Here is a 57,671-nt window from a genome sequence, read left to right on the forward strand (position 1 = left end):
CGGCCACGCTGACGCGCGGCCAGATGTTTGACGCGGCCTCCACCGTGCTGGCCCAACGCCTGGCCCAGGTGGAGGGCATAGGCCAGGTGGACGTGGGCGGCGGCGCCCTGCCGGCCGTGCGCATCCGGCTGGACCCGAACCGCCTGTCGGCCAATGGCATTGCGCTGGACGACATCCGCGTGGCAGTGAGCGCCACCAACGCCAACCGCCCCAAGGGTCTGCTGGACGATGGCCAGCGCAGCTGGCAGATCACCGCCAACGACCAAGCGCGCACCGCTGCAGACTACGCGCCGCTCATCGTCAGCTACAAAAACGGTAGCGCCGTGCACTTGTCGGATGTGGCGGAGGTGACAGATTCAGTGCAAGACGTGCGCAACTACGGCGTGGCCAACGGCAAGCCCGCCATCCTGCTGCTGCTGTACAAGCAGCCCGGCGCCAACATCATCGATGCGGTGGACAAGGTGCGAGCCCTGCTGCCGCATCTGCAAAGCACCATCCCCGCCGCCATCGACCTGGATGTGGTGTCCGACCGCACGCCCACCATCCGTGCATCCCTGCGCGAGGTAGAGCATGCGCTGGTGATCTCTGTGGCGCTGGTGGTGATGGTGGTGTTTCTGTTCCTGCGCAATGCGCGTGCGGCCCTGGTGCCCAGCGTGGCGGTGCCGGTGTCCCTGGCAGGTACGTTCGCGGTGATGTACTTGTGCGGCTACACGCTGGACAACCTGTCGCTGATGGCGCTGACCGTAGCCACCGGCTTTGTGGTGGACGACGCCATCGTGGTGCTGGAGAACATCACCCGCCACATGGAGCATGGCAAGACGCCGCGCCAGGCGGCGCTGGAGGGTGCGCGCGAGATCGGCTTTACCGTGGTGTCCATCAGCCTGTCGTTGATTGCGGTGTTCATCCCCATCTTGCTGATGGGCGGCGTGGTGGGGCGGCTGTTCCGCGAATTTGCCGTGGTCTTGTCGGCGTCCATCCTCGTGTCCATGGTGGTGTCGCTGACCACCACGCCCATGATGTGCGCGGCGCTGCTGCGACCGCAGGTGAAGAATGCCAACCCTTCCCGACTCACGCGGTGGCTGGGCGCGGCCCAGGCTCGGCTGCTGCGCGGCTACCGCCACTCTCTGGCCTGGGCGCTGCGCCACCAGCCGCTGACCCTACTGGCCCTGGTAGCGGTGGTGGCACTGAATGTGCACCTGTACGGCAGCATTGAAAAAGGCTTCTTCCCCACCCAGGACACGGGCCGCGTGAACGGCTTCATCCGCGCCGACCAGTCCACCTCGTTCCAGGCCATGCGCCAACGGCTGGAGCGCTTTCTGGCCATCGTGCAAGCCGATCCGGCAGTGCAGAACGTGACCGGCTTCACCGGGGGCAGCCAGCGCAATACGGCGCAGATGTTCATGGCACTGAAGCCACGTTCGGAGCGCAAGGAGTCGGCCGACGAAGTCATAGACCGACTGCGTAACAAGCTGGCCAAGGAGCCCGGCGCGCGCCTGTTCATGTCGCAGCAGCAGGACATCCGCGTGGGCGGGCGCCAGTCCAACTCCAGCTACCAGTACACCCTGCAGTCCGACGACCTGGAAGACCTGCGCGCCTGGGAGCCACGCATACGCGGTGCGCTGACACGCCTGCCCGAACTGGAGGACGTGAACTCCGACCAGCAGGACAGCGGCATACAAACCTCGGTGGTCTACGACCGAGATGCCATCGCCCGCCTGGGCCTGACCGTGCGCGGCATAGACACCACGCTGAACGATGCCTTTGGCCAACGCCAGGTGGGCGTAATCTACAACCCGCTGAACCAGTACCGGGTGGTGATGGAGCTGCAGGACAAATACCTGCAAGGGCCAGAGTCGCTGGCCAATGTGAATCTGATCTCCGCCACGGGCCAGGCGGTGCCGCTGCCCAGCGTGTCGCGCACCCAGCTAGGCTTAGCGCCGCTGTCCATCAACCACCAAAGCGGCACACCGGCCACTACCATAAGCTTTGACCTGCCGCTGGGCGGCAGCCTGTCCAGCGCCACGGACGCCATCACCAATGCGATTGCCGAGCTGGGCGTGCCGGTGTCCATACGCGGCTCTTTCGAGGGCACGGCCAAGAGCTTCAAGGACGGGCTGAGCACCCAGCCCATGCTGATACTGGCGGCCCTGGTCACCATCTACCTGGTGCTGGGCATTCTGTACGAGAGCCTGGTGCATCCCATCACCATCCTGTCCACCCTGCCCTCGGCCGGTGTGGGCGCGCTGATCGCGCTGCAGCTGTTCAACACCGAGTTCTCGCTGATCGCCATGATCGGCGTCATCCTGCTGATCGGCATCGTGAAGAAGAACGCCATCATGATGATCGACTTTGCGATTGCGGCGCAGCGCCGCTCCAACATCAGCGCCGCCCAGGCCATCTATCAGGCGGCCCAGCTGCGTCTGCGCCCCATCCTGATGACCAGTGCCGCCGCCCTGCTGGGCGCGGTGCCGCTGGCGCTGGGCCGGGGTGATGGTGCTGAGCTGCGCCAGCCCCTGGGCATTGCCGTGGTGGGCGGGCTGATACTGAGCCAGCTGCTGACGCTGTACACCACACCCGTGGTGTACGTGGCCATAGACCGGCTGCGCACCCGCTTCCAAGGCCGGCGCAAGCCCTCTTTTGTTTCTGTTCGGAGTGCCAGCGATGCTGCCTAGAGTTCTTTACCCGCTGACGACCCTGGCCGTAGCCCTGCTGGCCGCCTGCAGCAGCACACCGCCCTACCGGACCCCTGCCACCGCCGTACCCGCGGCATTCAAGGAAAACAGCAACTGGCAAAGCGCCAACCCGCAGGCGGCAGCGGTGCCCGACGCCTGGTGGCAGCTGTACAACGACCCCGTACTCAACGACCTGCAAACCCGGGTAGAAGCAAACCAGAACATTCTGGCCAGCGCCGCCCAGGTGCGGGTGGCCTTGGCCGCCGTGGGCAGCAGCCGCGCGGCGCTAAGTCCCACGCTGGGCGCCGGTCTGACGGCCAGCCGCAGCGCCAGCCCAGGTACATCCGCGAACAACAGCATCACCTTGTCAGGCAGCGCCAGCTGGGAGCTGGACCTGTGGGGGCGCCTGTCGGGTGCGGTCAGCGCCGACCAGGCCCGGCTGCAGGCCAGCCAGGACGACCTCGCGGCAGCACGCCTGTCACTGCACGCCACCGTAACCCAAACCTACTTTTCGCTGCGCGCAGCGGAAACCCAATCGGCCTTGCTGGGTAGCACGCTGCAGGCCTACCAGCGCTCACTGGACCTGACGCGCAACCGCTACCGCAGCGGCGTTGCTGCGGCATCCGATGTGGCGCAGGCCGAAAACCAGCTCAAGACCACGGCCGCCCAGCTGGTGGAGTCCGACAGCAACCGCTCCCAGCTGGAGCACGCGCTGGCGGTGGCGCTGGGCCAGGCGCCCGCCGACTTCCAGCTGGCGCGCACCGCCACCCTGCCGCAGACCCCGGCCGTGCCCACGCTGCTGCCATCCAAGTTGCTGGAGCGCCGGCCGGACATTGCCGCAGCTGAACGCCGAGTGGCCGCCGCCTACGCGCAAATTGGCGTGGAGCAGGCCGCCTTCTTCCCGGCACTGACCCTGTCGGCCAGCGCGGGCTACCGCGGCAGCAGCCTGGCGAACTTGATCAGTGCGCCGAACCTGCTGTGGTCGCTCGGGCCTTCGCTGGCCCTGGCGGCGTTCGATGGCGGCTTGCGGCAGTCGAATGTGGATTCGGCCCGCGCCAGCACCGATGCGGCCACGGCCAACTACCGCCAGACGGTGCTGACGGCTTTGCAAGAGGTGGAAGACAACCTGGTCATCGCCGCCAGCCTGCAACAAGAGGCCGCACTCCAGACCGAGGCCGTGGCTGCTGCGCAGCGTGCGCTGGACATCGTGAACAACCAGTACCAGAGCGGTACGGTGAGCTATCTTGAAGTGGTGACGGCCCAGGCCAGTGTGCTGTCGGGCCAACGCAGCCTGCAGGATGTGCAAAACCGCGTGTTGGCGGCCAGCAATCAGCTGTTCAAGAACATCGCCGGGCGCTGGTAGCCCGGCGTCGGGTTAGTGCAGGTGGCGCGGACGGCGACCGCCGCCGCCGTGGCCACCGGTGCCGCCAGAGCCACCGGGGCCGCGTGGCGGTTTGCCCAGCTCCAGCGAATTCACCAGGGCATCAAAGCGCCGGGTGAAGAGCTGGTCGATCTCGTTCACCACGCCGTTGAGTTCGGATGCGTCAAAGTGGCGCTCCATCATGTTGACCACGTCCTGCACCAGCAGGTCACGCTGCACCTGCATGATGGCGGCCGGCGTGGGGCCAACAAACAGCATCATGAAGTCGTCGCGGGAATCGTCGGTGGCTTCCTGGTCGTCCTCATCGAAATCGGTGTCATAAAACGTGACTTCGATGGAGGCGCCGCCATCGGCCAGCTCGTTCAGGCTCATGCACATTTCGTCCAAAGCCTGCTTGAAATCTTCGTCGCCCGGCACGGTCCAGCACATTTGCAGCATGTGTTCCACAGCGTCGAACTGGATGCCGGGCTCTTCCTCGTAAGCGCTGCCCGCCGCATCGGCCAGGGACTTGGCGCCAGCGTATTTCCACAGCGGCTTGAGCGCATCCTGAACTTGTTGGAACGTCACGTCAGTACGCAAAGGCACCTGGCCATGCACGTGGATTTCGAAGGGGGCGTTGTAACGAGGCATAAGGAGATATTAGGCGCTTTTCAGATGGTTGGGAACCAGCGCGCTTTTTTAGAGAGGGTGGTCGGACCGTAATCAAAAAAGCTTTTGAAAACCGCATGGATGCTGGTTTTCGGAAAAGACTTTCGAGAAACTGCCGTCAAAATGAAAGACGTTCCGATTTGTTGTGGATTTAATACAGTCCAAGATTTTACTTGCCGCCGCATATGCATATGCACCAACCGCGCTGGAAAGCAGAACAAGCACGCCCAAGTTCCAACGCACGTTACGATGAACGGATGGAAAGTCTCGATCTACGCGTATTGGCCGATGCCCTGGCCTGGTTGCAAGCCGGCCACAGCGCCACCCTGTTCACCGTGGTGGAAACCTGGGGCAGCGCCCCACGCCCGCCTGGCGCACTGCTGGCGCTACGCGGCGACGGTCTGGTCAGTGGTTCGGTGTCTGGCGGCTGCATAGAGGACGATCTACACACCCGCGCCCGCCCCACACAAGGCCGCCCCACCCTGTTGAGCTACGGCGTGACGCAAGACGAAGCCGCCCGCTTCGGCCTGCCCTGCGGCGGCAGCCTGCGCCTGGTGCAGGAGCCACTACATGACACAGACTGGATCGCCGAGCTGCTGCAGCGCACCGCCGACCACCAACTGGTGGCCCGCAGCCTGGACCTGGCCAGCGGCGCGGTACAGCTGCACGGCGCCCGCCGCGACCAGGCCATGGCCTTCGACGGCCAGACGCTGACCACCTTGTTCGGCCCGCGCTGGCGCCTGCTGCTGATAGGCGCCGGCCAGTTGTCGCAAGCCGTGGCCAGCATGGCCACCGCACTGGACTTCGAGGTGCTGGTGTGCGACCCACGCGAGGAATATGCCCAGGCCCTGCCGACCAATGTTCGGCGCCTGGACGGCATGCCCGACGATGTGGTGCGCGCGCTGCAGCCCGATGCCCACACGGCCATCGTTGCCCTGACGCACGACCCCAAGCTCGACGACATGGCGCTGATGGAGGCGCTGACCTCCGATGCGTTTTACGTGGGCGCCCTGGGCTCGCAACGCAACCAGACCAAGCGCAAACAGCGCCTGGCCGAACACTTCGACCTGAACGATGCCCAGTTGGAGCGACTGCACGGCCCGGTAGGCCTGCGCATAGGTGCGCGCACGCCGGCGGAAATTGCGGTATCCATCCTGGCCGAGATCATCCAGGTCAAGAACACTGCCGCCCACCCCGCCGACGCCCTCAAGGCAAGCGCCTGCAGCGTCCATGCCTGAAACCCTGCCCGTCGTGCTGGTGCTGGCCTCCGGCCGCGGCGAGCGCTTTCTGGCGTCCGGCGGCACGGTGCACAAACTGCAGGCCGATCTGCATGGCTTGACGGTGCTGCAGCGCACCCTGGCCGCCGTGCGCGCCAGCGGCCTACGCTGGCACCTGGAGGATGCCGGCCACCCTGGCATGGGTGACAGCATCGCCGCCGCCGTGCGCGCCACGCGCGATGCCCCAGGCTGGCTGATCCTGCCAGGTGACCTGCCGCTGGTGCAAGCGGCGACGCTGCGACAGATCGCCACCGCTGCCATGCCGACCGACATGCTGGTGCCGGTATTCGAAGACCAGCGCGGGCACCCGGTGCGCTTCTCGGCCGCCTGTGGCGAGGCGCTGGAAAACCTCAAAGGAAATCGCGGTGCAGCGCAGATACTACCTGCGCAAGCAGCTACAAAATTAATAGTATTTGATGCCGGCTGCGTGCTGGATGTAGATACCGTGCAGGACCTGGATCGGGCACGGGCGCATTGGCAAAACCGTTAGAACCTGCCCTTAAGACGCGAACGGATCGCCCTCAAAATACAGCGATGGCCGGAACAAGGCCTCGGCCTTGTCATGCTCCCGGGCCGCCCACACGCCCAGTTCCTTGGCACGCATGGGCTTGGCGAACAGATAGCCCTGTAGCTCGTCGCAGCCCATCTGCACCAGCAGATCACGCTGGGTCCGGGTCTCAACACCCTCGGCCACGACCCGCATGTCCAGTGCGTGCGCCATGCGCACCACCGAGTTGGCAATGAACTGGGCGTGTTCACTGGTTTCCAGGTCGATGACGAAGGCGCGGTCGATCTTCAATTCGGCCGCCGGCAGTTTGCGCAGTGTGGCCAGGCTGGAATGGCCGGTGCCGAAGTCGTCAATCGACACGTGCACGCCCATCGCCCGCAGCTTCTCGAAAGTCTGCATGGTGGCGGCGGTGTTTTCCAGCGCCACGGACTCGGTGATCTCGCAGGTAAAACGGGCTGCCGGCGTACCGGTCTGCACCAGGACACTGTGCAGATGCTCGGCGAAATCATCACGGCGCAGCTGCTGGCCCGAGATATTGACGGCGATGCGCATGCTCAGGCCCTGCTCGCGCCAGGTTTGCGCCTGCTGGCAGGCCTGCTCTATGACCCAGCGGCCGATGGACTGCATCATGCCGTAGCGCTCGGCCAGGGGAATGAATTTGTCCGGCCCGACCAGGCCGCGCTTGGGGTGGCGCCAGCGTATCAAGGCCTCGGCTGAAGTGACCTGCAGGCTGCGGGCGTCAATCTTCGGCTGGTAGTACAGCTGAAATTCCTGCCGCTCCAGCGCACCACGCAGGTCATGCATCAGCGAAGCGCTGTCCCGCCGTGCCTGGGCCAGCAGCGGGTCGTATTCGGCAAAGCCATCGCCGCCGGCCAGCTTGACCGACCGCATCGCCATCGCAGCCCGCTCCACCAGGTTGCGCCGCTCGGCGTGCTCTGGGTAAACCGCCAGGCCGATGGAGCAGGTCAATGTCAAAGACTGGGACTTGGCCTTGGACTGCACCACAATCGGCGCCGCGCAGGCCGCGGACACCAGCGCAGCCGCGTGCCGCCCGGCCTCCAACCCACCACGGACGATGACTGCAAACTCATTGCCCACCATGCGCGCCGCAATGGTCCCACTGCCCAGGCGCGTCTGGATACGCTTGGCCAGTTCCTGCAGCACCTGGTCGCCAGCCTGCTTGCCAAAGGCCTCGTTGGCCGAACGGAAATGGTCCACATCGACGTACAGCACGCACACCGCGTGGCCCTCAAAATCGCCATGCAGCACAGCATGGTCCAGCTCGCGTTCGAACTGCCGTGGTGTCAGCAAGCCGGTCAGGCCGTCGCGGGCGTAAGCCTGGGCCAGCTCGCGCGATACCTCGGCCAGCCGGGCCGCCGTGCGCTGCCAGCGCCATAGCAAATACACCGCAAGGACCGCCAGCCCCGCTGCCAGAAACAGCAACAACCAGGGCGCAAGCGGGCTGGAGCGAATGAATTCCATGGAATGTGTGGAAGTGGCAGGTAGGTGTTATGGAGGAAAAAAACGGATTGCCATGCACGCATGCAGCAGTCCAGCGCGAAGTATGCCTGCGCCGATGCTTTTGAAGTTGGCAATTTGCGCGGTAAAGACTTGGCTTTATGTAGCGCACAACACCACACTAGGGCTGCAGTCCCCGTACCCGCGCCACCGCCGCCGGCAAATCCCCCCACGCCGGCTTGCCTGGCGCAAAGCGCTGCCGCATATAGCCGGCCAGCTCTGCCACCTGGGCGTCCGACAGGCTGTGGCGAAAGGCGGGCATGAAGCCTACTTCGCGGCCCGCGGGCTCTTGCACGCCGTTCAGTATGGTCTGCAGCAGGTTGTCGGGCCGGTCGCTGTGCAGATTGCTGTTCAGCGCCAGCGGCACGTTGACGCCCAGCAGGCGCGGGCCGTCGCCATCGTGGTGGCAGGCAGCACAGGCGCCGTTGAACAGGCGCTGGGCCGCACCAGGCAGCGGGGCTGCCAGGGCGGCTTGCTGGACGACGGCCTGGGAGTTGGTTTGGGGCGCGGTGTCGGTCTGGAGGCTGACCAGGTAGCGGGCCATGGCGCGGATGTCGGCGTCGGGCAGGGCCGCCAGCTCGCGCACCACCGGGGCCATGGGGCCGGTGGCGGCGCCGTGCTCAGGGGCGTGGCCGTGGCGCAGGTACTTGTAGAGCGCGTCGGCGTTCCAAGGCACAGGGGCTTTGGACAAGGCGGTCAGCGCCGGGGCTTCCCAGCCGTCGACCAGGGCGCCGGCCAGGAAGCTGCTGCCGCCCCGCTCGGCACCCAGCGCGTTGCGCGGTGTGTGGCAGGCACCGCAGTGGCCCAGGCCGTTGACCAGGTAAGCGCCGCGATTCCACTCAGCCGACTGCTGGGCTTGCGGCTGGTAAGGCGTGGCGTCGTGGAACAGCGCATTCCAGCCGGCCATCAGCGGGCGGATATTGAACGGGAAGCGCATCTGCGCGGGCGGCGTGGCGGCCTGGACCGCCGGCTGGGCCATCAGGTAGGCGTAGAGCGCAGTCAGGTCGGCGTCGCTGGTCTTGGCGAAGGCGGTGAACGGGAAGGCCGGGTACAGCAGGCGACCGTCGCGGCTGATGCCCTCGCGCATCGCGCGCTGGAAGGCGCTGAACGACCACTGGCCGATGCCGGTCTCCTGATCGGGCGTGAGGTTGGTGCTGTAGACCGTGCCAAACGGCGTGTGCATGGCCAGGCCGCCGGCGTTGGGCTGGCCGCCAGGCGCGGTGTGGCAGCCCACACAATTGCCCACGGCGGCCAGTTGGCGGCCGCGCTCTATGGTAGCTGCGGTGTAGGCAGATGGACCAGCCTGTACGCTGGGCGCGATGGCGGCGCGGCCGCCGAACAGTGCCGCGCCCAGGCCGACCACGCCAGCCAGCAGCGCGCCGGCGCTGGCCCACAGCGTGCGGCGGGCCGGCCAGGGCAGGCGCGCCAGCTGCGCCGGGGTTACTCCTGAATTGATAGCTACTTGCGCAGGTGCTTCCTGCGGCAGAGGCATATTCAATGCCGAACGCACGACTTCGGGCGTGAACGGCGGCTCGCGGAAGCGCACGCCGGTGGCGTCGAAGATGGCGTTCGCAATCGCCGCCGTGCCGGGCACCGACGAGGATTCGCCCGCGCCCAGCGCCGGTTCACCGGGGCGCGGCATGTGCATGACCTCGATGACAGGCACTTCGCGGAAGTTCAGGATCGGGTAGCTGCCCCATTCCTGGCTGGCCACGGTGTTGGTGCCGGGGGTGAACTGCACTTTTTCCTTCAGCGCGCGGCTGGTGGTTTGCAGCACATTGCCGTGGATTTGCTGCTCGACGCCGGCGGGATTCACCAGCAGGCCGGCGTCGTGCCCGACCACCACGCGGCGCACATGCACCTCGCCGGTGGCGCGGTTCACATCCACATCGGCCACCCAGGCGGCCCAAGCCGAGCCGTAGCCCGGCCATTTGCTGTGGTTGTAGCGGGCATAGGCAAAGCCCTGGCCGGTGACCCAATCGCCTGCGGCTGCTTGCTGCTGCGGCTGGGTGTGCGGCTTCCAGCCGGCCTTGTCGGCGGTGGCGCGCACCAGCTCGGCGGCGCGCGGGTCGTGCAGATAGCGCAGCCGGTAGTCCACAGGGTCCACGCCGGCGGTCGTGGCCAGCTCATCGATGTAGGACTCGTGGGCAAAGGAGTTCGGCAGCGCAGACACGCCACGCAGCCAGGAGGCGCGCACGATGGGCGGCATGTCGTGCACGCTGACCCGCAGGTTGTCGTAGCTGTAGGGCGGGCGCGCCGTGCGGTCGCCCATCTCGAAAGCCTGGGCCACCGGTTCGATGCTGCGCGTCAGCAGCAGGGCCAGGGTCGGTGCGCCGTTCGACGGATAGGAGGTCTGGAAGTCATACGCGGCTGGCGAGCCGTCGGCGTTCAGGCCGCCCTGCACTTCCATCAGCTGGGCCGCGCCCTTGGGCTCCCACAGATGTTCTTGCTCGCGCGTCAGCTGCACCCGCACCGGGGCGCCCACCGCGCGCGATAGCAGGGCCGCGTCGGCCGCTACATCGTCGGCGCCGTTGCGGCCGTAGCAACCGGCGGCCTCCATGCGGATGACGTTGATGGCCACGTCGGGCAGACCCACCAGGCGCGACAGATCGAAGCGCAGCACGTGCGGGTTCTGCGTACCAGCCCAGACCGTGAGCTGAGTCCCCTGCCAATCGGCCACCGCACACGACGGGCCGATGGACGCATGCATCTGGTAGGGCCACACATAGGTGCGCGGCATGGCCTCGGCGGCTGCCGCCAACGCCGCGTCCACATCGCCCTCGTCGACCAGCTTGCGGGTGCTGCGCGGGTTGTTGCGGATGGCCTGCTGCACGTCGCGCAGATCCGGCATGCCGGGCCAGGGCTTCCAATGCACGCGCAGTTCGCGCAAGGCCTGCTCGGCCTGCTCTTCGCGCTCGGCGACGATGCCGACAAAGTCGCGCAGCACGACCACGGCGCGGATGCCGGGGATGTGGGCGATGCTGGCCTCGTCCACAGCCTGCAGCGTGTTGCCGATGAAGTCGCCATGGTCGGCCCCCGCATACGGCGGGCGCACCACGCGGCCGTGCAGCATGCCGGGCACGCGCATGTCGTGCACAAACACCAGCTCACCGGTAAGTTTGTCCAGCATTTCGACGCGCGGGACCGACTGGCCGACGGTGCGGTAGTCCTTGGGGTCTTTGACCGGCGTCTGCAGGTCCAGCAGCAGTTGCACGTGCTGGCCGGCCAGCGCATCGGCAATACCGGGCGCAGCGCGTTGCACCAACCAGGCCTTGGCCTGGGCTGCCGCGCGGCGCAAGGGCTCGGCGTGGATCTGCAGCGAGGCGCTGGCGATGGTCGCGCCCTGGTTGGGCGCGCGCGCGGTGTCGCCCAGCACCATGTGGATGCGCTCCATCGGCAGGTCCAGCTCCTCGGCCACCACCTGGGTGAGCGCGGTGCGCAGGCCGGTGCCCAGGTCTACATGACCGTTGAGCGCGGTGACGCTGCCGTCGTCCCAGACGGCCAGCAGAATCTCCACACCCTCGTCCGGGTTGGCGGGCACGGCGGCCGGTTGACCGGGCACGGGCGGCGGCGGGGCCGGCGGCTGGCGCACCACCAGCAGCACGCCACTCGCCGCATGGAAGTCGGCGCGGCTCAGCGCATCCTGGGCCCGCATGCTCATGCAGATTCCGCCAGCAAGACTGCAGCGCGCTGCACGGCCCGCAGTATCTCCACATGCGTGCCGCAGCGACACAGGTTGTGGGAGAGCTGGGCGCGAATCTGGGCCTCGGTGGGCTGCGGATTGTGCTGCAGAAGCGACACAGCCATCATCACCATGCCGTTCAGGCAGTAGCCACACTGGGCGGCCTGGGTGTCCAGAAATGCCTGCTGCACCGGGTGCAAGGCTGCAGCCGTACGCAAGCCCTCAAGCGTAGTGATGTCACGCCCGGCCACGCCCTGCGCGGGGACCACGCAGGCGCGTGCCGCCATGCCATCGACCAGCACCGTGCAGACCCCACACTCGCCCAGACCGCAGCCGTACTTGGGGCTGTTCAGGCCCAGGTCGTTGCGCAACAGGTGCAGCAGGGTGGCGCCGCCGGCGGGCAGCGCATGGGGGTGGCCGTTGACGTGCAGCGTGGGCACGGATTCAGGTGGCGATGTCAGTCGACTGGATGCGCTTCACGCCTTTGGCAGTCATGCTCTTCCAGGCCGCCGCCAAGGAGCCGTTCAGGTCGATGCCGCGTGTGGCGTCTTCGACCACATAGACCTCGAAGCCCAGCTTGCGCGCGTCCATCGCCGTCCAGGCCACGCAAAAGTCGGTGGCCAAACCGGTGACGAACACCGTCTTGATGCCGCGCGCCTTCAGGTAGCCGGCCAGGCCGGTGGCGGTCTTGTGGTCGGCCTCTTCGAAGGCCGAGTAGCTGTCCATCTCCTTGTGGAAGCCCTTGCGGATGATGAGCTGGGCGGTGGGCAGCTTCAGGTCTTTGCTGACGTTCGCGTCGTCCGTGCCCTGTACGCAGTGGTCGGGCCAGAGCACCTGGGTGCCGTAGTTCAGCTTGGTGGTCTCGAAAGGCTTTTTTCCCGCATACGTGCTGGCGAAAGACGCGTGGCCGGCCGTGTGCCAGTCCTGCGTGACGACGATGTTCTCGAACGCGGGTGCCAGCTGGTTGATCACCGGAACCACCTCGGTGCCGCCCTTGACGGCCAGAGTCCCGCCTTCGAGAAAGCAGTTCTGCACATCGACCACGATCAGAGCTGCGCTGCCAGGCTTGATCTTGCCGGCGGCAAATGCCGAGAGGCCGAGGCCGCCCAGCACGCCGAGGGCGGCAGTGGACTTCAAAAGGGTTCTGCGGTGGCTGCTGTGCATGGTGGATGCTCCTAAGGTTGGGGAAATCAGACGCTCAAATAGGCGCGGCGCACTTCGTCGTTCGCGGCGAGATCGCTCATCGATGCCTGGTAGCGGATCTGGCCTTTTTCCAGCACATAGGCGCGGTCGGACACCAGCTCGGCGAAGTGCATGTTCTGCTCGGACAGCAGGATGCTCACGCCCTGGGCCTTGAGGGCCAGAATCATGTGGGCCATCTGTTCGACGATCACTGGGGCCACGCCTTCGGAGGGCTCGTCCAGCAGCACCAGATACGGGTTGCCCATGAGGGTGCGCGCCACAGTCAGCATTTGCTGCTCGCCGCCGCTCATCTGGCCGCCGGGGCGGTTGGGCATCTCGCCCAAATTCGGGAACAGCTGGAACAGGCGCTCGGGCGTCCACAGCGGGGCATTGCTGCCGTCGGCCCAGCGGCGCGGCGGCTGCTGGCCGACGGACAGGTTTTCCAGCACCGACAAGTCGGTGAAGATGCGCCGGTCTTCGGGCACATAGCCCAAGCCCAAGCGCGCCGCATGGTGCGGTTCACTGGTAGAAATGTCGTGCCCCATGAACTGCACGCGGCCCTGGCGCTTGGCCAGCATGCCCATCACGGCCTTCAGGGTGGTCGATTTGCCTGCACCGTTACGCCCCATCAGGGCCACTACTTCGCCGCGCTGCACGTTCAGGTCCACGCCGTACAGCACCTGGGCCGCGCCATACCAGGCGCACAGGCCTTGGGCTTCCAGCAAGACGGTGGACATCATGCCCCTCCCTTCGCGGAACGCCGCGGAACCGGCTCTGCCGGGCCGCTAGCGTTGCCCCCTGCAAGGGGGTTGGCGGAGCGGAACGAAGTCCGCGCAGCCTGGGGGTTTTCAAACGTTTTTCCGGTACCGAAGTAAACCTCTTGCACCTTGGGATGGTCGCGGATCTCCAGCGGTTTGCCCTCGGCGATCAGGCGGCCGCGCGCCAGCACGATCATGCGGTCGGCGTAGGCGAACACCACGTCCATGCTGTGCTCGGTGAACAGCACGGCCATGCCGCGGTCGACCACCAGTTGCTTGGTCAGGGCCATCAGGTCGTTACGCTCCTTGGGCGCCATGCCGGCGGTGGGCTCGTCCATCAACAGCAGCTTCGGGCTGTTGGCCATGGCGATGGCCAGCTCGACGCGCTTTACGTCGCCATAGGCCAGCACATTGCAGGGACGCTCGGCCTGGGCACGCATGCCCACCTGGTCGAGCAGATGCAGGGCTTCGTCGCGCTGAAAATCCGCCGCCCGGCGCCACATGGAAAACAGCTTGCCGGCCTGCGACAGCAGCGCCATCTGCACGTTCTCGACCACGGTGAGCGAGGCAAAGGTTTCGGCGATCTGGAAGGTCCGGCCCACGCCCATGTGCCAAATGTCGCGCGGCTTGCGGCCGACCAGTTCCTGGCCGTTGAGCTGGATCGAACCGCGGTCGGCCCTGAGCTGGCCGTTGACCATATTGAAGGTGGTGGACTTGCCCGCACCATTGGGGCCGATCAACGCCAGCAGCTCGCCGGCGGCCAGCTCGAAGGCGATGCCGTCGACCGCCTTGTTGCCGCCAAAGGACTTGCCCAGGCCGGCGACTTTCAGCAAAGGAGTGCTGCTCATGGCTTGGCCTCCGGCGCGCTGCGTAGACGTGCAAACAGCTGCTGGGCATAGCCGGCAATGCCTTGCGGAAACAGCAGCACCAACAGCAGGATGATGCCGCCCAGCATGGCGCGCCAATAGTCGGTGTTGCGCGCCACGGTGTCGTGCAGCCAGGTGAAGGTGACGGCGCCGACCACCGGCCCGGCCAGAGTCTGGATGCCGCCCAGCAGCACCATCACCAGGCCGTCGACCGAGCGGCCCACGCTCAGGGTTTCGGGCGAGATACTGCCCTTGGAGAACGCGTACAACGCCCCCGCCAAGCCCGCCGCCGCGCCGGCCAGCACAAAGGCCGCCCACTGCATGCGCTTGACGTCGATGCCGATGGCATCGGCGCGCAGGCTGGAGTCGCGGCCGGCCCGCAAGGCATAGCCGAACGGCGAGAACAGCACACGCCGCAGCCACAGCACGCCGCCTGCCACCAGCGCCAGCGTGAGGTAGTAATAACTTTGCTTGTCGGAAAGCCACTCCGACGGCCAGACGCCGGTGAGCCCGTTGCTGCCGCCGGTGAACGCATCCCACTGGTAGGTGATGGCCCAGGTGATCTGGGCGAAAGCCAGGGTCAGCATCGCCAGATACACACCCGACAGCCGCACCGCGAACCAGCCGTAGACCAGGGCACCCAGCGCGGCCACCAGGGGTGCGGCCACCAGCGCCAGTTCCATCGGCATGCCGGTGCTGCGCACCAGCAGCGCTGCGCCATAGGCCCCCAGGCCGAAGTAGGCCGCATGGCCGAAGGAATGCATGCCCGCCGGCCCCATGATGAAGTGCAGGCTGGCTGCGAACAGGGCCGCCACCAGCAGGTCGATCATCAGCACCGTGGTGTAGGGAGAGCCGGCGGTGAGCACCGGCAAGGCCAACAGCACCAGGCCCAGTACCGCAGCCGCGATGCCATAGGCTTTGCTGGCGCGGCGCAAGGGCTCTTCCTGCATGCCCACGTAGCGGCTGGCGGGCTGGGGCCGGCCCATCAGGCCCCAGGGCCGGGCCACCAGCACCACAGCCATGACCAGGAATTCGACCACCAGGGTCAGCTTGGAAAACGACAGGCTGTAACCCATGATCTCCACCACGCCCAGCCAGATGCAGACGGCCTTGATTTCAGAGATCAGCAGCGCTGCCACATAGGCGCCTGGAATCGAGCCCATGCCGCCGACCACCACGACCACGAAGGCCGCGCCTATGGTGTTCAGATCCATCTCCAGCGTCGCCGGTTCGCGCGGCAGCTGCAGGGCGCCGCCCAGGCCGGCCAGCGTCGCGCCCAGGGCGAACACTGCGGTGAACAGCCAGGCCTGGTTCACGCCCAGCGCGCTGACCATGTCGCGGTCCTGCGTGGCCGCGCGCACCAGCGTGCCCCAGCGGGTACGCGTCAGCAACAGCCAGAGCAGGCCCAGCACGATGGGACCGACAAAGATCAGGAAAACGTCATACGAGGGGAACTGCCGGCCCAAAATCTCCACCGCGCCCGACAGGCCGGGCGCACGCGGGCCCAGCAGTTCGTCCGGGCCCCAGAGCCACAGCACGGCGTCCTTGATCACCAGCACCAGCGCAAAAGTGGCCAGCAGCTGGAACAGCTCGGGCGCCTTGTAGATGCGCCGCAGCAACAGCATCTCCATCAGCGCGCCCAGCACGCCCACCGCCACCGCCGCCAGCAGCACCGCCGGCCAGAAGCCCAGGCGCGTGCCCAGTTGCTCGACCAGCGAATACGCCACATAGGTGCCGACCATGAAGAACGAGCCGTGGGCAAAGTTCACGATGCGGGTCACACCAAAGATCAGCGACAGCCCGGCCGCCACTAGAAACAGCGACGACGCCCCGGCCAGCCCGTTCAGCAGCTGGACCACAAAGCCTGAAAAATTCATTCCGTATCCTCAAGAGCCGTGGGCGAGGTCTGCTATGTCGAAGGCTTAGTCGGGAGCGCGCAGCTTGGCCACTTCGGCGTCCGTGGGCAGGTATTTGGCACCGTCGAGATAGGTGTAGTCCACCATCACGCCCTTGCCACCATCGTTCTTGGTCTTGCCGACGAAGGCGCCCATGGTCGACTGGTGGTCCTGGGCACGGTAGGTGATCTTGCCGAAGGGGCTGTCGACCTGCAAGCCCTGGAAGGCCACGGCCAGTTTTTCGGACTCGCTGCTCTTGGCTTTCTTCATGCCGGCGGCCAGCGATTTGATGGCGGTGTAGCCGACCACCGAACCGAGGCGCGGATAGTCCTTGTACTTGCCGTGGTAGGCCAGGAAGAAGGCCTTGTGCTCGGGTGTCTGGATGCCGTACCAGGGGTAGCCGGTGACGATCCAGCCATTCGGCGACTCGTCTTTCAGCGGATCCAGGTACTCGGGCTCACCGGTCAGCACGCTGACCACTTCGCGGTCCTTGAACAGACCGCGGGTATTGCCTTCGCGCACGAACTTGGACAGGTCGGCGCCAAACAGCACGTTGAAGATCGCATCCGGCTTGGCATCGGCCAGGGCCTGGGCCACGCTGCCGGCATCGACCTTGCCCAACGGTGTGGCTTGCTCGGCAACGAACTCCACATCGGGCTGTGCGGCCTTCAACAGCTGCTTGAACGCGGCCACGGCCGACTGGCCGTATTCGTAGTTGGGGTAGACCACGGCCCAGCGTTTTTTCTTCAGCTTCACGGCCTCGGGCACCAGCATCGCGGCCTGCATATAGGTGCCGGGGCGCAGGCGGTAGGTGTACTTGTTGCCGCTGCCCCAGATGATCTTGTCGGTCAACGGCTCGCCGGCCAGGAAGAAGAACTTCTTCTGCTTGGCGAAATCGGTCATGGCCAGTCCGGTGTTGGACAAGAAGGTGCCAGTGAGCACATCGACCTTCTCGCGCGAGATCAGCTCTTCGGCTACGCGTACCGCGTCGCCGGGGTTGGCGTTGTCGTCCCGGGTGATCAGCTCGATCTTCTTGCCGTTGAGGCCGCCGCTGGCGTTGATTTCCTCAACAGCCAGCTCCATGCCTTTCTTGTAGGGCTCGAGAAAGGCCGGTTGGGCCTTGTAGCTATTGACCTCGCCGATCTTGATGACCCCCTGGGCCTGGGCGGTGGAGAGCATGGCCAGCGCGGCGGCACAGCTGGCGGTGTAGAGCAGAGGACGCAATAACTTCATGGCAAAACTCCTGGGTTCAAAAAAAGAAAAACCGTTTAGCGCAAGCCGTCCTGACCGACGATCTCAGACACCTGCAAACCGCCGATACGCGGCAGCGGGCGGCCGCTGTCGGTGACGACCACGGCCACCACGATTTCATGGGCGCGGGGCGCATCCGACACCCGGGCTTCCATGGCGTCGAAATGGCTGCGTACAAAGGCCGCGTCCTTGTGGCCCAACGGCACATCCACTGCCGTACCCAGGCCACCAATCTTCTTGGCCGAAGGCACCAGGGCCGCGCCCTTCTCCACCGCCTTGCGCAGCGGTGCGCCGAGCTTGGGGTGCAGGATAGCGGCCGCGTGCTCGAGCTCGCCGCCCTCGCCTACGATGGCTGCCTTGCCGTAGCTCTGCGCGGCACCGGGCGCAATGCCCAGGGCTTGCACGCATTTGTCGCCCAGCAGGCCGCCGAGTTCTTCGCCGATGGTAATCAGCTCGTCGAGGTTCTCGGAATAGCGGCCCGCGTAGGGGTTGGCGATGACCGCCATGGCCAGTGCGCGGCGGGTGGGCGGTGTAATGGGCTGGCCCATTTCGATATGGACTTCATCGACCTGGACGATGATTTTTCGGATCTTGGCGGACATGGTGTGCTTCCTGGATGGGGTGTAGGTGACGCGCAGTTCAGCGCAGGCCGTCCCAGCGGGCGATGCCCTGGGGTTCGAGGCCGCCGACGCGGGCGTGGACCCGGGCGCCGGAGGCCATGGCGAGGATGAAGACGATCTCGTCGGCGGCGGGTGCTCCGGGCACGCGCACCTCGATGGCGTCGAAATGGCTGCGCACATAGGCGGCATTAATATGCGTCAGCGGCACATCCAACGCAGTGCCGGGCGCGCCGACTTTCTTGGTCGACGGCACGATGGCCAGGGCATTGCCCGGTTGGCCGGTTTTCTCTTCGGCCTGGCCTTTGGCGTAGGCGTTGCGGTCGCCCTTCCAGCCCAGCAGTTCGCGCATGGCGTAGCCGCCGGGCACATGCCAGAGCGCGCCGTGCTCCAACTCGCCGGCCGCGCCGATGACCGCGCCCTTTCCGTAGCTGGCAATGCGCTCCACCGGCAGCTGCATGGCGCCCAGCAGGCGGTGCGCCATGTCTATACCCACGTCTTGCAGCGCGTCCATCATCGGCAGGATGTTCGGCTCAAAGCGCCCGGCAAAGGGGTTGCTCAGCACCGCGCCGATGGCGCCGCGCAGCAACGGAACCGAGGCCTCGGGGCCGAACTCGTGGCGGATTTCTTCCACGTGGGTAAAGATGCGTCGAATCGTGATCATGGATTGAATCGTCTTCTAAATTTCATTAAGCAAATACTGAACCAACTTGCGTGACATCCTCGGCTGCCAGAGCGGGAATTACCTGCGTCTGCTGCCATTGCCCCTGGCACACCAGGGTCGCAGACCACAGCAAGCCAGCCCGCTGCAAAGCCTGCGCCTGGGCCAGCCCTGCAGCCAGTGCCCTGCGCACCAAGTCGGGGGGCAGCTGCGGCACCTCGGTGGTCACCGACAGGCTGCCCAGATCGCTGTCATCACGCAGCATGCAAGCCGGTTGTCGCAGGATGCCTGGATGCTGCACATTCACCGCATTCGCCACCACCGTGGCGGCCGCATCGGCCTGCGCAGCGGTGGCCGCCAACACCGTCACGCTATCGGCAATTCCTAACGAGAAACTGCGTCCGCGCCAGCCGCTGGTGGCGATGCCGCGCACCGGCAAGCCGTATTCCAGGCTAGCCTGCGCATCGGTGCGCAAACCCGCAAGGTCCGCCAGCGCCGCTCCCATGGCATCCAGGTCGGCAAACAAACCCACCCGCAGACTATGGCCCGGCGCCAGATGGAATGCAATATCGCCGCCGTTGTTCACCCAGGCCCGTTCTACGTCCGGGCGCTGGTAGCAGGCAATCAGCTCTTGCGCCACGGCACCAGCCACCGCTGCCATGGGCGTAATGAAATCCGCACGAAACGGCGCGCAGGCTGTCCACATGCGCTGCGCAACAGCACCTGACAGACGTTCATGGGCGCTGGGTAATGCGTCTTCCATGGGCAAGGCCTGGCGCAGGATGGGCAGCTCTGCCACCAGTTCCTGCAGTACGGTTTGGAAGCGCTGCCATGCAGCCTGGTGGGCCTGAGCCACTGCCGAGGGCTCGCCGTTGGCGCCGACTACGATGTCGATGGGGCCATGCTGGAAATGCCAGCGGCCATCGGAAAGAGCAGCGCGTTGGGCGAACATGGTGTGTGATGGTGCGTGCTGTTTCAGCCCAGCAGCGGCGGTTGGCCCAGGGGCCAGGCATTGGCCACAGGGTTCTGCACCCAGAGCCGCGCCGTGGGAGCACCGTCGCTGTGCCATGCCCCCGTGCGCAAAGCCTGCTCCAGGCTGCGCACATGGTCCATATGGCCGCCGAGCGCCCGGTAGTCATCCAACCGCAGGCTGAATTCGATGGGCGCGACGATGGCCGGCGTGGGCACGGTGCCGAAGCTCTTGTCGGGCATGCGCATCACATCGACCATCACCGTGATGCCACCGCCCGGCCACACATAGGCGGGCGCTCCGCCGCAGGTCACGTTGACCAGCGCCTGCTTGATGGCGCGGGTCAGCATCACCGGGTTCTCGGTCACGCCAGCGCGCAGGCTTCCGCCCGCACCGCCAAGGAACAGCACGGTGCACAGCGAGGGTTCGCAGTTTTCGCCTATGCGCTCGATGATGCGCTGCACGCTGGCCGGCATGGGCTGCTCCACGGGCTGCAAGGCATCGTTCAGCACATACCAGGCTGCATGCTCGCCAGTGGTGGATGTCATCAGCAAACGCATGCCCGGTCGGGCCACCTCGGGGTCCCAGCCTTCAATGATGGACAGCGGATCGGCTATATCGGTACCGCCCCAGCCGGTGCCGGGATTCGCCACCTGGAAGTAACGCCCTGGCGTGGATTTGCGGCCGCGCATCTGGATGCCCGAGCGCGGCATGTCCAGGCAGCGCCCCGCCTGGTGCTCGGTCAGCACGCCGGTGATGTGGTCGTCGACCACCACCACTTCATCCGCCTCACCAAACAACTGCTTGGCGAATATGCCGACCGCCGCCGAACCGCAACCGACACGCATGCGCTGCTCTTCCACGCCGTTGACGATGGGCGCGCGCCCGGCCTGCACCACGATCTGCGAACCGCCGTCGATGGTCAGCTCCACCGCCTGCTTGTTGCCCAAGGCCTCCATCATCTGCACGGTGACGCGGCCCTCTTTCTTGCTGCCGCCGGTCAGGTGGTGCACGCCGCCCAGGGACAGCATCTGCGAACCGTATTCCGCAGTGGTGACATGGCCGACCACTTCGCCCTTGCAGCGCACATTGGCCTGCTCGGGGCCCAGGTAGCGGTCGGTGTCGATCTTGATCTTGAAACTGCAGTAGCTGAAGATGCCCTCGGTGACCACGGTCACCATGTCCACGCCCTGGGCCTGGGATGCAACGATGAAGGGCGCGGGTTTGTAGTCGGGATACGTGGTGGACGAACCCACGCCGGTGACGAATACCTCATCGGATCGCAGCAGGTCGCCATTCCAGTCCGGGGCCACGTCGGCGGCAGAGAACGCCACCAGCGGTACAGCTCCGTCCGATACCGTGCGGCGCAGCAGCACAACCGGGTCGACCCGCACCAAGGTGCCGCCCTGGTTGGCATAACGGTCGCAAGCCCCGGCACGCCCTTCGGATATCTGGCACAACACAGGGCAGGCATTGCAGGCAATCTTGTCGGTCGCCATGCGCTCATGGCGCGGCACCGCCCGCTCCGGCAAAGGGGGCGCGCCGCCGTCCAGGGCAGGCAGGCCGTCAGTCTTCGTGTGTTCTGTCATCGTGGGGCACCAACCAAGCAGAGGTTATGAAAAGTACTTGTCCCGCAATCTCAATTTATGTAGCATTCACTTAACTTAAATGTTGCAAGCACTACATTTTTATGTGCTGGCAATTTAGCATAAGCATATGCACACCGCAACAGAAAAGACACTAGCCAACCCCCAGATTGCATCCCCTGTTTTCATCCACTTTCCACCACACACCATATGAGTGCATTCAACGAAGAGCGCGTGCTGAGCGTGCACCACTGGACAGACAAGCTGTTCACCTTCACCACGACCCGCGATCCGTCACTGCGGTTTTCCAACGGCCACTTCACCATGATCGGCCTGAAGACCGAGACCGGCAAGCCGCTGCTGCGCGCCTACAGCATCGTCAGCGCCAACTATGAAGAACACCTGGAATTCCTGAGCATCAAGGTGCCCGACGGCCCGCTGACCTCGCGCCTGCAGCACATCCAGGTGGGCGACAGCATCATCGTCGGACGCAAGCCCACCGGCACCCTGCTGATCGACTATCTGCTGCCCGGCAAGCGCCTGTACATGTTCTCGACGGGCACTGGTCTTGCACCATTCATGAGCGTGATCCATGACCCCGCGACCTACGAAAAATACGAGGAACTCATTCTGGTGCACGGCGTGCGCCAGGTCGAAGAACTCGCCTACCACGACCTCTTGACCCAGCACCTGCCCCAGCATGAGTTTCTGGGCGAGCTGGTGAGCAAGCAGCTACGCTACTACCCCACGGTGACCCGCGAAGCCTTCCACACCATGGGCCGCATCACCGACCTGATCGAGAGCGGCAAGCTGGCCAAAGACCTGGGCCTGCCCGATCTGGACCCCGCCACCGACCGGGCGATGATCTGCGGCAGCCCGGCCATGCTGCGCGACCTGAAAATCAGCCTCGAAGAAAGCGGTTTCAAGGAAGGTAACACCTCGCGCCCCGGCGACTTCGTGATAGAACGTGCGTTCGCCGAACAGTAAGCACCACACCATGTCCAGCACCGCCAAATCCGGCCGCCAACCGGTTGCCAGCAAGAAAGCACCGGCAAGCAAGACCGGCAAAACCGCCAAGCCCGGCGTACGTGAGCAAAACGCCCAGGCCACGCGCGACAGCATCCTGCGCGCCGCCACCAAGGTCTTTGCCAAGCATGGCTACGACGGCGGCAGCGTGGAGAAAATCTCCACCGCCGCCAAGTCCTACGACCGCATGATCTACTACTACTTCGGTAGCAAGGAAGGCTTGTACATCGAGGTGCTGGAGGGCATTTACCGCCGCATGAACGAGGCCGAGTCGCGCCTTGCGCTGGATGTGGCCCAGCCGCTGGAGGCGCTGCGCGCGGTGATCCGCTTTGTGCTGGACTACTACCGCAAGCACCCGGAGTTCATCACCCTGCTGAACACAGAGAACCTGCACAAGGGCAAGCACATCGCCAAGTCGCTGCGGGCCCGCGAGTACTCGTCGCCGGCGATTGCCATCCTCGGTGAGATCATGCAGAACGGCGTCGCCCAAAAGCTGTTCCGCGACGATCTACAAACCCGCGACGTGTACCTGCTGATCGCCTCGCTCGGCTATTTCTACCTGTCGAACCGGCACACCTTGTCCGCCTTTCTGGGCGACAACCTCGAAGCCCCCGATGCCTTGGCGCACTGGGAAGGCTTTGTGCTCGACACCGTGCTGCGCACCGTGACCCTGTAGCCATCCCATACAACCACCCCACGAAAGAACACCATGGCAGAAGCAATCGCCGGCGCAAAGTCGGGCAAGGTCGTCATCCAGAATATTGGTCTGCTGCTGTCGGGCGACATCGACCAGCCCATCCTCGATGCAGACACCATCGTCGTCGACGACGGTCTGATCGTCGCTGTCGGCAAGGCCAAGGACTGTGACACCAGCGAGGCCCGCACCACCATCGACGCCCGACAGACCTGCGTAGCCCCCGGCCTGATCGACAGCCATGTGCACCCGGTGTTCGGCGACTGGACCCCGCGGCAGAACCAGCTGGGCTGGATCGACTCGACCATGCACGGTGGCGTCACCACCATGGTTTCGGCCGGCGAAGTGCATTTGCCGGGCCGGCCGAAGGACATCGTCGGACTGAAGGCCCTGGCCATCACCGCCCAACGCGCATTCGACAACTTCCGCCCCGGCGGCGTGAAGGTGATAGCTGGCGCGCCCATCATCGAGAAAGGCATGGTCGAGCAGGATTTCAAGGACTTGGCCGATGCCGGTGTCAGCCTGTTGGGCGAAGTCGGCCTGGGCTCGGTCAAGGCCGGCTACGAAGCCCAGCAGATGGTCGCCTGGGCGCGCAAATATGGCATCCAGAGCACCATCCACACGGGAGGCCCGTCCATCCCCGGCTCGGGCCTGATCGACAAGGACGTGGTGCTGGAGGCCGATGCCGATGTGATCGGCCACATCAACGGCGGCCACACCTCGTTGTCCGAAGCCCATGTGTGCGAGCTGTGCGAGAAGTCCTCGCGCGCCATCGAGATCGTGCACAACGGCAACGAGAAAGTCGCCATCGCCGCGGCCCAGGCCGCGCTGCAGCTCAAATGTCCGCACCGCGTGATCCTCGGTACCGACAGCCCGGCCGGATCGGGCGTGCAGCCCCTGGGCATGCTGCGCATGGTGGCCCTGCTGTCCAGCCTGGGCAATATCCCGGCCGAACTGGTGTTCTGCTTCGCCACCGGCAATACGGCGCGTATTCGGAATCTGAACTGCGGCCTGATCGAGGTGGGCCGTGCCGCCGATTTCGTCTTCATGGACAAGGCCCAGCACTCGGCCGGCCGGGACCTGCTCGACAGCGTGCAGCTCGGCGACCTGCCCGGCGTCGGCATGGTGATGATCGACGGCATCGTACGCTGCGAGCGCAGCAGGAACACACCTCCGGCGACGACAGTACCGGCATACGTCGGTGCGTCTTAAGAGCGCTTCAATTTAGTCGTGGACTGGGCTCTCACGCGAGTCCGACTGGCACAACCGAACAGGCGACTCTGTTAATTCCATTTCGGAGAAAAAACGAAACCTTAGACTGGAGTCGTTGCTTTTCGGGTGTGTTTGAGACTTCGTGAAATAAGAGATGGTGGCTCGGACCGGAATCGAACCGGTACGACTTGCGTCGGCAGATTTTAAGTCTGCTGTGGCTACCAATTACACCACCGAGCCTACTTCGCAACGCACTTGCACGTTGAAACAAAACAGCCCCGGCAACGTGATGGTTGACAGGGCCGGATCTAGAGGCGACTACCAGTCAGTGCCGGTAAGGGTATTGCGGGTAGAACCTCAAATACCTTGGACGCCTCTGTTTCTTTGCGCCAGTGCTGAAAAGCCTTTGGATTGTACTCTGCTATCGCAAGCCCAGCACCCGAGCTTGGCAACAAAAACCACTCTTGCGAGACATTCAGATCGCACTGAAACGGCGTGCCGGCAGAAACGAACAAGCCACCCAGAAAGGCTGTCCGATACACAAGCGCTTATTTACACAACAAATTTGGACGTAAAAAAAGGAAGCATATAGCTTCCTTTTTTTACTAATTTGGAGCGGGAAAAGAGTCTCGAACTCTCGACCTCAACCTTGGCAAGGTTGCGCTCTACCAACTGAGCTATTCCCGCGTTTCAAGCCTTGCATTATAGCATGACTTTTTGCTCTTAATCTGGAAAACCAGACCAAGCTTTTTGGAGGCGCGACCCGGAGTCGAACCGGGCTAGCCGGATTTGCAATCCGGTACATAACCGCTTTGTTATCGCGCCCAAACCACACATAAAAAAGGGAAGCATTGCTTCCCTTTTTACCAATTTGGAGCGGGAAAAGAGTCTCGAACTCTCGACCTCAACCTTGGCAAGGTTGCGCTCTACCAACTGAGCTATTCCCGCGTTTCAAGCCTTGAATCATAACATGATTTTCAGCTTATTTTGACTTGAACTGTGTTCTTGTCGCTTGCTGATTCAAACTATTTGTATGCTGCAGCAAGCCTCAAATTATAGCCCACTTTTTGAGTCTTTCCACCCCCTGCTCCAATCTCTGCAGATTTTGCGACGCGAAACACCAGCGCAACCATCCCTGGGCCTGTGGTGCAAACGCATTTCCGGGGGCCAGCCCCAGGCCAGCCTCTGCCACTAAGCGTTTGGCGGTCACCAAGGAGTCGTCATGGCCTTCAAGCTTGAAGAATGCATACATGCCCCCTTTGGCAGGTGCCACGTGCACACCGGGCACGGCCTGCAGCAGGGGTACCAGGGTGTCACGGCATTGCTTTAGATGTGCCACTACGCGCGGGGTGATCTCATCGGTGCGCTGCAAAGCCTGGATGCCCGCGCGCTGCACGAAGACACTGGCACAGGAAGTGTTGAACTCAATCAATTTACCCATATGCGGCGTTGCGCTGGCAGGCATCACCAGCCAACCCAGGCGCCAGCCCGTCATCAAAAAGCTCTTGGAAAAACTGTGCACCACTATCAAGCGATCCTCCGGCTCGGCTACATCCAGGAAGCTGGGGGCGCAGCCATTCGGACTGGGTTCGTAGTACAGGCGCTCGTACACCTCATCGGCCAGTATCCACGTGCCCGTACGGCGGCAATGGTCAAGGATGGTTTGCTGCTCAGCTCTCGTCAGCGTCCAACCAGTGGGGTTATTGGGTGCATTTAGGATCAGCAGTTTGGTCTCTGGCGTAATGGCCGCCAGCAGCTGCGCCATGTCTAAGGCCCAGGCTCCATCGGCTTGCGGCTGCAAGGCCACGCAGCGCAATTGCGCCCCCAGAATGACAGGCTGGGCCGTCAGGTTGGGCCACACCGGCGTCACTGCAACCACCTCGTCGCCCGCGTCCACCAACATCTGGATGGCCAGCATCAGTGCGCTCACGCCGCCCGATGTCATGGCAATGCGGTTCACCTCTATAGAACCGTGCAAGCGGCTCATATAGCCGGCCACAGCTTCACGCAGTTCAGGCAAACCCAGGTTGTGAGAGTAAAACGTTTCACCTTGCTGCAAGGAGGCGATCGCGGCCTGGCGAATGAAGTCAGGCGTCACCTCGTCGCTCTCGCCAAACCAGAAGGCCAGCACATCACTGCGCCCCATGCCTGCATTGGCAACTTCACGGATTTTGGATTCCTCAAGATTCAGGATGTCTTGGCGCATGGAGATAGGTGGAAAAGATGGAGTCCTGATTATGATGAACTCCGCCCCATTTCCAGGAGACCCTCCATGCGCTTGCGCACCCTCGCCTGCTATGCACTAGCCGTGACTCTGGCCGCTGCCGCACCTCTGGGCGTTGCAAAAACCAAAAAGAAGCAGACCTCGGGCGAATCCTCGCAAGAGCGCATCCACCGCGGCTCGGCCGAGAGCACGGCCGAACGCGATAAACGTCTGCTGCGCGAATGCAAAGGCCGGCCGAATGCCGGGGCCTGCGCGGGCTACACCGGCTAGATGGGGCGCTGCATCTTGCAGCTGTTGGGCATTTCGGCCTGGGCCGCGCTGATCTGCTTGATAACGCGAAAGCCGTAACCTGAACCCTCCACGTCGAACTTCACACCCGGCGCGCCCAGCCGGTCCATGATGCCTACCGCCAGGTTTTGCTGGAACTGGTGGTCCGCCGCGCGCATGCTGCCACTTTGGCCATACAAACTAACGCTGGCGCTCTCCAGCTTTGCGGCGACAGCTATTAAATCCATAGTGCCCGCTTTTTCAATGGCCTGGGCCAACGCCTCGACCATGAGCTGCATACGCATGTGCAGATAGTCTTCAGATGGCTTGGGAAAGCGTTGGCGAAAGGCTTTGACAAAGGCCTCGCTCTGCGGGCCTGGCACATTCGGCAGCCAGTCGGCCACGGCAATCACCTTGCCCACGCCCGCCTCGCCCAGTGCAGCCGGTGCGCCCAGGGCGTTGCCGTAAAAGGTGTAGAACTTGCCTTCAAAGCCCAGCTCACGTGCAGCCTTAACCAGCAGAGTCAGGTCGTTGCCGAAGTTCCCGGTGATGACTGCCTGGGCGCCGCTGGCCTTGATCTTGGCTACATAGGGCGCGAAGTCCTTGATGCGGCCCAGGGGGTGCAGCTCATCACCCACCACCTGCACATCGGGGCGCTGAATGGCCAGCTGGCGCTTGGCCTCGCGCGCCACGGTTTGGCCAAAGCTGTAGTCCTGGCCCAGGATGTAGACGTTCTTGACTGCCGCGTCTTCCTTGAACACCGACATCAGCGCCGCCATGCGCATATCGGTGTGAGCGTCGAAACGGAAATGCCAGTAGCTGCATTTCTCGTTGGTCAGCGTGGGGTCCACTGCCGCATAGTTCAGGAAAATCACGCGCTTGCCGGGCTCACGTTCGTTATGCTTGTTGATGGCGTCTATCAACACCGCCGCCGTAGCCGAGTTATTGCCCTGCATAACGATCTGCACACCGTCGTCGATGGCCGCGCGCAGCGCCGACAAGGCCTCTTCGTTCTGGCCTTTGCTGTCGTAACGCTCCAGCTGCAGCGGGTGCTTACCGTCGGGCAACTTGACGCCACCGCGCGCATTCACGCGCTCCACCGCCCACACCAGGTTGCGGAAAACAGCTTCGCCACCGTTACCCAGCGGGCCGCTCAACGCCTCGATCTGGGCCAGCTTGATGGGCACCGCAGCGCCCTGGGCCCGCACCAGCGCGGGGGCGCATAGAGACGCACCCAGAAATTTCAAGAGCTGGCGGCGAAACTTAAACATGGCGAAATTTCCTTGAAAAAAAACCGGATGCACACAGATGCTGTCCATGCGGCAATCACTGTGAGGGCCGCGCAGTGTAATAGGAGCTACTCCATGTTTTTTGCCACCAACATCCCCGCATCTGCCCGCTTCGTGCGTCCAGCACACAGCCTGCGCGCACTGCATCGCCTGCTTGAAGAAAGCCATGCCGGCGCAGCCCAAGCAAGCCACAACGTAACCCAGGACGAGACCAGCTACACCCTGCAATTCGACGTGCCGGGCATCACCAAAGAGCAGCTGTCCATCGGCATCGAAGGCAGCGTGGTGCGACTGGAAAGCCTGCCCGAGGCACCGCGCAAATACAAGGCGGCCTACGAATTGCCGCAGGACATCGACGTGTCGGCTAGCGACGCCAAGCTGGAAAACGGCGTGTTGACGCTGAAGCTGGCGAAGAAGGCGCCGGTCAGCAATGTGTCCACGCTGACCATCAACTAAGTCGGTTAAAGCGAATCCAAAGGCCAGCGCGGTTTCACGTCGAACGCATAGGTTCGCGTGGCCGCCTGCAGGCCGGACTGCAGGCGCATGGCGCCGGCCATGGCAATCATGGCTCCGTTATCGGTGCATAGGTGCAGCTCGGGGTAGTGCACGCGCACGCCGGCTTTGGCGCAGACAGCATTCAGCTGGGTGCGAAGCGCTTTGTTGGCCCCCACGCCGCCAGCAACAACCAGGCGGCGCAAACCGGTACGCTGCAAGGCTGTAACCGATTTCTTCCACAGCACCTCGACAATCGCCGCCTGGGTACTCGCGGCCAGATCGGCTTTGCGTGATTCCAGATCATCGCCCAGCTTCTTTGCCTGGGTCATCACCGCAGTCTTCAAACCGGCGAAGGAAAAATCCAGATTGCCGCTGTGCAGCAAGGGTCGTGGCAGCTTGAATGCAGCCGGGTCGCCCTGCTCTGCCAGACGCGACAAGGCCGGGCCACCGGGATAGCCCAGGCCCATCAGCTTGGCGGACTTGTCAAAGGCCTCGCCAGCGGCATCGTCAATGGTTTCGCCCAACATCTCGTAACGGCCCACGCCGTCAACGCGCATCAGCTGGGTATGGCCGCCAGAGACAAGCAGCGCGACAAAAGGAAATTCCGGCGGGTCGGCGCTCAGAAACGGTGACAACAAATGTCCTTCCAGGTGGTGCACGCCCAACACGGGCTTATCCAGTGCAGCACCCAGCGCGCAGGCCACGCCCGCACCCACCAGCAAGGCCCCGGCCAGCCCCGGGCCACGGGTGTATGCCACCACATCCACATCGACCAGGCTTTGGCCCGACTCGGCCAGAACCTGCTGGGTCAGCGGCAGCACGCGGCGGATATGGTCGCGGCTGGCCAGCTCGGGCACCACGCCGCCATAGGCCTGGTGCATCTCGATCTGGCTGTGCAGAGCGTGTGACAACAACACGGGCAAATCCGAGCCCTCGGCACGCACCAACGCTATCCCGGTTTCATCACAGGATGATTCAATACCTAGTACCAGCACAATAGACCTCTCGCTTTTTCAGCACAGCAACCAAACGCTGGAGTTTAGAACGTGTTCCCAGGTGACCCCTGCTTTCCAACCGCCGTGCACCTTATTGGCGCAAATCTTGCGTATTTCCCGCCATGAGCCCTTCCCTGCGTATCGTGGTCATTGCCCCGGATCTGGACATACTGGACCCGTCGGACAGCCATGCGTTGCTGCAAGCCGATCGCTCACGTGCACTGCGCATCGGACTGCTGGAAAACAACTACAACCTGATCGCCAGCCTGCCCGCCGACGTGTTCCTGACCGAGCGCCTGGCCCAGCTGCAACCCGACATGATCATCGTGGACGCCGAGAGCGAGGCGCGCGATGCCCTGGAGCATGTGGTGATGGCCACGCGCAATGCCCCCCGCCCCATCGTCATGTTTACCAATGACGGCGACACCTCGCATGTCAAGGATGCGGTGGCCGCGGGTGTGTCGGCCTATATCGTGGCCGGCCTGTCGGCCGACCGCATTCGCCCCATACTCGACGTGGCCATGGCCCGCTTCGAACACGAGCAGGCCCTGCGCACCGAGCTGGCCGTGACCCGCGTGGAGCGCGATGAACACAAGGCCGAGCTGCACAACCGCAAGATCATAGACCGCGCCAAAGGCCTGCTGATGCAGCGCCAGGGCATCACCGAACCGGAAGCCTACGACAAGCTGCGCAAAGCCGCCATGGACAAGAGCATGAAGCTGGTGGAAGTGGCCCAGCGCATACTCGATGTGGCCGAGCTGCTGGGCTGAACCGGTGGAATGCACCAACCCAGTGCCAATTTGTTTCATAATGAAACAAGGCTATGGCGCAATCTGCATATGACCTTACAGCTATCAAATAAGTAGCAATAGCGATTTTCAAGGCTGGCACAGGGCTTGCGGAAACAGACCTTGCTGCAGCGCCCTAGACCCTCTGCACACTAGACACACAGGTCGGCTTGGCTGAGGACTACTTGGTTTTTGCAAACACCGAATCCACTTTGACACCCGTATTAGCCCCATTTGCCCGAGCCCAGCCGGCGACCGTGCATGCCGCAAAGCCCGTCAATCTGCACCGGGTGCTGGACACACTGGTCAACAACCTGGAAGGCATGGCCTACCGCTGCCTACCGGACGGCCGCTGGACCATGCGCTTCGTCAGCCAGGGCTGCACGCGCCTGTGCGGCTATAGCGCGCACGAGCTGCTAGACCCACAACACATCACCTGGGAAGCCATTACCCACCCCGACGATCGCGCCCGGGTACGCCAGGAAATCGGCGCCGCTATTGCCCAGAGCCAGCGCTTCACCGTGTACTACAGCATCACCATCCGCAGCGGAGAAATCCGCAAGGTGAAGGAGCAAGGCATACAGGTCACGGACGAGGCCGATCAGCTGGTGCTGGAGGGCTTCATCGAGGACGTGACCGATGTGCACCTGACGCTGGAGGCCCTGGCCCATGCCGAGCTGCGCTACCGGCAAATCTTCGAACACGCCCGCGAAGGCATCTTCCAGACCACACTGGATGGCCGCTACATAGCCGCCAACCCGGCACTGGCCCTGCTCTACGGCTACGCCACGCCAGAGGAGCTGATCGCCGACCTGTCCGACATCGACCGCCGCCTGTATGTGCAGCCCCACCGGCGCGAGCGCTTCGCCCGGTTAATGGCCGCGCACGGCGAAGTCAGCAACTTCGAATCCGAGGTGTACCGCCGCGACGGCAGCAAGATCTGGATTTCCGAGAACGCCCGCAGCGTTTATGACAGCCAGGGCGCCTTCATCTGCTTCGAAGGCACGGTGCAGAATATTTCCGAGCGCAAACATCAGCTGGAGCAGCTCGAATACCAGGCCAACTACGACACGCTGACCGGCCTGGCCAACCGCAACCTGCTGCGCGACCGCATCGCGCCCGCCATCTCCCATGCCGAACGCCTGGGGCATTTCCTGGCCGTGGTGTTCATCGACCTGGACCACTTCAAACTCATCAACGACAGCCTGGGCCACGACGCGGGCGACCAGCTGCTGGTGGAGATTGCGCAGCGCATCCGCGCCTGCATGCGCGCCTCGGACACGGTGGCCCGCCACAGTGGCGACGAGTTTGTGCTGCTGCTAAACGAGCATGTGCAGGCCCACTCGGTCATCTCGCACCTGCAACGCTTGCTGGGGCAAATCAACCAACCGGTACACCTGCAGGGCCGCGCCTTCCAGATGGGCGCCAGCATGGGCGTGGCGCTGTACCCGCAAGACGGCAAGGACGCGCAGACCCTGCTCAAACACGCCGATGTGGCCATGTATGCGGCCAAGGAGCGCGGACGCAACAACTTCCAGTTCTTCACCCCCGAACTCAACCAGGTGGCCGACGAGCGCCTGAACCTGGGCACCGCCATGCGCGTCGGGCTGGAGCAAAACGAGTTCACCGTGGCCTACCAGCCCAAGGTGGATGCGGAGGGCCGCATCACCGGCCTGGAGGCGCTGGCCCGCTGGCACAGCGCGCGCATAGGCACGGTGGGACCAGACCGCTTCATCCCTATCGCCGAAGAGACTGGGCTGATAGGCGCGCTGACCGACACCATCCTGCGCCAGGCCTTTGCCGATGCCTGTAGCTGGGCGCCAGTGCAGGGCCGCCAGTTGTCGGTGGCGGTGAATCTCTCGGCCAAGCTGTTTCTGGCCAACGACCTGGTGGCGCGCATCCGCAATCTGCTGCAGGCCAGCGGCCTGGCGCCGCAGCGGGTCGAGCTGGAGATTACCGAAAGCGTGTTCCTGCACGATATGGGGCGTGCCGTGGTGCTGCTGAACGAACTCAAGGCCCTGGGCGTACGCCTGGCCATGGACGACTTCGGCACCGGGTATTCGTCGCTGTCATATCTGCGCAGCCTGCCGCTGGACACCATCAAGATAGACCGCTCGCTGATCACCGGCATCGAACAGGACGAAGACCTGGCCGTGATTGCCTGCGCCATCGTGAATCTGTGCAAGAACCTGCGCAAATCGGTGGTCGCCGAGGGTGTGGAAAACCGCGCCCAGTTCGACTTGCTGCACGCCAAGGGCTGCGACGGCTTTCAGGGCTATCTGTTTTCCAAGCCGGTGCACCAAGACGTGTTGCGCAAGCTGTTGGCCCAGGCCCGGGGCACCATTTTGCTGCCGCCGGCCGAAGCCCTGGCCTACTGAAATGATGCACTGCACAAGAGCAGTGCAAAACCCAGCTTAAAAACAAAACAAGCACCAGCGCATACAAACAAAGCGCAAGCAGCTATATTTTATATAGCACTCAACGACAAAACAGCCTGGCACGGCGTTTGCTTAAATAGACCAAGACCAAGGTTGGTCCCATGGCAGCTGGAATCCAATGGCGGGTTGCAGCGATCAGTTTTCGGACAAAGGCGTCCCCATCCGTTCGGGTGGCTGCACATGCAGCCCCGAGCGCGATGAGGACGCCTTTTTTATTTTTGGCCCCGACTTTCACATTCACTTTGGGAAGCTTGCACATGACCGATCTTTTGACCACCAAACTGAGCCGCCGCACCGTGCTGCAAACCGCGGCAGTAGGCGCCGTAGGCATCAACCCGGCGCTGCGTGCCGCGGTCTACGCCCAGGGCTCCGACAAGCCCGAAAAAGAAGAAGTCAAGATCGGCTTCATCCCGCTGACCGACTGCGCCAGCGTGGTGATGGCTTCGGTGCTGGGCATCGACAAGAAATACGGCGTGAAGATCATCCCCAGCAAGGAAGCCAGCTGGGCCGGCGTGCGCGACAAGCTGGTCAACGGCGAGCTGGACTTCGCACACGTGCTGTACGGCCTGGTCTACGGCGTGCACCTGGGCATCAGCGGCCCCAAGAAAGACATGGCCGTGCTGATGACGCTAAACAACAACGGCCAAGCCATTACGCTGAGTAAAAAGCTGGCCGACAAAGGTGCCGTCAACGGTGCCGGCCTGGCCAAGCTGATGGCTACCGAGAAGCGCGAATACACCTTTGCCCAGACCTTCCCCACCGGCACCCACGCCATGTGGCTGTACTACTGGCTGGCTGCCAACGGCATCAACCCCATGAGCGACGCCAAGGTCATCACCGTGCCACCGCCACAGATGGTGGCGAATATGCGCGTGGGCAATATGGACGGCTACTGCGTGGGCGAGCCCTGGGGCCACCGCGCCATCATCGACGGCATCGGCGTCACTGCGCAAACCACGCAGGACATCTGGAAGGATCACCCCGAAAAAGTGCTGGGTACCAGCGCCGAATTCGTCAAGAAATACCCGAACACCGCGCGCGCCGTCACCGCCGCGATTCTGGAAGCCGGCAAGTGGATCGACTCCGGCCTGGCCAACAAGAACAAAATGGCCGAAACCATTGCCGACAAGAGCTACGTCAACACCAGCGTGGACGCCATCAACCAGCGCATCCTGGGCCGCTACCAGGACGGCATGGGCAAGACCTGGGACGACCCGAACTACATGAAGTTCTACAACGAAGGCGCGGTGAACTTCCCCTACCTGTCCGACGGCATGTGGTTCCTGACCCAACACAAGCGCTGGGGCCTGCTGAAGGACCACCCCGACTACCTGGCCGTGGCCAAGCAGATCAACCAGATCGATATCTACAAACAGGCCGCCACCGCCAGCAAGACACCCGTGCCCAAGGACGTGATGCGCAGCGCCAAGCTGATGGACGGCATGGTGTGGGACGGCAAGGACCCGAAGAAGTACGCCGACAGCTTCAAGATCCACGCCTGAACTTTTACAACAGCTCAGCCCGCCCCAACCGTTCAGGCTGAGCTTGTCGAAGCCCTTCGACAGGCTCAGGATAGGCCCTTCGACAGGCTCAGGGTGAACGGGAAACCTGGCTGGGATGACAAGATTTTTTGCCCAAGGAGAACCCCATGGTCAGTGCTGTATTCCACTCCCCCGGCGGCGTCGAATTTGACGAGCCCGCCACCACGATTGCTCCCAAAATGCTAGCTACCACCGCAACACCTACCAGCGCCAACGCCGTAAAAGACGTAGCACCCAAGCTGCCCTATGACTGGCGTGGCCTATGGCTGAAAGTGCTGCCGCCGGTGCTGGGCCTGGGTCTGCTGATCGGTATCTGGGCGCTGGTGTCGATCGGCACCTCGTCCAGCATCCCCTCGCCTTACGAGACCTTCCAGCAGGCGGTGGTGCTGTTCAGCGACCCGTTCTACCGCAAGGGCCCGAACGACCAGGGCGTGGGCTGGAACGTGCTGGCCTCGCTGCAGCGCGTGGCCGTGGGCTTTGGCCTGGCGGCGCTGGTGGGCATACCGGCCGGCTTCGTGATTGGCCGCTTCAGCTTCATGAGCCGCATGTTCAACCCGCTGATCAGCCTGCTGCGCCCGGTGTCGCCACTGGCCTGGCTGCCGATTGGCCTGATGGTGTTCAAGGGCGCGCACCCGGCAGCCATCTGGACCATCTTCATCTGCTCGATCTGGCCCATGGTCATCAACACCGCGGTGGGCGTGCAACGCGTGCCGCAGGACTATATGAACGTGGCGCGGGTGTTGAACCTGAGCGAATGGAAGATCGTCACCAAGATCCTGTTTCCCTCGGTTCTGCCCTACATGTTGACCGGCGTGCGCCTGGCCGTAGGCACAGCCTGGCTGGTGATCGTGGCCGCCGAGATGCTGACGGGTGGCGTGGGCATCGGCTTCTGGGTCTGGGACGAATGGAACAACCTGAACGTCAAGAACATCATCATCGCCATCTTCGTCATTGGCATCGTCGGTCTGGTGCTGGAATACGCGTTGATCAAGCTGGCCACCGCATTTACGTTTGAAGAGGTGAAATCATGAGCATCCCATCCATCCCCGCCCATGCCGTACCCAAGTACATCGAAATCCAGGGTGTGGAGCAAACCTTCCGCACCGCCAAGGGCAGCTTCCCGGCGCTGCGCGACATCGACCTGACAATTGCCAAGGGCGAGTTCGTGGCGCTGATCGGCCACTCGGGCTGCGGCAAGTCCACCCTGCTGAACCTGATTGCCGGCCTGACCAACCCCACCCGGGGCACGCTGATCTGCGCCAACCGCGAGATCAAGGGCCCCGGCCCGGAGCGTGCCGTGGTGTTCCAGAACCACTCGCTGCTGCCCTGGCTGACCTGCTTTGAAAACGTCTACCTGGCGGTAGAGCGCGTATTCGGTGCGGGCGACAAGTCCACCGGCGCCGCCGCCGAAAACAAGGCCCAGCTGAAGGCCCGCACCGACGCGGCCCTGGCCCTGGTCGGCCTGACCGCCGCCGCGCAAAAGCGCCCCGGCGAAATCTCCGGCGGCATGAAGCAGCGCGTAGGCATTGCCCGGGCCCTGAGCATGGAGCCCAAGGTCTTGCTGATGGACGAGCCCTTTGGCGCGCTGGACGCCCTCACCCGCGCCAAGCTGCAGGACGAGCTGCTGGCCATCGTGCAGAAAACCCAAAGCACGGTGGTGATGGTGACCCACGATGTGGACGAAGCCGTGCTGCTGAGCAACAAGATCGTGATGCTGACCAACGGGCCGGGCGCCACCATCGGCGAAGTGCTGGCGGTGGACTTGCCGCATCCGCGCAACCGCGTGCAGCTGGCCGACGACCCGCGCTACCTGCAGTACCGCAAGGCGGTGATCGACTTCCTGTACACCCGCCAGGCCCATGTGGAGAAAATAACAGCTTGAAAATACGGCTCTGGCGCAGGTAACACCTGCGCCAGAAGCTATAAATACCGTAGCAAATCAGTATCAGGTGCCGCGCACCAGAGCCTCGAATGCAGCCAGCGGCAGCGGCCGACTGAACAAATAGCCCTGGTAGGCATGGCAGCCCTGGGCCGCCAGCACCTCGCGCTGGGCCTCGGTTTCCACACCCTCGGCCACCACCGACAGACCCAGGCTGTTGCCCAGCACGATGACCATATTGGCGATGGCCGCGTCGTTCGGGTCGGTCAGGATGTCGCGCACAAAGCTCTGGTCGATCTTCAACTGGTCCAGCGGCAGACGCTTCAGGTGCGACAACGAGGAATAGCCGGTACCGAAGTCGTCCAGCGAGAAGCCCACGCCTTCGGCCTTGAGCAGCTCCATCTTGGCGATCACGTCCTCCACATTCGACACCAGCAGGCCTTCGGTCAGCTCCAGCTTCAACAGCTGCGGCCGGGCACCGGTACGCCGCAGCACATCCAGCACCTGGTCCACAAAGTTGCTCTGGTAGAACTGGCGCGGGCTGACATTCACGGCCACCGTCAGATGCGCCAGGTCGGACTGCTGCGCCCATAGTGCCAACTGGGTGCAGGCTGTCTCCAGCACCCACAGGCCCAGGGGCAGGATCAGGCCGGTGTCCTCGGCCAGCGGAATGAATTCTGCCGGCGACACCATGCCGCGCTCGGGGTGGTTCCAGCGCACCAGTACCTCCACCCCGGTGTACACGCCCCTGCCCACCACCTGGGCCTGGTAGTGCAGCAGAAACTCCTGCCGCACCAGGGCTTCACGCATACCGGTCTCCAGCGCCGCGCGGGCCGATACCTCGGACTGCATCTGCGGATCAAAAAAGCGCAGCGTATTGCGGCCAGCGGCCTTGGCCTGGTACATGGCCATATCGGCCCGCTTGAGCGGCTCCTCGATACCCTCCTGCGGCTCGCCAAACAGGGTGATGCCTATGCTGGGCGTGCTGTGGTGGGCCTGGTCACCCAACATATAACTCTGGTTCAGCGCGGCCAGCATCTTCTCGCCTACCGTCTCGGCCAACTTCGCCGCATCCAGCGGGTCGCTGCCCAGGTCCTCCAGCATGACCACGAACTCATCTCCGCCCAACCGGGCCACGGTGTCGCCCTTGCGTATGCAGGTGGACAGGCGCGCGGCCACGGCCTGCAGCAAGAGGTCGCCCTTGTGGTGGCCAAAGGTGTCGTTGAGTATCTTGAAGTTGTCCAGGTCGACGAACAGCAGTGCACCCAGGCGCTTGTGGCGCGGCCACTGGGCCATGGCATGGGCCAGGCGGTCCATCAGCAGGCGGCGGTTGGGCAACTGGGTCAGTGGGTCGTAGAAAGCCAGGTTCTGGATCTGCTCCTCGGCCAGCTTGCGCTCGGTGATGTCGGTCATGTTGTCCACGTAGTGGGTGACCCGGCCGGCGGCGTCCTTCACGGCGCTGATGGTCAGCCACAACGGAAATTCCTCGCCGCTCTTGCGGCGGTCCCATATCTCGCCCTGCCAGGTGCCGGTGCGGGCCAGGCTGTCCTCCATTTCCACAAAAAAGGCCGCGCTTTGCCGCTCCGAGCGCAGCAGTTGCTGCGGCGTGAGGCCCACGGCATCCTCCGCGGTATAGCCGGTGATGGCGGTAAAAGCGCTGTTCACCCGCAAAATGACCCAGTTCTCGTCGGTCACCAACATGCCCTGCTGCGACTCGAAGGCCGTGGCGGCGATGCGCTGCTCCTCGTCGGCCAGCTTGCGTTGGGTCAGGTCGTGCAGCACCGTGTGGATAGCGTCCACGCCGTCGAGCACGATGGAGGTGGCCTGTACCTCCACGTCCACCACACTGCCATCCAGACGAAAGAAACGCATATGCGCCGGCCCCACGTTCCCGCCGGTTTCCAGCACATAGCGCAGGCGCTGGTGCGCCAACTCGACGGAGTCGGGGTGCAACCGGTCATCCATGCGCGTGCCCAGCAAGACATCGGCCGACGCCGCGCCCAACAGTGCCAACGCAGCAGGGTTGGCGTAGATGATGGCTCCAGAAGCCTGCACCAACACAGCCTCGGGCGAGCGCTCCACAATGGTGCGGTAGCGGGCTGTGCTGTCGCGCAAAGCCTGCTCGCGCTGATCAAGGGTTTGCAGCAGGCGGTTGAAACCACCAATCAGGGCACCCACCTCGTCCTGCATCGGTATGTCCAGCGGACGCAAGACATGGCCCCGATCGGTCACGTCGGCCAGGGTTTTAACGGCAGCCAGCATGGGCGCGAACTGCCGGCGCAGCATCCACCAAACCAACCCGCCCGCCAGTAGGCTCAAGAACACCGCCACCAACAGCATGCGCCTTTGCATCGCATAGATAGGCGCAAAGGCCTCGTCTGCGGGCAGAACGGACGACAGGGTCCAACCCGCAGCCCCAATCTTCATGCTGGTAGACAACACTTCCTGCCTCGTGCGATCCAACGACAGACCATAGCTGCCATCTGCCTCGAAGAGCCGGTCTATCGAAGGATCCACACCGGCCGCCGGCAATACTTGCGACACCAGAGCTTTGTCGGTGGCTGCCACCACCTGCCGGTACTTGGTCGTAATCAGGATATAGCTGCCGGTACGCGCATGGCGCTGACCCGTCACCTGGTCCAGAAAATTGGGTTCAATCAGGTTGGTCCACCCTGCCATGGCCCCCACCGCTTCACCCCTGGGGCCTCGCAACGGGATCACCATCGAAAGAATCCAAGCCTGCAGCCTGGCATCCCAGAATGGGCGGCCTACGGTGGCCGCGCCTTCACGCATGGCGGTCGCCACCGCCTCATCGTCCAGGCCATTGCTGCCCATGCGGTCGGCCAGACGTTTATCCGTATCCACCACGGTGCCGTCACGGCGGTAAGTGATAAAACCTGCATTGAACAGATTGCGAGTGATGGGCCGCTGGCCTACCCAGGACTGCAGCACCGGCTTGGAATCCAGCGCATCGGATGGCACTTCGACCGAAAGATTCACCAGCGCCTGGAAGCGCTGTTTCACCGCGTTGCTGAGATCAGAGGCCAGTGCCTGGGTGGTAGTGACTTGTTGCTCCCCCAGCAACAACTGCATTTCATCTCGCAGCACGCGGCTGGCATACAGCGCCAGCGACCAGATACCCACCAAAAAAATGGCCAAGGTACTCAGGGTCACCCGTGTCTTTAGCGAGCGCCATTGAAAGACCTTCACATGCATGCCCAATATTCCCCCCATCACCGACGCCCCTGCGCATTCCCGACAGTTGGAACGACAGACTAAATGCTAGCCACCATACCATTCCTACCACTCAGCACGCTTACGACTTTTTACGAATCGACTGTACTAGAGAAACAAGAGCCTGCTTGCAGTCTATTCAGGGCGGCAAAGAGATCACGAACATGAACGCAAGCTAACAAGCCACCTTGCGCAAAAAGTCCGCCAACGTGCGCCCGGCCTCGGAGCGGAAGGACGCGTCCAGCACCTCCAGGCTGCGGATGCGGTCCACGCGGAAGCTGCGAAAGTCATCGCGGGCCTCGCACCAGGCCACCAGGGTCCAGACCCGCCCCCAGTAAAAGCAGCCCAGGGGCTGCACAGTGCGCTGGCTCTGGGCGTCCTTTACGTCGCAATAGTCCATCTGCAACTTGCGGCGCTGGCCTATGGATTCACGCAGCAGCTGCAAGTGGGCGCGCACCGGAGCGGTCAGGCCGTTGTAGCTAGCCGGCGGCGCATACACCGCCAAGCTCTCGGCGGCCACCCGCGCGGCCGGCGGCAAGATGGACAGCATCTTGCCTAAAGCGTCCTCTGCAGCCAGGGCCAAGGGCGCATCCAGCCAAGGCTGGGACAAGCGCACGGCGGCCACCAGGGCCTTGGCCTCGTCCTGGCTGAACATCAGCGGCGGTAGCTCGAAGCCGGCGCCAAAGCGGTAGCCCATGCCGGCCTCGCCCTCGATAGGCACGCCCTGGCGCTGCAGGTCGGCCACGTCGCGGTACACCGTGCGTTCGGACACCTCCAGCCGCTCGGCCAGAAAGGTGGCGGTGGACAAACGCCGCCCACGGATCAGCTGGACGAGCTGGAACAGGCGGTCGGCACGGCGCATGGGGTGTTGGAAGTTTTAAGCAATTTAGGCCACTAGCGCAGGCATTACCTGCGCCGGCAGCTATGAAAAATGCAGCAGATCAACCTGCCCCGCTGCCAGCTACCGTCACACCGATGTAGACGGCGATGCGGCCCTCGCCGGTGTACTCCTCAAAGTCCACGGCGTAGCGGCGCGGGTGGGCGGGCGCATTCTCAAAATACTGCCACACCGCCGCCCACAGGGCCAGCACGGTTTGCGGCATGGCGCCCTGCCCTTCGAACACCATGTAGACGCCGGCTGGAATCTCCAGGCTGTGCAGGCCCAGTGAAGCTTCTGGCGGCTGCTGGGTCTGCACGGCGGCAGTCAGGTCGTAGGCACCGTTCACATCCGAGGCATAACCGCTATAGGCACCGTACAGCGCCGCCTGCGGGGTATAGCCCGGCACAGACTGGGCTACCCGCTCGGCAAAGAAGCGGCCCCACAGGGCCGGAATCTTGCCAGTGAGGGGGGTCATCTCCTCCAGGTTGCTGGTGCGCGTGGTAATGCCGGCCAGTAGCCGGGCTGTGTCTAGGCGCACCAGGCGCGGCGGAGGGATCAGGGTCATATTGGAATGTCCAGTATTGAGAGCTGCGAACCTCTGTGCGAGGCGCTATCTAATATATAGCTATCTGCGCAGATTCCCTCTGCGCCAGAAGGCTGAATCGTTTGAAATTGCAAGACCGCCAGGTCGGCCTGCATGGCCTGGGCGATCAGGCGCATATCGGCGTCGCTGATGTCGAACAGGCCGAAGCGGAACTTATAGCCCCAGCGTGCGAGCGACTCGACAAATTCGAACTGCGGCAGCAGCGGCAGGATGGACGCCTCTTGCGCCGGCACATAGGCCACGTCCCTGCGGAACGGCACAAAGCCGCCGCCCATGTCAAAGGCGTAGGGCCCGCCCGGCTGCACGAGGCCGATCGACACAAAGCGCTGCAGCCGGTCCTTGCCGCCCATGGTGACGGTGGGCGCGTAGTAGGCCACGCGGTCGCCGGCCTGCACGCGCTTGAGCGGTGCGGCCTTGCCATGGCAGACCTGCATATAGCCCACACCGCCCGCCTCGACGCTGCAGCCACGCCGCGCATGGACGGCGCTGGCCACGGCAATCCAGTTCTTGCGTGCCATGGCCAATACTTAGGCCAGGGAATGCAGGCCGACGCGGTTGCCGTCCGGGTCACGCAAATGAGCGATGAAACCCATGCCCGGAGGCAAGGCAGTTTTTGGCTTGAGCAGCTTGGCGTCCAGACTTTGCGCGCGCGCCAGGGCCGCGTCTATGCTGGGCGAGCAGTCCAGGTACACCAAGGTGCCCTGGATGGAGGGTTCGGGCGTGTCGGCGCCGCTTTGCAGGCAGCCTTTCACACCCTCGTCCGGTGCAGCAAAAATGGCTAACGTGTAGTCCTGCCCGCCCATGGGAAAGACTTCGCGGTGCAGGCTCTTGCCCAGCACGGTTTCGTAAAAACGCTGGGCCTGGTCGATGTTCTTGACCGGGATTTCAAACCAGCTGATGGCGTTGGAGTTAGACATGGGATGCATCCTTTCGGGGTTCAGTTAAAGAGAACCGTATGGTGCAGACCTGCTGCTGACAGCGTGGTGTCAGCAGGCTGCGCCCGGCACACCCATTTCTGCACCAATGTGTCGCATCGCCATGGCACAACTTTTGCATGGTTCACTGTGGGCGTAACGGCGCGCCCATTCCTGCCCCCACGGGCAGGCTGTGCGTACAACGAGGTGTGCACAGGGTAGTGCTCTCCGCAAGACCAGGCATGGCGCAGGCCATATGGTTTCTGTTGGAGGGTTTCATTTCCATAACCGTATCTTTGCAGCACTGTCAGTGCACGTTTGCGTGCGCGATGGCCACCCCTGCTCCCACGCAGCGGGCATGCAAAACCTAGAGGACCTTGACCATGGCGACACAGCCAAGCTATTTCCGCAGTTTTCTGAAAGCCGGCCACGCACCGACCCTGGGGGCGGCGTTCTTCTACTTCGCGTTTTCCTGCGCGATCTGGGTACTGAACGGCACCATGGCGCCCTTCATCACCGAGGCCTACAAGCTGTCGCCGGCCGAAAAAGGCGTGATGCTGTCCATCCCCATCTTCGCCGGTGCGCTGATGCGCTTCCCGCTGGGTATCCTGGCCCAGTACATAGGCCGCAAGAACGCCACGCTGGTAGAGATGGGCGGTATCGCCATTGCCATGCTATTCGGCTACTTCTTCGTCCACTCGTTCAACGAGCTGCTGGCCATGGGCGTGCTGCTGGGCATTGCCGGTGCCAGCTTTGGTGTGGCGCTGTCGCTGGGTTCGGGCTCATTTCCTCCGCGCTACAAGGGCCTGGCCATGGGCATCGTGGGTGCGGGCAATGTGGGCACGGCCGTATCCGCCCTGCTGGCGCCGCCCCTGGCCCAGGCTTTTGGCTGGCAAACCGTGTACGGCTTTGCCGCCGTCGCCATCCTGCTGCCCATGCTGGCGATGATCATCTTCGCCCAGGAACCACCAGACCTGGACAAACACGCCAGCTTCAAGGAGCATATTGCCTGCCTGTTTGAAAAAGACGGCTGGGCCTTTAGCCTGATTTACGCCGTGACCTTCGGCGGCTTCATCGGCCTGACCACCTTTTTGCCCAGCTACTTCTACGACCAGTTTGGCGTGAGCAAAGTGCAAGCCGGCCAACTGACCATGCTGGCGGCCTTCATGGGCGCGGCCCTGCGGGTATTTGGCGGCTGGATCTCCGACCACTGGGGCGGCGTGAATACCTTGACAGGCGTGCTGCTGGTGGTCAGTGTCACGCTGGTCCTGTGCGGCCTGTCGCAAAACTCCTTACCCATCACCGTACTGCTGTTCCTGGTCTGCTTTGCAGCCCTGGGCGCGGGCAACGGCGCACTGTTCCAGTTGGTACCGCTGCGCTGGCCTCTGTCCACCGCAGTCGCTGGCTCCATGATCGGTGAGATCGGAGCCCTGGGCGGAGGCCTGATCCCCAACGCCATGGGCTTGAGCAAGCAGCATGCGGGCAGCTATATCTGGGGCTTTGTAGGCTTCGCCGCCTGCGCCGCCGCCATGCTGGTGCTGCTGCGCGTCATGCAGATCCGCTGGACCCGTACTTGGGCGGAGAAAGGTGGGCGCGCACGCAGTGCGTGAGAATTTCACGGGAAATTCCTGCCTCTAAGCCGCCACCAAACTCCTTTCCGCCACGAACCGAGCAATCAGACGCTACCTAAAAAGTAGCTTGCCGCGCAGCCTCTACAAGGGTTGCGCGGCTTTTTTTCGTTTGAGCCCACTTCTTTGGTTCGCATTCGATTTGACATGCAAGTATTTACTTGCATATACTGATTCCACACTTCAAGGAGAAAGTCATGGTGGATATCCTGCACAGGGTCGGAATCAAGTCGTCGATAGACGCGGTCTACCAAGCGTTGACAACACGCACGGGCCTTGCGGCCTGGTGGACGAGCAACACGCAAGGTGATGCTGCAGCCGGCGGCGCCCTCCGCTTCCGCTTCAGCGCTGGCGGTGTTGAGATCGGTGGCTTTGACATGCAAGTGCTGGAACTGGAACCCGCCCGCAGCGTGCTGTGGCAGGTGGTGGACGGCCCCGCGGAATGGATAGGTACCCGCATCCGCTTCGACCTGCAGCAATCCGGCGACCACGCCATCGTTCTCTTCAAACACCAGGGGTGGAAAGAGCCGGTGGAATTCATGCACCATTGCAGCACCAAGTGGGCGATTTATTTGATGAGCCTGAAATCGCTGGTGGAAACCGGCACGGGCACCCCCAACCCGAACGACCCGCATATCAGCGGCGACGGTGCGGACTGAGGTGCCACCGATGATGAAAGCACGTTTTGGATATCGACAAAGTTTTCAAAGCACTGGCCGACCCGACGCGCAGGCGCCTGCTCGACCAGTTGCACAACGAGAGCGGCCAGACACTGGGCGCACTGTGCGAGCACATGGACATGACACGCCAGGCAGTCACCCAGCATTTGCAACTGCTGGAGGCCGCCAACCTGGTGGCGGTGGTGTGGCAAGGGCGCGAAAAGCTGCACTACATCAACCCCGTGCCGCTGCATGAGATTCACACGCGGTGGATAGCCAAGTTCGAGCACGGCCGACTTGACGCACTGCATCACCTGAAGAACACATTGGAAGGAAAAGCAGATGACAACGACAACACCGACAAAACCTAGTTTTGTATACGTAACCTATATCGCCACCACACCCGAAAAGGTGTGGCAGGCCTTCATGGACACCGACGTGATGGCGCAGTACTGGGTGGGCCCCACATCAGAATGTGCCCGCGTCAACGTGTCCGACTGGAAGCCCGGCTCGAAATGGGAACACCAACGCCTGGATGCCGCGCGAACGGTGGATATCTGCGGCAAGGTGGTGGAGTGCGATCCCCCCAAGCGCCTGGTCTACACCTGGGCACGCCCCAGCGAAGCCGGTGACGAAGCCAAACACTCGCGCGTGGAAATCGATATCGAACAGCGCATCGACGGCCTGGTCCGACTGACCGTCAGCCATATCGATCTTGACGCGCAGATGTTGGCAGGCATATCGGGTGGCTGGCCGGCAGTGCTGTCGAATCTGAAGACCCTGCTGGAGACTGGGCATGTGCTGCCACGCGTGCCCACTGCTGCCTGAGAGACTGTTCACGATCTATGTCGGGCCGCTCCCTACTTCGGCAAAAACAGCAGCCAGTACACCAGCAGCAGGTTAAACAGCACCGACACCAGCAAACCCAGCTTCCAGATGGCCGCTGGGTCGCGCCGCAGCCGTGGTGAAGGGGCTGGAGCTGTCAGGGGCCGCGAGGCACCCCGCTCCAGGGCCAGCAGGAATTCCTCGCCGGTCTCAAAGCGCTGACGCTGGTCGCGGGCCACAGCTTTCAGCACCACATGGTCCAGCCAGATGGGGATCTCAGGGTTGTGGCGGCTGGGGGCCGTGGGCTCGCGGTAGTAACGTCCCACCTGGTAGGGCAACACATCGCCATAGGGCAGCTTGTGCGTCAGCAGTTGGTACAGAGTCACGCCCAGGGCGAACAAATCGCTTTGCGGGTTGGGCAGCTCTTCCGGTGCGTCGCTGCCCAACAGACTGAAACCCCATTGCTCGGGATTGATATAGCTGGGCGTGCCCGCGTGCAGCTTGCGCATGGCCTCGGGTTCGCGGCCGCTCAGTGCCACACCCAGGTCCAGCAGGCGCAGCACGCCGTCTTCGCCCTGGTGCAGGTTGGCGGGTTTGATGTCGCGGTGGATCACGTTTTGCCGGTGCAACCGGCCCAGCGCCAGGGCCACCTGGCGCGCCGCGCTGACGGCCTGGTGCACGCTGAACTTGTGTTGCCGGTCCAGCATCTGCTGCAGAGTCTCACCGCTGTGCCAGTCGTACAGCAGATAGAACGCACTGGCCGGCTGGCCGGTGCTGCTATTGGTAGGAAATGTGTCGTACAGCGCCACCAGATGGTCGGCGGCACGACCCGACAGCATGCGCTTGGCCAACCAGGCCTCGTGGGCCAGCATGGCGCGCTCCTGCGGATCATGGGCGCGGCTGGGATGCAAGGTTTTCAGGGCGTACAAGGCCTGGGTTTTCGGCTCGCGCACCTGCACCACCACGTTGATGCCGTTGTCTGCCACCATCGCGGTGACAACCAGCCCATCCAGCATGTCGCCCACACGGAACGGCCCGGGGATGGGCAGCGCACGCGCAGCGCGGTTTTCGTCTTCCAGCGTGGCGTCCAGCAGACCCAGAACACGCACCACCATGGCGGTCAGGTTGTCACGGCTGCCACGTTGCAGTGCAGCCTGCACCAGGTTTTCGGCGGCAAGCTTGGCGCTGTCGGCCTGGGCCAATGCCTGCAACTGCGGGTCGGCCAGCACGCCGTGCACACCATCGGTCAGCAGCACAAACACGTCACCCACCTGCAGGTCACCTTGCAGGTAGTCCACCAACAAGCGTTCGTCTATGCCTACCGCGCGCAGCAGCTGGTGTCGCAGATCGGGATGATCGGCCACATGGTCATGGCTGAGCTGGGTGAACACACCATTGCGCAGCAGATAAGCGCGCGAGTCGCCCACATGCGCCACGGTATAGGACTGGCCGCGCAGCACCACGGCTGTCAACGTAGTCAAGCCCATGGCCGGTTTGCGACGGCGGTTGATGCCGGCCAGCCAGGCGTTCTGCGCACCAATGATGCGATCCAGCGCCACCGTGGTGTCCCAGGTTTCGGGCGTAGCGTAGTAGTCGCGCACCAAGCTGGTGACCGTGGTCTGCGCCGCCTCCTTGCCCATACCGCCTGCACTCACACCGTCGGCCAATGCCACGATGGAGCCCATGCCCAGTTGGTGCGCCTCCGGCAGCATGGCCGCGCAGAAATCCTCATTCACCGGCTTGGTGCCAGCCAGGGACGTAAAACCTATGTCGATATCAAATGCCATGCACCAAGCAAGCAATTAATGCGCCCAATTTGGTGCATAGACACCTAGGGCTTACCCCATCAGCATCTGCATGCTGTGCTCGTACAGGTCGCTCAGGCCTTCAAACACATCCAACAGGCCTTCGCTGGCCAGGGCCACGGCCTCCAGGCCGCGTGGCATATCGGCTGCGCCGGACTGCAGCTGCCGCCACTGCTCGCCCGCTGTCACCAGCTTGGCTCGGATTTCGGGGCTGCTGAGCGGAATATCGTTCAGATAGTTCAGGGCCTGCTCAAAGGTGTCACGGGCTTCGGCCATGCCCGCATGAGCGCGCTGCTGGGTGGCGCGGTCGCCCAACATGGCCAGCAAGGCCAGTTTGGCGAAACGCTGGGACAGCATGCGCTGGCGCCCGGCCACGTTCAATACATGCAACGGGGCCACGGCGCCCGCACTTTCCAGCACACCGGTGAGCCGCTCGGCATGCAGCAGCAGTTGCTCGGCCTGGCCATCTACCTGCAACATCTGGCTGGCACGCTGCTCGGCCTGCAGGCCAGATTTAAGCTGGCGCCAGCTCTGCCCCACCTGGGCCAGCAGGTCGCCAAAGGTGGGCTGCGAAAGACTTTTTCCCAGGAAGGCCATGTTGCCGTCGATGCGCTGGGCCGAATGCAGCTGTGCCTCGGCGTACTGCGCGGGCTGCACGCCCGCCAGCTGCAGCAGGTACAGCTTGACCATGCGCTGTGACAGCATGCGTAGCTGGCCGGCGCGGTTCACCCCCTCGGCAAAGCGTGCCGAATGCACGATGTGCTGCGACACCTGGCCCAGGCGCTGATTTGTGTGCATGGAGGCGGTACGCAGCATCTGGAAGGCGTCGTCATCGGACACCTGGCGTGCATGCATCAGCACCCCCTTGGCACGCTCCACGATCTTGCGCTCGTCCAGGCGGTTGCGCAGATCCTGCAACTCATCCCGCAGCGCCTGGTCGCGCTTGAATACCGCCTGGGCCAGCTGCAGCAGTGGGCGTAAGCGGTGCTGGCCATAGCCATTCACCACATAGGCCTGCACGCCGCAGGCCAGGGCCAGATCCAGGCGGTCTGCGTCGTTGTCGTTGGTGAACAGCACAACCGGACAAGGCGCGGTCTCCAACAGGGCCTGCAAGGCCTTAAACAGGCTGTCGTCGGGTAGCGGGTCGTAAATCACAAACACATCTGGTGCATGCAGCACCGCCTCTTGCACCAATTTGCTGCGCTCCACCGGCGGCGCCAGCAGGCGGATGCCCACCGCCTCCAGGTCAGCCAGCAGGGTGTGCGCTCCCTGGGGCGCGTTGAGATGTACCAATGCAGATGTCATAAAAATCAATCGCTTTTCAAAGGCTGCGCGCCTCGTGCGCGTCACAAGCCCATAGGGTAAACCCATATTCCACCGGATGGCACAGCTTTTGCATGAGAAATTGCGGGCGTAACGACGCGCCCTTACCCGTCCATCCGGCGGGTTTTACGTACAACGCCGTGCGTAATGGTGTAAGTCCTGGGCATGGGCCCTGGCAGTGACTGCGTTCGCGCTCTCATCCATGTTCTGCTTGCAGACCTGGGCACCACACCTGACCCCCTTGCTTCACCGCCCCTGTTTGCTGCGCCCTATGAACTTTGTGCGCTCTACCGTGGGTCCACATTTTTTCGCAACCTCTGGAGTCGCTTGAATGAAAAAATCTAAATTGGTGATGGTCGGCAACGGCATGGCCGGTGTACGCACCATTGAAGAACTGCTCAAGGTCGCCCCCGATCTGTACGACATCACGGTGTTCGGCGCCGAGCCCCACCCCAACTACAACCGCATCCTGCTGTCACCAGTGCTGGCCGGCGAGCAAACGCTGGACGAGATCGTGCTGAACTCCTGGGAGTGGTATGCCGAGAACAACATCACCCTGCATGCAGGCAAGAAGGTCACCGAAGTCGACCGCGTGAAGCGCGTGGTGCGCGCTGTGGATGCCGACGGCAACGTGACCGAAGCCGAATACGACCGCCTGCTGATGTGCACCGGCTCGAACCCCTTCATCCTGCCCATCCCCGGCAAAGACCTGAAGGGCGTGATCGCCTACCGCGACATCGCCGACACCAACGAGATGATCGAGACCGCCACCAAGTACAAGAACGCGGTGGTCATCGGCGGCGGCCTGCTGGGCCTGGAAGCGGCCAACGGCCTGATGCTGCGCGGTATGACGGTACACGTGGTGCATGTGCAGTCCACCCTGATGGAACGCCAGCTCGACAGCGTCGCCGGCAAGCTGCTGCAGAAGTCGCTGGAAGAGCGCGGTCTGAAGTTCCTGATGGGCGCGCAAACGCAAGAGCTGGTGGGCGGCCCGGACGGCCGGGTCACCGCCATCAAGTTCAAGGACGGCACCGAGGTCGCCACCGACCTGGTGGTCATGGCCGTAGGCATCCGCCCCAACACCGACCTGGCCAGCAAGATGCGCCTGCACGTGGACCGCGGCATCGTGGTCACCGACACCATGCAGACCGTGACCGACGGCCGCATCTATTCGGTGGGCGAATGCGCTGCCCACCGCGGCATCGCCTACGGCCTGGTCGCACCTTTGTTTGAACAAGCCAAGGTGGCGGCCAACCACCTGGCCGAATTCGGCATCGGCCGCTACATGGGCTCGCTGACCTCCACCAAGCTGAAAGTTACCGGCATCGACCTGTTCAGCGCCGGCGAGTTCATGGGCGGCGAAGGCACCGAAGAAATCATCATGAGCGACCCGTTCGGCGGCGTCTACAAGAAGCTGGTGCTGAAGGACGACAAGCTGGTCGGAGCCTGCCTGTACGGCGACACCGCCGACGGCAGCTTCTACTTCAAGCTGCTGCGCGACGGCCGCAGCGTGGCCGACATCCGCGACAAGCTGATGTTCGGCGAAAGCCACCTGGGCGACACCGGCCACGAAGGCCACAACAAGGCCGCCAGCATGCCCGACAGCGCCGAAGTCTGCGGCTGCAACGGCGTGAACAAGGGCACGATCTGCAAGGCCATCCGCGAAAAAGGCCTGTTCACCCTGGAAGAAGTGAAGAAGCACACCAAGGCCAGCGCCTCCTGCGGCTCATGCACCGGCCTGGTCGAGCAGATTCTGATGTTCACCGCCGGCGGCGACTACTCGGCCACGCCCAAGACCAAGGCCATGTGCGGCTGCACCGAGCATGGCCACCAGGCGGTGCGCGAAGCCATCGTCAAGAACAAGTTCCTGACCATCGATTCGGTGTTCAAGGGCCTGGGCTGGAAGACACCGAACGGCTGCTCCAGCTGCCGCCCGGCCGTCAACTACTACCTGATCTCCAGCTGGCCCAAAGAAGCCAAGGACGATCCACAAAGCCGCTTCATCAACGAACGCAGCCACGCCAACATCCAGAAGGACGGCACCTATTCCGTCATCCCGCGCATGTGGGGTGGTGAAACCACGGCTGACGAGCTGCGCCGCATCGCCGACGCCGCCGACAAATACAAGGTGCCGACCATCAAGGTCACCGGCGGCCAGCGCATCGACTTGTTGGGCGTGAAGAAAGAGGATTTGGTCGGTATCTGGAAAGACATCGGTATGCCCAGCGGCCACGCCTACGCCAAGGCGCTGCGTACGGTGAAGACCTGCGTGGGCAGCGAATGGTGCCGCATGGGCACGCAGGACAGCACCCAGATGGGCAAGGACCTGGAGCGCGCGATGTGGCGCATGTATGCACCACACAAGGTCAAGTTCGCCGTATCGGGCTGCCCGCGCAACTGCGCCGAAGCCGGCATCAAGGACGTGGGCGTGATCGGTGTCGACAGCGGTTGGGAGATGTACATCGCCGGCAACGGCGGCATCAAGACCGAGGTCGCCCACTTCCTGGTGAAAGTGAAAACTGCCGCCGAAGTACTGGAATACACCGGCGCCTTCTGCGAGCTGTACCGCCAGGAAGGCTGGTACCTGGAGCGTACCGTGCACTACGTGGCCCGCGTTGGCCTGGACTATGTGAAGAAACGCATCCTGGAAGACGAAGCCGGCCGCAAGGCGCTGTGGGAACGCCTGCAGTTCGCGCTGGACGGTGAGCCCGATCCCTGGTTCGACTTCAAGGACGCGCAAGTCGACACCCGCCAGTTTGCGACTCTCAGCGCCTGAGCCCATGCAACGTCGGATCGTCATGGTTACCTTGGCAAGTGGCACATGCGCCATGCTGGGCTTCAATGCCTGGGCGGAAATTGCCAGCCTGGGTGACGCCATCAATAAAGCCGGGCGGCAACGCATGCTCAGCCAACGGATGAGCAAAGCATGGCTCGCGGTGATGCAAGGTGTGGAGGTTGATAAAGCACGCAAGGTGCTGACCCAATCCGTCGCGCTGTTTGAAGAGCAACTGGCAGACCTGCGCCGCTTCGCATCCAGCGCTGAGCTGCGTGAAACCTACAGCCAGGTGGAACCACAATGGACGGCTTTAAAAGCTGGCCTGTTGAACAAAGATGCCAAGCGTGCGGACGCTGTTGCATTGCTGCAGCAGGATGCCAAAGTGCTGGCTTTATCAAACCAAGGCACGCTGCAATTTGAATCGACGCTCGACAAGCCCGTGGGCAAATTGGTCAACGTCTCGGGCCGGCAACGCATGCTCAGCCAGCGCATGGCCAAGTTCTACCTGGTCAGCACCTTGCTGCTGGACCCGTCTATCAGTCTGAAAGAGATCGACAAAGCCCGCACGGAATTCCTGGCGGCCATGCAGTTGCTGCGCAGTGCGCCGCAGACCACGCAGCGCATCCAGGAGCAACTCGCACTGGCCGATGGCCAATGGGTATTTTTTGACGGTGCTCTCCAGCATTTGAAGAATGGGGATGCGCGCCCGCAATCCATGGCCGATGTTTTCAATACCAGTGAAAACCTACTCGCCACCATGGACCGGGTAACAACCCTGTTCGCCGCACTTGAAGTCTAAAAAGACATTCAGCGCGCACCACCTATAAACGGATAGCTACAAAAGGAATAGCAAAATGAGTGAATGGAAAGTCATCTGCAAAGTCGACGACATCCCGGTACTAGGCTCGCGCCGCGTGACCCGTGCCCAGGGCATGGACGTGGCCGTGTTCCGCAACAGCCAGGACGAAGTCTTCGCCCTGCTGGACCGGTGCCCACACAAAGGCGGTCCGCTGAGCCAGGGCATCGTCTTCGGCACCAGCGTAGCCTGCCCGCTACACAACTGGAGTATTGGCCTGTGTGACGGCCAGGCCGCTGCACCCGACGTGGGCTGCACGCCCAAGTTCAGCGTCAAGGTGGTGGACGGAACCGTACACCTGAGCCCGCAGGAACTGGCGACCGTGGGGCTGGAGTTCACCGCCCCTGTTGCTGGCCCCGCCCACAAAACCCCTGAAAAAGCCTGAGTACCGCTACGCCGCGCCCATGACCACGCCCATCGAAACCAAATCCACCTGCCCCTACTGCGGCGTCGGCTGCGGCGTAGTCATCGAATCTGTTGGCTCGCAGATCACTGGCGTGCGCGGCGACCCCGACCACCCGGCCAACTTTGGCCGCTTGTGCACCAAGGGTTCGACCCTGCACCACACGGCCAGCGCCGCGGTCACGATGCAGACCCGCTTGCTGCACCCGATGCAGCGCCTGCAGCGCGACCAGGCACCGAAGCGCGTGTCCTGGGACCACGCCTTGGGCATGGCTGCACGCAAGTTCGCCCAGGTGGTCCAGGAGCACGGGCCGGATGCCGTGGGCTTCTACATCTCCGGCCAACTGCTGACCGAGGACTACTACGTCTTCAACAAGCTGGCCAAGGGCCTGATCGGCACCAACAATATCGACACCAACTCGCGCCTGTGCATGAGCAGCGCCGTGGCCGGCTACAAGGCCACACTGGGTGCCGACGCGCCCCCGCCCTGCTACGACGACGTGAACCACACGCACTGCATCTTCATCGTCGGCAGCAACACGGCCTGGGCCCACCCCATCCTGTTCCGCCGCATCGAAGACGCCAAGAAGGCCAATCCGGCGATGAAGATCATCTACGCCGACCCGCGCCGCACCGACACTGCCGAGATCGCCGACCTGTATGTGCCCATCCAGCCCGGCACCGACGTGATGCTGTTCAACGGCATGCTGCACATCATGCTATGGGAAGGCTGGACCGATGCCGCTTATATCGCCGCCCACACCAATGACTTCGACGCACTGAAGGCCACGGTACGCGACTGCACGCCCGATCTGGTGGCGCAAATCTGCGGAATCAGCAAACAAGATCTGCACACTGCCGCCCGCCTGTTTGCCACCTCCAAGGCCACACTCAGCCTGTACTGCCAGGGCCTGAACCAGTCCAGCAGCGGCACGGCCAAAAACGCGGCGCTGATCAACCTGCACCTGGCTACGGCGCAGATCGGCAAGCCCGGCGCCGGCCCGTTCTCGCTCACCGGCCAGCCCAACGCCATGGGCGGCCGCGAAGTCGGCGGTATGGCGAACTTGCTCAGCGGCCACCGCGACCTGGCCAACCCAGACCACCGCGCCGAAGTCGCAGCATTGTGGGGCGTGCCCGATGTGCCCGCCACACCCGGCAAGACCGCCGTGGAAATGTTCCAGGCCGCGGCCGACGGTGACATCAAGGTACTGTGGATCGCCTGCACCAACCCGGCCCAGAGCATGCCCGACCAGGCCCTGGTGCGCCGCGCCTTGCAACGCGCCGAGCTGGTCATCGTGCAAGAAGCCTTTGCCACCACCACCACCTGCGAATACGCCGACCTGCTGCTGCCGGCCACCACCTGGGGCGAAAAAACCGGCACTGTGACCAATTCCGAACGCCGAATCAGCCGCGTGCGCCCTGCTGTTGCCGCCCCTGGTGAAACCCGGCACGACTGGTCGATCGCCGTCGAATTCGCCCAATTACTGGAAAGCGAACTCGGCCGCCCCGCCGCGCTGTTCAACTACGCCACAGACGAATCCATCTGGAACGAACACCGCGAGTCCACCCGTGGCCGCGACCTGGACATCACCGGCATGAGCTACGCCATGCTGGATGCCGCCCCCCAGCAATGGCCGCTGCCCACAGGCGAAAGCACCGGCAAGGCACGGCTGTACGAAGACGGCATCTTCCCCACCGCTGACGGTAGGGCCAAGTTCGCCAACACCGTCTACCAACCGGTGGCCGAGCCACGCGAAGCCCGCTACCCCTTCTCCCTGACCACCGGCCGTCTGCGCGACCAATGGCATGGCATGAGCCGCACCGGCACCGTGGGCCGCCTGTTTGGCCACGTGGCCGAACCCAGCATCCAGATGCACCCGCAAGACATGGCGCGCCGCCTGTTGAACGAAGGCGACCTGGTCCACGTGACCAGCCGGCGCGGCTCCATCGTCGTACCACTGCAAGCCAGCCCCGAAGTCGGCATGAGCCAGGCCTTCATCGCCATGCATTGGGGTGAAGAATTCCTCAGCGGCGTGAGCGCAAGCGGCGAGCGCCTGACCGGTGTGAATGCGCTGACCACCTCGGCCTACTGCCCCACATCGAAACAGCCCGAGCTGAAGCACGCAGCGGTGAAGATATTGAAAGCCGAGCTGCCTTGGTCCCTGCTGGGCGTGGCCTGGCTGCCCGACGACCAGGCGCTGGCGGCACGCGAGCAGCTCAAGGCGCTGATGGTGCAATTCCCCTACGCCAGCGTCGTACCCTTTGGCCGCGAACGCAGCGGCCTGCTGTTCCGTGCGGCCAGCCATGAAACGCCCCCCGACGAAGTGCTGGCGCGCATCGAAAAGCTGCTGGGGCTGGACGCAGCAGATGTGCTGCGCTACGCGGACAAAAAGAAAGGCCAACGCCGCGCTGTACGCCTGGCCCGCGAAGGCGACACCGTGCAACTCACCGGCTTTGTGCTGGCCGGCGATACCAGCGCCGAGAGCTGGATCAAGACCCTGCTGCAAGACGAGCTGCCCGCCCAGGCCTATGGCCGCCTGCTATTGATACCCGGCAGCAAGGCACCGGTGGCGGTCAAGGCGCGCGGGACCCAGGTCTGCACCTGCTTCAACGTAACCGAAGACGCCATCAACGCCGAGCTGACCCAATGCCGTGGCTTTGAAGACGAACGCCTGGGCCAATTGCAAACCAAGCTGAAATGCGGCACCAACTGCGGCTCCTGCCTGCCGCAGTTGCGGCGTATGGTGCGCGCGACGATGCCGACGGCGCAGCCGGCCTGAGCGCGCGCAGTCCGTCATTCCGCAAATAACTTTTTGTTATCAGCCATCCGCGACAATCAGGCCATGGGAATCAGCCACTACATCAAAGAAATCGGCCGCGGCAAAGACGGCGCACGGGCGCTGTCGCGTGAGCAAGCCACCGACCTGTTCGGCCAGGTGCTGGACGGCGGCCTGACCGATCTGGAAATCGGCGCCTTCTGCCTGGCCATGCGAATCAAGGGCGAGACCGCCGCCGAAATGGCCGGCTTTCTGGATGCCACCCGTGCCCGGCTGCAATTGGTCCCTGCGGGCGACCGCCCGGTCGTCGTGCTGCCCAGCTACAACGGCGCGCGCAAACTGCCGGTACTGACCCCACTGCTGGCCCTGCTGCTGGCCCGAGAAGGCCTGCCGGTGCTAGTGCACGGCACAGCCACCGAGTCCAGCCGCATCACTGCACAAAATGTGCTTCTAGCGCTGGATATACCTGCGCTAACAGCTATTAAATCCATAGCAAACGGAGAAGTCTGCTTTGCCAGTACCGAGCTGCTCTGCCCGGGCCTGAAGCGCCTGCTGGACGTGCGCCGTGTGGTCGGCCTGCGCAACCCGGCGCACAGCCTGGTCAAGCTGATGGCGCCGTGCGCCGGCCCCAACCTGGTGGTCAGCAGCTATACCCACCCCGAATACGCGGTGTCCATGGCAGCCACTTTTGCCTTGATGAAAACCAACGCCTTGCTGCTGCGCGGCACCGAAGGCGAAGTCGTGGCCGACCCGCGCCGCGCGCCACAAATGACCTCCTATCTGCACGGCCAGCCCCAGGTGGTGCAGGAAGCCCATGCCGGCCCGCTAGCCACCGTGCCCGAGCTACCCAAAGAGATTGACGTAGACACCACCGCCGCCTATACCCAAGATGTGCTTGCTGGACGCAAACCGGTTCCCGCCCCTATCGCCCAGCAGGTGGAACATATCTTGCGCATCACAGACCTAATCGCTACCCACACTGCAGCCCATAGCCCCGCCCACGTATGAACAACACCGCATCCACCTCTTTCCAGCCCGGCATGGTTCACCTGGTCGGCGCAGGCCCTGGCGACCCGGAATTGTTGACGCTGAAAGCGCTCAAAACCATCCAGGCCGCCACCGTGCTGCTGGTGGACGATCTGGTGAGCGAAGACATCGTGGCCTATGCCCCACCCACGGCGCGCATCGTCCATGTGGGCAAGCGCGGCGGTTGCAAATCCACGCCCCAGGCCTTCATTGAAAAACTCATGATCATGGCCGCCCGCGAAGGCGAAAACGTGGTGCGCCTGAAGGGCGGCGACCCATTCATCTTCGGCCGTGGCGGCGAAGAGGTAGAACACCTGCAGGCCGCCGGCATACAGGTCAACGTCGTCAACGGCATCACATCGGGTCTCGCCGCCGTTACATCGCTGGGCGTGCCACTGACCCACCGCGAACATGCGCATGGCGTCATCTTCATCACCGGCCATGCCAAGCCTGGCGATGCAGGCACGGACTGGCGCGCCCTGGCTGCCACCGCCTTCAGCGCCAAACTGACCCTGGTGATTTACATGGGCGTCAGCGGCGCCCGAAAGATCCAGGACGAACTGCTATCCGGCCTGCCCGCCAGCACCCCGGTCGCCGTGGTGCAAAACGTATCCCTGCGCACCCAGCGCCACGCCATCACCCACTTGGGCGCGCTGCACGACACCATCGAGAGCGAACAACTGGGCAGCCCGTCCATCATGGTTGTGGGTGATGTGGTGCGAGGGCTGCAAGCCGTTTCACAAAGCCCGCGCGTCCACGCAGCCTGAATCCACGTTCACGCCCCTGCCCGCAAAAAAGCGGCCAGATCAGCGGCGTCACCATACGAAGAATTTCACCCAAAATGGCGGCAACGGCGCCATGCCAGGTCAATCGGGGAAGCACTCTGGTGTAAGTGTCGAATTTTCTTACAATTTCAACAATTCCCATACATTCAAGGACTTAAAACTTTTCCAAAAAAGCTATAAGTCTTTGAATTTTATGGAGATTTCCCCATGACCGGCTACAAGGCATGGTAATTGCTGTAATTTACACAGCAATTAAAAGTTACTGCAAAACACCGAACGCCAGGACGCAAAATGTCAAACCATATCCACACTCCCGACAGCGAGGCCGCAGCACCTGACGCAACACTGAGCCATGCAGGGCTCAGCACAGATGCGATGGCGCGTAGGCGCATGCTCTTGAAGAGTCTAGGTAAGGGCTCAACCGTCGTCGCTGCAGCCGCAGTTCCCATGCATACCCTGGCGACGACCGTGACTTCATCCGGCCAGCTGTGTTCGGTCTCAGGTGTCATGTCGGGCGTTCACTCGCAAGTGACCAATCGTACTGTTTGCATGGGCTACAGCCCCGGCTACTACAAGATGTGCTCGCACTGGCCCAATTACAACCCCGTCACAGGCCATGCAACCAACTACGTTGGAACCAAGTCGTTCACGGAAAACTCAACGTTCAAATCGGTATTTGGCAGTGGAAGCACGGGTGGGTTGCTCTACATTATGAATAATGACACGAACACCGAGTACTTCCATTGGATAGCGGCACTGCTGAATGCCTGTGGTGGCTCCCTAGCCCAAAACTTCCCGTATACGCCCAAGCAAGTCATTGATTTGTATAACTCGGCAGAACCTACGCACACCAATGC

At 63.4% G+C, this 57,671-nt stretch carries 48 protein-coding genes and 4 tRNA genes (2 of these 52 only partly in view); 25 read left to right on the plus strand and 27 right to left on the minus strand.

Features of this window, described 5'->3' with window-relative positions; all coding sequences use genetic code 11:
• Positions 1-2,672, plus strand: partial view of a multidrug efflux RND transporter permease subunit gene (locus tag AC07O2_RS05140; RefSeq protein WP_495074654.1) — the 3' portion only. The gene continues 436 nt to the left of window position 1, outside the view; the window shows 2,672 of its 3,108 coding nt (coding positions 437-3,108); its start codon lies beyond the left edge, outside the window; its stop codon occupies positions 2,670-2,672.
• Entirely contained in the window at positions 2,662-4,035 is a 1,374-nt protein-coding gene (locus AC07O2_RS05145; RefSeq protein ID WP_495074655.1) for an efflux transporter outer membrane subunit, read from the plus strand. The genes AC07O2_RS05140 and AC07O2_RS05145 overlap by 11 nt, the downstream gene beginning before the upstream one ends.
• Positions 4,036-4,047: 12 nt before the next feature.
• On the opposite strand, the gene AC07O2_RS05150 is transcribed toward AC07O2_RS05145, so the two are convergent.
• Complete coding sequence (locus AC07O2_RS05150) at positions 4,048-4,683, minus strand: DUF6806 family protein (RefSeq protein WP_495074656.1); 636 nt, start codon at positions 4,681-4,683, stop codon at positions 4,048-4,050.
• A gap of 275 nt (positions 4,684-4,958) precedes the next feature.
• Here AC07O2_RS05150 and AC07O2_RS05155 point away from each other — a divergent pair, with 275 nt between their 5' ends.
• Complete coding sequence (locus AC07O2_RS05155; protein ID WP_495074657.1) at positions 4,959-5,939, plus strand: XdhC family protein; 981 nt, start codon at positions 4,959-4,961, stop codon at positions 5,937-5,939.
• Positions 5,932-6,468 (plus strand): nucleotidyltransferase family protein, encoded by a 537-nt coding sequence (locus tag AC07O2_RS05160; protein WP_495074658.1) that lies wholly within the window; start codon positions 5,932-5,934, stop codon positions 6,466-6,468. Before AC07O2_RS05155 ends, AC07O2_RS05160 begins: the two co-directional genes overlap by 8 nt.
• A gap of 9 nt (positions 6,469-6,477) precedes the next feature.
• On the opposite strand, the gene AC07O2_RS05165 is transcribed toward AC07O2_RS05160, so the two are convergent.
• The 12 genes from AC07O2_RS05165 to AC07O2_RS05220 all read right to left on the minus strand — a co-directional run bounded on the left by AC07O2_RS05165 (position 6,478) and on the right by AC07O2_RS05220 (position 21,475).
• On the minus strand, positions 6,478-7,968 hold the full coding sequence (locus tag AC07O2_RS05165) for a putative bifunctional diguanylate cyclase/phosphodiesterase (protein WP_495074659.1): 1,491 nt from the start codon (positions 7,966-7,968) through the stop codon (positions 6,478-6,480).
• Between the two features lie 157 nt (positions 7,969-8,125).
• A complete protein-coding gene (locus AC07O2_RS05170; protein ID WP_495074660.1) occupies positions 8,126-11,665 on the minus strand; it encodes a molybdopterin cofactor-binding domain-containing protein in 3,540 nt (1,179 codons plus the stop codon).
• Positions 11,662-12,126, minus strand: coding sequence for a (2Fe-2S)-binding protein (locus AC07O2_RS05175; protein WP_495074661.1), 465 nt, complete (start codon positions 12,124-12,126; stop codon positions 11,662-11,664). Before AC07O2_RS05175 ends, AC07O2_RS05170 begins: the two co-directional genes overlap by 4 nt.
• A gap of 4 nt (positions 12,127-12,130) precedes the next feature.
• Positions 12,131-12,850, minus strand: coding sequence for a bifunctional nicotinamidase/pyrazinamidase (pncA, locus tag AC07O2_RS05180; RefSeq protein WP_495074662.1), 720 nt, complete (start codon positions 12,848-12,850; stop codon positions 12,131-12,133).
• A gap of 26 nt (positions 12,851-12,876) precedes the next feature.
• Positions 12,877-13,605 carry an ABC transporter ATP-binding protein gene (locus AC07O2_RS05185; protein ID WP_495074663.1) on the minus strand — a complete coding sequence of 243 codons (729 nt, stop codon included), beginning with the start codon at positions 13,603-13,605 and terminating at the stop codon, positions 12,877-12,879.
• Positions 13,605-14,474 (minus strand): ABC transporter ATP-binding protein, encoded by an 870-nt coding sequence (locus tag AC07O2_RS05190; RefSeq protein ID WP_495074664.1) that lies wholly within the window; start codon positions 14,472-14,474, stop codon positions 13,605-13,607. The genes AC07O2_RS05185 and AC07O2_RS05190 overlap by 1 nt, the downstream gene beginning before the upstream one ends.
• Positions 14,471-16,369, minus strand: a complete 1,899-nt coding sequence (locus AC07O2_RS05195; protein WP_495074665.1) for an ABC transporter permease — start codon at positions 16,367-16,369, stop codon at positions 14,471-14,473. The genes AC07O2_RS05190 and AC07O2_RS05195 overlap by 4 nt, the downstream gene beginning before the upstream one ends.
• 45 nt (positions 16,370-16,414) lie before the next feature.
• On the minus strand, positions 16,415-17,620 hold the full coding sequence (locus AC07O2_RS05200) for an ABC transporter substrate-binding protein (RefSeq protein ID WP_495074666.1): 1,206 nt from the start codon (positions 17,618-17,620) through the stop codon (positions 16,415-16,417).
• A gap of 35 nt (positions 17,621-17,655) precedes the next feature.
• Positions 17,656-18,240 carry an amino acid synthesis family protein gene (locus AC07O2_RS05205; RefSeq protein ID WP_495074667.1) on the minus strand — a complete coding sequence of 195 codons (585 nt, stop codon included), beginning with the start codon at positions 18,238-18,240 and terminating at the stop codon, positions 17,656-17,658.
• 37 nt (positions 18,241-18,277) lie between these two features.
• Positions 18,278-18,919 (minus strand): amino acid synthesis family protein, encoded by a 642-nt coding sequence (locus AC07O2_RS05210; RefSeq protein ID WP_495074668.1) that lies wholly within the window; start codon positions 18,917-18,919, stop codon positions 18,278-18,280.
• Between the two features lie 25 nt (positions 18,920-18,944).
• Complete coding sequence (locus AC07O2_RS05215; RefSeq protein ID WP_495074669.1) at positions 18,945-19,868, minus strand: UPF0280 family protein; 924 nt, start codon at positions 19,866-19,868, stop codon at positions 18,945-18,947.
• A 23-nt stretch (positions 19,869-19,891) separates the two neighbouring features.
• Complete coding sequence (locus AC07O2_RS05220) at positions 19,892-21,475, minus strand: 6-hydroxynicotinate reductase (RefSeq protein WP_495074670.1); 1,584 nt, start codon at positions 21,473-21,475, stop codon at positions 19,892-19,894.
• Between the two features lie 207 nt (positions 21,476-21,682).
• Here AC07O2_RS05220 and AC07O2_RS05225 point away from each other — a divergent pair, with 207 nt between their 5' ends.
• From AC07O2_RS05225 to AC07O2_RS05235, 3 genes are read left to right on the plus strand one after another with little or no spacing between them, the layout of a single operon-like run.
• On the plus strand, positions 21,683-22,459 hold the full coding sequence (locus tag AC07O2_RS05225; protein ID WP_116608294.1) for a ferredoxin--NADP reductase: 777 nt from the start codon (positions 21,683-21,685) through the stop codon (positions 22,457-22,459).
• 10 nt (positions 22,460-22,469) lie between these two features.
• Positions 22,470-23,174, plus strand: coding sequence for a TetR/AcrR family transcriptional regulator (locus tag AC07O2_RS05230; RefSeq protein WP_495074671.1), 705 nt, complete (start codon positions 22,470-22,472; stop codon positions 23,172-23,174).
• A gap of 33 nt (positions 23,175-23,207) precedes the next feature.
• Positions 23,208-24,404: an amidohydrolase family protein gene (locus tag AC07O2_RS05235; protein WP_495074672.1), complete on the plus strand. Its 1,197-nt coding sequence runs from the start codon at positions 23,208-23,210 to the stop codon at positions 24,402-24,404.
• 155 nt (positions 24,405-24,559) lie between these two features.
• Here the strand turns inward: AC07O2_RS05235 and AC07O2_RS05240 are convergent.
• The 5 genes from AC07O2_RS05240 to AC07O2_RS05260 form a co-directional block, all read right to left on the minus strand.
• Positions 24,560-24,644 (minus strand) — tRNA-Leu (locus AC07O2_RS05240).
• 371 nt (positions 24,645-25,015) lie between these two features.
• Positions 25,016-25,091: transfer RNA gene (locus AC07O2_RS05245), tRNA-Gly, on the minus strand.
• A 64-nt stretch (positions 25,092-25,155) separates the two neighbouring features.
• Positions 25,156-25,229: transfer RNA gene (locus AC07O2_RS05250), tRNA-Cys, on the minus strand.
• A 47-nt stretch (positions 25,230-25,276) separates the two neighbouring features.
• Positions 25,277-25,352: transfer RNA gene (locus tag AC07O2_RS05255), tRNA-Gly, on the minus strand.
• Between the two features lie 100 nt (positions 25,353-25,452).
• On the minus strand, positions 25,453-26,610 hold the full coding sequence (locus AC07O2_RS05260; protein ID WP_495074673.1) for a pyridoxal phosphate-dependent aminotransferase: 1,158 nt from the start codon (positions 26,608-26,610) through the stop codon (positions 25,453-25,455).
• A 66-nt stretch (positions 26,611-26,676) separates the two neighbouring features.
• Between AC07O2_RS05260 and AC07O2_RS05265 the strand changes: the two genes are divergently transcribed.
• Positions 26,677-26,898 (plus strand): hypothetical protein, encoded by a 222-nt coding sequence (locus AC07O2_RS05265; protein WP_495074674.1) that lies wholly within the window; start codon positions 26,677-26,679, stop codon positions 26,896-26,898.
• On the opposite strand, the gene AC07O2_RS05270 is transcribed toward AC07O2_RS05265, so the two are convergent.
• The gene (locus tag AC07O2_RS05270) at positions 26,895-28,166 is read right to left on the minus strand and encodes a branched-chain amino acid ABC transporter substrate-binding protein (protein ID WP_495074675.1); all 1,272 of its coding nucleotides are present in this window, start codon (positions 28,164-28,166) and stop codon (positions 26,895-26,897) included. The genes AC07O2_RS05265 and AC07O2_RS05270 overlap by 4 nt on opposite strands.
• A 93-nt stretch (positions 28,167-28,259) precedes the next feature.
• Between AC07O2_RS05270 and AC07O2_RS05275 the strand changes: the two genes are divergently transcribed.
• Positions 28,260-28,640: an Hsp20/alpha crystallin family protein gene (locus AC07O2_RS05275; RefSeq protein WP_495074676.1), complete on the plus strand. Its 381-nt coding sequence runs from the start codon at positions 28,260-28,262 to the stop codon at positions 28,638-28,640.
• A gap of 5 nt (positions 28,641-28,645) precedes the next feature.
• Here AC07O2_RS05275 and tsaD read toward each other — a convergent pair whose 3' ends face one another.
• Complete coding sequence (gene tsaD, locus AC07O2_RS05280) at positions 28,646-29,677, minus strand: tRNA (adenosine(37)-N6)-threonylcarbamoyltransferase complex transferase subunit TsaD (RefSeq protein ID WP_495074732.1); 1,032 nt, start codon at positions 29,675-29,677, stop codon at positions 28,646-28,648.
• A gap of 119 nt (positions 29,678-29,796) precedes the next feature.
• On the opposite strand from tsaD, the gene AC07O2_RS05285 reads away from it, so the two are divergent.
• The 5 genes from AC07O2_RS05285 to AC07O2_RS05305 all read left to right on the plus strand — a co-directional run bounded on the left by AC07O2_RS05285 (position 29,797) and on the right by AC07O2_RS05305 (position 36,323).
• The gene (locus tag AC07O2_RS05285; RefSeq protein ID WP_495074677.1) at positions 29,797-30,444 is read left to right on the plus strand and encodes an ANTAR domain-containing response regulator; all 648 of its coding nucleotides are present in this window, start codon (positions 29,797-29,799) and stop codon (positions 30,442-30,444) included.
• Positions 30,445-30,674: 230 nt separating this feature from the next.
• Positions 30,675-32,840 (plus strand): putative bifunctional diguanylate cyclase/phosphodiesterase, encoded by a 2,166-nt coding sequence (locus tag AC07O2_RS05290; protein ID WP_495074678.1) that lies wholly within the window; start codon positions 30,675-30,677, stop codon positions 32,838-32,840.
• Positions 32,841-33,157: 317 nt separating this feature from the next.
• Positions 33,158-34,402: a CmpA/NrtA family ABC transporter substrate-binding protein gene (locus tag AC07O2_RS05295; RefSeq protein WP_495074679.1), complete on the plus strand. Its 1,245-nt coding sequence runs from the start codon at positions 33,158-33,160 to the stop codon at positions 34,400-34,402.
• 146 nt (positions 34,403-34,548) lie between these two features.
• Entirely contained in the window at positions 34,549-35,472 is a 924-nt protein-coding gene (gene ntrB / locus AC07O2_RS05300) for a nitrate ABC transporter permease (RefSeq protein ID WP_495074680.1), read from the plus strand.
• Positions 35,469-36,323, plus strand: coding sequence for an ABC transporter ATP-binding protein (locus tag AC07O2_RS05305; RefSeq protein ID WP_495074681.1), 855 nt, complete (start codon positions 35,469-35,471; stop codon positions 36,321-36,323). The genes ntrB and AC07O2_RS05305 overlap by 4 nt, the downstream gene beginning before the upstream one ends.
• A gap of 63 nt (positions 36,324-36,386) precedes the next feature.
• Here AC07O2_RS05305 and AC07O2_RS05310 read toward each other — a convergent pair whose 3' ends face one another.
• The 5 genes from AC07O2_RS05310 to AC07O2_RS05330 all read right to left on the minus strand — a co-directional run bounded on the left by AC07O2_RS05310 (position 36,387) and on the right by AC07O2_RS05330 (position 41,955).
• Complete coding sequence (locus AC07O2_RS05310) at positions 36,387-39,536, minus strand: bifunctional diguanylate cyclase/phosphodiesterase (RefSeq protein ID WP_495074682.1); 3,150 nt, start codon at positions 39,534-39,536, stop codon at positions 36,387-36,389.
• Between the two features lie 193 nt (positions 39,537-39,729).
• On the minus strand, positions 39,730-40,416 hold the full coding sequence (locus tag AC07O2_RS05315) for a helix-turn-helix transcriptional regulator (protein ID WP_495074683.1): 687 nt from the start codon (positions 40,414-40,416) through the stop codon (positions 39,730-39,732).
• A 79-nt stretch (positions 40,417-40,495) separates the two neighbouring features.
• Positions 40,496-40,999 (minus strand): GyrI-like domain-containing protein, encoded by a 504-nt coding sequence (locus tag AC07O2_RS05320; RefSeq protein WP_495074684.1) that lies wholly within the window; start codon positions 40,997-40,999, stop codon positions 40,496-40,498.
• Positions 40,996-41,556, minus strand: a complete 561-nt coding sequence (locus AC07O2_RS05325; RefSeq protein ID WP_495074685.1) for an EVE domain-containing protein — start codon at positions 41,554-41,556, stop codon at positions 40,996-40,998. Before AC07O2_RS05325 ends, AC07O2_RS05320 begins: the two co-directional genes overlap by 4 nt.
• Positions 41,557-41,565: 9 nt before the next feature.
• Positions 41,566-41,955, minus strand: coding sequence for a VOC family protein (locus AC07O2_RS05330; protein WP_495074686.1), 390 nt, complete (start codon positions 41,953-41,955; stop codon positions 41,566-41,568).
• A 380-nt stretch (positions 41,956-42,335) separates the two neighbouring features.
• Here AC07O2_RS05330 and AC07O2_RS05335 point away from each other — a divergent pair, with 380 nt between their 5' ends.
• The 4 genes from AC07O2_RS05335 (at position 42,336) to AC07O2_RS05350 (ending at position 45,067) form a co-directional block, all read left to right on the plus strand.
• A complete protein-coding gene (locus AC07O2_RS05335; protein WP_495074687.1) occupies positions 42,336-43,562 on the plus strand; it encodes an MFS transporter in 1,227 nt (408 codons plus the stop codon).
• A gap of 215 nt (positions 43,563-43,777) precedes the next feature.
• Complete coding sequence (locus AC07O2_RS05340; protein WP_495074688.1) at positions 43,778-44,239, plus strand: SRPBCC family protein; 462 nt, start codon at positions 43,778-43,780, stop codon at positions 44,237-44,239.
• A 32-nt stretch (positions 44,240-44,271) separates the two neighbouring features.
• Positions 44,272-44,610, plus strand: a complete 339-nt coding sequence (locus tag AC07O2_RS05345; protein ID WP_495074733.1) for an ArsR/SmtB family transcription factor — start codon at positions 44,272-44,274, stop codon at positions 44,608-44,610.
• A complete protein-coding gene (locus AC07O2_RS05350; RefSeq protein ID WP_495074689.1) occupies positions 44,582-45,067 on the plus strand; it encodes an SRPBCC family protein in 486 nt (161 codons plus the stop codon). Before AC07O2_RS05345 ends, AC07O2_RS05350 begins: the two co-directional genes overlap by 29 nt.
• Before the next feature lie 32 nt (positions 45,068-45,099).
• On the opposite strand, the gene AC07O2_RS05355 is transcribed toward AC07O2_RS05350, so the two are convergent.
• Positions 45,100-46,851, minus strand: a complete 1,752-nt coding sequence (locus tag AC07O2_RS05355) for a bifunctional protein-serine/threonine kinase/phosphatase (protein ID WP_495074690.1) — start codon at positions 46,849-46,851, stop codon at positions 45,100-45,102.
• Positions 46,852-46,902: 51 nt separating this feature from the next.
• A complete protein-coding gene (locus AC07O2_RS05360; protein WP_495074691.1) occupies positions 46,903-48,174 on the minus strand; it encodes a type IV pili methyl-accepting chemotaxis transducer N-terminal domain-containing protein in 1,272 nt (423 codons plus the stop codon).
• 349 nt (positions 48,175-48,523) lie between these two features.
• Here AC07O2_RS05360 and nirB point away from each other — a divergent pair, with 349 nt between their 5' ends.
• The 7 genes from nirB to AC07O2_RS05395 form a co-directional block, all read left to right on the plus strand.
• Positions 48,524-50,968: a nitrite reductase large subunit NirB gene (nirB, locus tag AC07O2_RS05365; RefSeq protein WP_495074692.1), complete on the plus strand. Its 2,445-nt coding sequence runs from the start codon at positions 48,524-48,526 to the stop codon at positions 50,966-50,968.
• Positions 50,969-50,972: 4 nt separating this feature from the next.
• Entirely contained in the window at positions 50,973-51,767 is a 795-nt protein-coding gene (locus tag AC07O2_RS05370) for a type IV pili methyl-accepting chemotaxis transducer N-terminal domain-containing protein (protein ID WP_495074693.1), read from the plus strand.
• Positions 51,768-51,822: 55 nt separating this feature from the next.
• The gene (nirD, locus tag AC07O2_RS05375; RefSeq protein WP_495074694.1) at positions 51,823-52,209 is read left to right on the plus strand and encodes a nitrite reductase small subunit NirD; all 387 of its coding nucleotides are present in this window, start codon (positions 51,823-51,825) and stop codon (positions 52,207-52,209) included.
• Between the two features lie 19 nt (positions 52,210-52,228).
• Entirely contained in the window at positions 52,229-55,006 is a 2,778-nt protein-coding gene (locus AC07O2_RS05380) for a nitrate reductase (protein ID WP_495074695.1), read from the plus strand.
• A gap of 63 nt (positions 55,007-55,069) precedes the next feature.
• Positions 55,070-56,011 carry a DNA-binding protein YbiB gene (gene ybiB / locus AC07O2_RS05385; protein WP_495074696.1) on the plus strand — a complete coding sequence of 314 codons (942 nt, stop codon included), beginning with the start codon at positions 55,070-55,072 and terminating at the stop codon, positions 56,009-56,011.
• Positions 56,008-56,796, plus strand: coding sequence for a uroporphyrinogen-III C-methyltransferase (gene cobA / locus AC07O2_RS05390; RefSeq protein ID WP_495074697.1), 789 nt, complete (start codon positions 56,008-56,010; stop codon positions 56,794-56,796). The genes ybiB and cobA overlap by 4 nt, the downstream gene beginning before the upstream one ends.
• A gap of 309 nt (positions 56,797-57,105) precedes the next feature.
• Positions 57,106-57,671 carry the 5' portion of a hypothetical protein gene (locus AC07O2_RS05395; protein WP_495074698.1) on the plus strand. 34 nt of this gene lie beyond the right edge of the window, so the window shows 566 of its 600 coding nt (coding positions 1-566); it begins with the start codon at positions 57,106-57,108; its stop codon lies off the right edge, out of view.

The organism is Rhodoferax sp. GW821-FHT10B06 (genome assembly GCF_059415605.1).

Coding starts and splice junctions, on each gene's coding strand:
- AC07O2_RS05145 (WP_495074655.1), top strand. CDS start 2,662: ATGCTGCCTAGAGTTCTTTACCCGCTGACGACCCTGGCCGTAGCCCTG.
- AC07O2_RS05150 (WP_495074656.1), bottom strand. CDS start 4,683: ATGCCTCGTTACAACGCCCCCTTCGAAATCCACGTGCATGGCCAGGTG.
- AC07O2_RS05155 (WP_495074657.1), top strand. CDS start 4,959: ATGGAAAGTCTCGATCTACGCGTATTGGCCGATGCCCTGGCCTGGTTG.
- AC07O2_RS05160 (WP_495074658.1), top strand. CDS start 5,932: ATGCCTGAAACCCTGCCCGTCGTGCTGGTGCTGGCCTCCGGCCGCGGC.
- AC07O2_RS05165 (WP_495074659.1), bottom strand. CDS start 7,968: ATGGAATTCATTCGCTCCAGCCCGCTTGCGCCCTGGTTGTTGCTGTTT.
- AC07O2_RS05170 (WP_495074660.1), bottom strand. CDS start 11,665: ATGAGCATGCGGGCCCAGGATGCGCTGAGCCGCGCCGACTTCCATGCG.
- pncA (WP_495074662.1), bottom strand. CDS start 12,850: ATGCACAGCAGCCACCGCAGAACCCTTTTGAAGTCCACTGCCGCCCTC.
- AC07O2_RS05185 (WP_495074663.1), bottom strand. CDS start 13,605: ATGTCCACCGTCTTGCTGGAAGCCCAAGGCCTGTGCGCCTGGTATGGC.
- AC07O2_RS05190 (WP_495074664.1), bottom strand. CDS start 14,474: ATGAGCAGCACTCCTTTGCTGAAAGTCGCCGGCCTGGGCAAGTCCTTT.
- AC07O2_RS05195 (WP_495074665.1), bottom strand. CDS start 16,369: ATGAATTTTTCAGGCTTTGTGGTCCAGCTGCTGAACGGGCTGGCCGGG.
- AC07O2_RS05200 (WP_495074666.1), bottom strand. CDS start 17,620: ATGAAGTTATTGCGTCCTCTGCTCTACACCGCCAGCTGTGCCGCCGCG.
- AC07O2_RS05205 (WP_495074667.1), bottom strand. CDS start 18,240: ATGTCCGCCAAGATCCGAAAAATCATCGTCCAGGTCGATGAAGTCCAT.
- AC07O2_RS05210 (WP_495074668.1), bottom strand. CDS start 18,919: ATGATCACGATTCGACGCATCTTTACCCACGTGGAAGAAATCCGCCAC.
- AC07O2_RS05215 (WP_495074669.1), bottom strand. CDS start 19,868: ATGTTCGCCCAACGCGCTGCTCTTTCCGATGGCCGCTGGCATTTCCAG.
- AC07O2_RS05220 (WP_495074670.1), bottom strand. CDS start 21,475: ATGACAGAACACACGAAGACTGACGGCCTGCCTGCCCTGGACGGCGGC.
- AC07O2_RS05225 (WP_116608294.1), top strand. CDS start 21,683: ATGAGTGCATTCAACGAAGAGCGCGTGCTGAGCGTGCACCACTGGACA.
- AC07O2_RS05230 (WP_495074671.1), top strand. CDS start 22,470: ATGTCCAGCACCGCCAAATCCGGCCGCCAACCGGTTGCCAGCAAGAAA.
- AC07O2_RS05235 (WP_495074672.1), top strand. CDS start 23,208: ATGGCAGAAGCAATCGCCGGCGCAAAGTCGGGCAAGGTCGTCATCCAG.
- AC07O2_RS05260 (WP_495074673.1), bottom strand. CDS start 26,610: ATGCGCCAAGACATCCTGAATCTTGAGGAATCCAAAATCCGTGAAGTT.
- AC07O2_RS05265 (WP_495074674.1), top strand. CDS start 26,677: ATGCGCTTGCGCACCCTCGCCTGCTATGCACTAGCCGTGACTCTGGCC.
- AC07O2_RS05270 (WP_495074675.1), bottom strand. CDS start 28,166: ATGTTTAAGTTTCGCCGCCAGCTCTTGAAATTTCTGGGTGCGTCTCTA.
- AC07O2_RS05275 (WP_495074676.1), top strand. CDS start 28,260: ATGTTTTTTGCCACCAACATCCCCGCATCTGCCCGCTTCGTGCGTCCA.
- AC07O2_RS05285 (WP_495074677.1), top strand. CDS start 29,797: ATGAGCCCTTCCCTGCGTATCGTGGTCATTGCCCCGGATCTGGACATA.
- AC07O2_RS05295 (WP_495074679.1), top strand. CDS start 33,158: ATGACCGATCTTTTGACCACCAAACTGAGCCGCCGCACCGTGCTGCAA.
- ntrB (WP_495074680.1), top strand. CDS start 34,549: ATGGTCAGTGCTGTATTCCACTCCCCCGGCGGCGTCGAATTTGACGAG.
- AC07O2_RS05305 (WP_495074681.1), top strand. CDS start 35,469: ATGAGCATCCCATCCATCCCCGCCCATGCCGTACCCAAGTACATCGAA.
- AC07O2_RS05310 (WP_495074682.1), bottom strand. CDS start 39,536: ATGCATGTGAAGGTCTTTCAATGGCGCTCGCTAAAGACACGGGTGACC.
- AC07O2_RS05315 (WP_495074683.1), bottom strand. CDS start 40,416: ATGCGCCGTGCCGACCGCCTGTTCCAGCTCGTCCAGCTGATCCGTGGG.
- AC07O2_RS05320 (WP_495074684.1), bottom strand. CDS start 40,999: ATGACCCTGATCCCTCCGCCGCGCCTGGTGCGCCTAGACACAGCCCGG.
- AC07O2_RS05325 (WP_495074685.1), bottom strand. CDS start 41,556: ATGGCACGCAAGAACTGGATTGCCGTGGCCAGCGCCGTCCATGCGCGG.
- AC07O2_RS05330 (WP_495074686.1), bottom strand. CDS start 41,955: ATGTCTAACTCCAACGCCATCAGCTGGTTTGAAATCCCGGTCAAGAAC.
- AC07O2_RS05335 (WP_495074687.1), top strand. CDS start 42,336: ATGGCGACACAGCCAAGCTATTTCCGCAGTTTTCTGAAAGCCGGCCAC.
- AC07O2_RS05340 (WP_495074688.1), top strand. CDS start 43,778: ATGGTGGATATCCTGCACAGGGTCGGAATCAAGTCGTCGATAGACGCG.
- AC07O2_RS05350 (WP_495074689.1), top strand. CDS start 44,582: ATGACAACGACAACACCGACAAAACCTAGTTTTGTATACGTAACCTAT.
- AC07O2_RS05355 (WP_495074690.1), bottom strand. CDS start 46,851: ATGGCATTTGATATCGACATAGGTTTTACGTCCCTGGCTGGCACCAAG.
- AC07O2_RS05360 (WP_495074691.1), bottom strand. CDS start 48,174: ATGACATCTGCATTGGTACATCTCAACGCGCCCCAGGGAGCGCACACC.
- nirB (WP_495074692.1), top strand. CDS start 48,524: ATGAAAAAATCTAAATTGGTGATGGTCGGCAACGGCATGGCCGGTGTA.
- AC07O2_RS05370 (WP_495074693.1), top strand. CDS start 50,973: ATGCAACGTCGGATCGTCATGGTTACCTTGGCAAGTGGCACATGCGCC.
- nirD (WP_495074694.1), top strand. CDS start 51,823: ATGAGTGAATGGAAAGTCATCTGCAAAGTCGACGACATCCCGGTACTA.
- AC07O2_RS05380 (WP_495074695.1), top strand. CDS start 52,229: ATGACCACGCCCATCGAAACCAAATCCACCTGCCCCTACTGCGGCGTC.
- ybiB (WP_495074696.1), top strand. CDS start 55,070: ATGGGAATCAGCCACTACATCAAAGAAATCGGCCGCGGCAAAGACGGC.
- cobA (WP_495074697.1), top strand. CDS start 56,008: ATGAACAACACCGCATCCACCTCTTTCCAGCCCGGCATGGTTCACCTG.